26 protein-coding genes are annotated in these 41,629 nt (G+C 41.0%); 14 read left to right on the forward strand and 12 right to left on the reverse strand.

Translation table 11 applies throughout. The features are described from left to right. Positions 1 to 247 precede the first annotated feature (247 nt). Together V7L31_RS11870 and V7L31_RS11875 are read right to left on the reverse strand one after the other, a co-directional pair. A complete protein-coding gene (locus V7L31_RS11870; RefSeq protein ID WP_334696403.1) occupies positions 248 to 1,870 on the reverse strand; it encodes a PRC-barrel domain-containing protein in 1,623 nt (540 codons plus the stop codon). Beyond that, complete coding sequence (locus V7L31_RS11875) at positions 1,871 to 2,083, reverse strand: hypothetical protein (RefSeq protein ID WP_334696404.1); 213 nt, start codon at positions 2,081 to 2,083, stop codon at positions 1,871 to 1,873. It lies immediately after the preceding gene. A gap of 375 nt (positions 2,084 to 2,458) precedes the next feature. On the opposite strand from V7L31_RS11875, the gene V7L31_RS11880 reads away from it, so the two are divergent. The 4 genes from V7L31_RS11880 (at position 2,459) to V7L31_RS11895 (ending at position 6,519) form a co-directional block, all read left to right on the forward strand. Further along, complete coding sequence (locus V7L31_RS11880) at positions 2,459 to 2,920, forward strand: GNAT family N-acetyltransferase (RefSeq protein ID WP_334696405.1); 462 nt, start codon at positions 2,459 to 2,461, stop codon at positions 2,918 to 2,920. Positions 2,921 to 3,178: 258 nt separating this feature from the next. Next, positions 3,179 to 3,778: a cytochrome b/b6 domain-containing protein gene (locus tag V7L31_RS11885; protein WP_334696406.1), complete on the forward strand. Its 600-nt coding sequence runs from the start codon at positions 3,179 to 3,181 to the stop codon at positions 3,776 to 3,778. Between the two features lie 97 nt (positions 3,779 to 3,875). Beyond that, positions 3,876 to 5,309, forward strand: a complete 1,434-nt coding sequence (locus tag V7L31_RS11890; RefSeq protein WP_334696427.1) for a bifunctional orotidine-5'-phosphate decarboxylase/orotate phosphoribosyltransferase — start codon at positions 3,876 to 3,878, stop codon at positions 5,307 to 5,309. Between the two features lie 112 nt (positions 5,310 to 5,421). Next, positions 5,422 to 6,519, forward strand: coding sequence for an AI-2E family transporter (locus V7L31_RS11895; RefSeq protein WP_334696407.1), 1,098 nt, complete (start codon positions 5,422 to 5,424; stop codon positions 6,517 to 6,519). A 216-nt stretch (positions 6,520 to 6,735) separates the two neighbouring features. Here the strand turns inward: V7L31_RS11895 and V7L31_RS11900 are convergent, their stop codons facing one another. Continuing rightward, entirely contained in the window at positions 6,736 to 9,192 is a 2,457-nt protein-coding gene (locus V7L31_RS11900) for an ATP-dependent Clp protease ATP-binding subunit (protein ID WP_334696408.1), read from the reverse strand. A 308-nt stretch (positions 9,193 to 9,500) separates the two neighbouring features. Between V7L31_RS11900 and V7L31_RS11905 the strand changes: the two genes are divergently transcribed. Next, the gene (locus V7L31_RS11905) at positions 9,501 to 9,797 is read left to right on the forward strand and encodes a DUF3288 family protein (protein WP_334696409.1); all 297 of its coding nucleotides are present in this window, start codon (positions 9,501 to 9,503) and stop codon (positions 9,795 to 9,797) included. 216 nt (positions 9,798 to 10,013) lie between these two features. Here the strand turns inward: V7L31_RS11905 and V7L31_RS11910 are convergent, their stop codons facing one another. The 5 genes from V7L31_RS11910 to V7L31_RS11930 all read right to left on the reverse strand — a co-directional run bounded on the left by V7L31_RS11910 (position 10,014) and on the right by V7L31_RS11930 (position 23,609). Continuing rightward, on the reverse strand, positions 10,014 to 11,456 hold the full coding sequence (locus V7L31_RS11910; protein ID WP_334696410.1) for an ATP-binding protein: 1,443 nt from the start codon (positions 11,454 to 11,456) through the stop codon (positions 10,014 to 10,016). A 34-nt stretch (positions 11,457 to 11,490) separates the two neighbouring features. Further along, a complete protein-coding gene (locus tag V7L31_RS11915) occupies positions 11,491 to 16,806 on the reverse strand; it encodes a trifunctional serine/threonine-protein kinase/ATP-binding protein/sensor histidine kinase (RefSeq protein ID WP_334696411.1) in 5,316 nt (1,771 codons plus the stop codon). Positions 16,807 to 17,134: 328 nt separating this feature from the next. Further along, entirely contained in the window at positions 17,135 to 18,430 is a 1,296-nt protein-coding gene (locus V7L31_RS11920; protein ID WP_334696412.1) for a hybrid sensor histidine kinase/response regulator, read from the reverse strand. Beyond that, the gene (locus tag V7L31_RS11925) at positions 18,427 to 20,865 is read right to left on the reverse strand and encodes a hybrid sensor histidine kinase/response regulator (RefSeq protein ID WP_334696413.1); all 2,439 of its coding nucleotides are present in this window, start codon (positions 20,863 to 20,865) and stop codon (positions 18,427 to 18,429) included. Before V7L31_RS11925 ends, V7L31_RS11920 begins: the two co-directional genes overlap by 4 nt. 611 nt (positions 20,866 to 21,476) lie before the next feature. Then, on the reverse strand, positions 21,477 to 23,609 hold the full coding sequence (locus V7L31_RS11930; RefSeq protein WP_334696414.1) for a tetratricopeptide repeat protein: 2,133 nt from the start codon (positions 23,607 to 23,609) through the stop codon (positions 21,477 to 21,479). Positions 23,610 to 23,803: 194 nt separating this feature from the next. Between V7L31_RS11930 and V7L31_RS11935 the strand changes: the two genes are divergently transcribed. The 6 genes from V7L31_RS11935 to V7L31_RS11960 all read left to right on the forward strand — a co-directional run bounded on the left by V7L31_RS11935 (position 23,804) and on the right by V7L31_RS11960 (position 29,931). Continuing rightward, positions 23,804 to 24,502, forward strand: a complete 699-nt coding sequence (locus V7L31_RS11935; RefSeq protein ID WP_334696415.1) for a rhomboid family intramembrane serine protease — start codon at positions 23,804 to 23,806, stop codon at positions 24,500 to 24,502. Between the two features lie 435 nt (positions 24,503 to 24,937). After that, positions 24,938 to 27,577: a PAS domain-containing hybrid sensor histidine kinase/response regulator gene (locus V7L31_RS11940; protein WP_334696416.1), complete on the forward strand. Its 2,640-nt coding sequence runs from the start codon at positions 24,938 to 24,940 to the stop codon at positions 27,575 to 27,577. 84 nt (positions 27,578 to 27,661) lie between these two features. Beyond that, positions 27,662 to 27,799, forward strand: coding sequence for a hypothetical protein (locus tag V7L31_RS11945; protein WP_334696417.1), 138 nt, complete (start codon positions 27,662 to 27,664; stop codon positions 27,797 to 27,799). Between the two features lie 100 nt (positions 27,800 to 27,899). Beyond that, the gene (locus tag V7L31_RS11950) at positions 27,900 to 28,028 is read left to right on the forward strand and encodes a hypothetical protein (RefSeq protein ID WP_334696418.1); all 129 of its coding nucleotides are present in this window, start codon (positions 27,900 to 27,902) and stop codon (positions 28,026 to 28,028) included. 101 nt (positions 28,029 to 28,129) lie between these two features. After that, positions 28,130 to 28,288, forward strand: coding sequence for a hypothetical protein (locus V7L31_RS11955; protein ID WP_334696419.1), 159 nt, complete (start codon positions 28,130 to 28,132; stop codon positions 28,286 to 28,288). Positions 28,289 to 28,617: 329 nt separating this feature from the next. Continuing rightward, positions 28,618 to 29,931, forward strand: a complete 1,314-nt coding sequence (locus V7L31_RS11960) for a GTPase family protein (protein ID WP_334696420.1) — start codon at positions 28,618 to 28,620, stop codon at positions 29,929 to 29,931. Between the two features lie 133 nt (positions 29,932 to 30,064). Here the strand turns inward: V7L31_RS11960 and V7L31_RS11965 are convergent, their stop codons facing one another. The 3 genes from V7L31_RS11965 to V7L31_RS11975 form a co-directional block, all read right to left on the reverse strand. Then, complete coding sequence (locus tag V7L31_RS11965; RefSeq protein ID WP_334696421.1) at positions 30,065 to 31,297, reverse strand: DUF4336 domain-containing protein; 1,233 nt, start codon at positions 31,295 to 31,297, stop codon at positions 30,065 to 30,067. 394 nt (positions 31,298 to 31,691) lie between these two features. Continuing rightward, on the reverse strand, positions 31,692 to 32,096 hold the full coding sequence (locus V7L31_RS11970; RefSeq protein ID WP_334696422.1) for an ExbD/TolR family protein: 405 nt from the start codon (positions 32,094 to 32,096) through the stop codon (positions 31,692 to 31,694). After that, entirely contained in the window at positions 32,083 to 32,751 is a 669-nt protein-coding gene (locus tag V7L31_RS11975; protein WP_292844881.1) for a MotA/TolQ/ExbB proton channel family protein, read from the reverse strand. Before V7L31_RS11975 ends, V7L31_RS11970 begins: the two co-directional genes overlap by 14 nt. A 342-nt stretch (positions 32,752 to 33,093) precedes the next feature. On the opposite strand from V7L31_RS11975, the gene V7L31_RS11980 reads away from it, so the two are divergent. Beyond that, entirely contained in the window at positions 33,094 to 34,569 is a 1,476-nt protein-coding gene (locus V7L31_RS11980) for an energy transducer TonB (RefSeq protein WP_334696423.1), read from the forward strand. On the opposite strand, the gene V7L31_RS11985 is transcribed toward V7L31_RS11980, so the two are convergent. Continuing rightward, positions 34,560 to 34,946 carry a hypothetical protein gene (locus V7L31_RS11985; RefSeq protein ID WP_334696424.1) on the reverse strand — a complete coding sequence of 129 codons (387 nt, stop codon included), beginning with the start codon at positions 34,944 to 34,946 and terminating at the stop codon, positions 34,560 to 34,562. The two genes, V7L31_RS11980 and V7L31_RS11985, sit on opposite strands and share 10 nt — an antisense overlap. A gap of 91 nt (positions 34,947 to 35,037) precedes the next feature. Between V7L31_RS11985 and V7L31_RS11990 the strand changes: the two genes are divergently transcribed. Together V7L31_RS11990 and V7L31_RS11995 are read left to right on the forward strand one after the other, a co-directional pair. Then, on the forward strand, positions 35,038 to 40,893 hold the full coding sequence (locus V7L31_RS11990) for a trifunctional serine/threonine-protein kinase/ATP-binding protein/sensor histidine kinase (RefSeq protein ID WP_334696425.1): 5,856 nt from the start codon (positions 35,038 to 35,040) through the stop codon (positions 40,891 to 40,893). A gap of 163 nt (positions 40,894 to 41,056) precedes the next feature. Next, complete coding sequence (locus V7L31_RS11995; protein ID WP_334696426.1) at positions 41,057 to 41,227, forward strand: hypothetical protein; 171 nt, start codon at positions 41,057 to 41,059, stop codon at positions 41,225 to 41,227. The last annotated feature ends 402 nt before the right edge of the window (positions 41,228 to 41,629 follow it).

The following is a 41,629-nucleotide window of genomic DNA, read 5'->3' on the forward strand; positions in this document are numbered from 1 at the left end:
TTGGCTTTCTCTATTTTCACTGCTCCTCAAATTCCTGATCGAAAATTGCCAAACCTTTTATCATACCATAGAAAACTTTTGCAAGAGTTCTTTTGACTTTGCCAACAGCATCGCTTGCTTAAGTAAGTCGGCACAATAAAACTAAACTGTGTAAAGAGAAGTAAACAAGGCTCAAACTCTCTTTCCCCCTGCTCCCTGCCCCCTGCCCCCTGCCTTACCCCAACGATAATTATTTACGCCGACCTACTTATTTCAACCCACTACCATGATGCGCCAAGGCTGCCGTTCCATATTCTGAAGCACGTAACTCTTTGTCAGAGATTTCTGGCTCCTTAGTATAAACCGAACTCAGTAAAATATTCAGAACTCCACTTTCTTCAGCTTGACTGACAGCGCGATGTGTAATCAATTCACCTACATTTAGAATCACGTTATCTTCTGGGTCAAGAATAACACGGGTAACTGGACGACCTAGTGCTTGTTCAATCCGTTGCTTCTTAATTACCCGTGCGCTGCGTCCTTGCAACTTTTCTGCATTCGCTTTCAAGGCTTGCCAGAAAGTGTTGAGATTCTCTTGAGCGATGCTGGCCCCGTCGCGCAGTTGAACTTTGTTTTCTAACCATGTGTCTCTTGCACTAGAACGGACTGCCGTTGCCAGAGTTAGACCAACAGCATTCAGCAATTCTGCTTTTTTACCGTAAACCTGGGCGCGATCAAGAAGGGATTCTGTCACAATCTGCCCAGATGCCGCAATAATTAAGCCATCGTCAGCACGCACTGTTTGCCCAACTCTCCGCCCTTTTGCCTGCTCGATCGCCATATCTGCCAGTGAATCAATCGAACGACGCAGATGAGTGGTGCTGCGGTGAGTTACGCTGCCAATTCCATTGCTAAAAGATGTTGTTGCTGCTTGCAAATTGCGGCTGATGTTGGCAGTTAGGCTGCCACCTGTGGCTCGATAGAGTTCATCGAGGATACCCATGCGATCGGCTGCTTCGGCATCAACTAGCGTCACTTCCTGCCCCTGTAATAGCAGTACATTCCCGTCTGGAGTCAGCACATCACGCTCAACATGCTTGCCAATCACATATACCTTTTGCTCGGCAGGATCAACCAAATTGTTTGTCAGGGAGGCAGTTGCATCTCGATTGAGGTCTTGTAGTTTGCTGCTAGTAGCATCAGTTGCCGCTTGCAATTGCTCACCTGCATTTTGGCCTGCTTCCTGTAGTCCGCGGTTCACGCTCTCTACCGAGCTTTGCAGCTGCTCATTCACAGTTTGCACTGCTGTTTGCAGTCTGCGGTTAGTAGTATCAGCTGAGTCCTGCAATTTATCTCCAGTTGCCTGAACTGCTCCTCGGATACCACCGACCTGTTCTTCCATCATTTGAGCAGTTTGTGGAGGTACAAAGGCAACATCATCACCAATTTTCAGGGTTTCGGCAGCAGGAACAAACGATCGCCCTGAGTAAGCATCGGCAAATACACCGCCAGAAACTTCGTATCCTTCCACCAATCCACTATGCTCATCAAAGAACAAATCGACTAATATACCAAGGTCGAGTCCTTCGGTAGTCAGAATTCTCTTTTTTCTCAGCACAATAGCCTGGTGCAGAATCTCTTTAATTACAGGGATGCGATGTGCCTTAACAATAGATGCTTTAGAGTTAACTACGATCGCATCTAACCCAATCGCTTGCACCTCTTCCAGAGGAATCACTTTCGCATCTCGAAACATACCTTTTTCTGCAACGAGAAAACCCAAAAGTTGATTGCGTTTCTGATCAAAAATTAAATCTATAATTCGGACAACTTTCTCGCCTGTGTCGTAGGTGACGACAACTTTATCGATAACATCACTACCTTTACGCATTTATCTATCCCTCCTATATTGATTTTCTTGTTCAATCACTTGTTCGTTAGTTGCCTGACCTTTAAGTTGAAAATATCGTCCCTCTTTACCAAAACCGGGAACGATATCAATCATGCCAAAGTATTCGAGTAATACCCCAAATATGGCAACAAGAATGATTAAAACAGTTATATTTGCTCCAGTATTAGAGCGCTTTCCTATGAGTCTAGGCATTGTATTTAATTATTTATTGTTGTTTTCTCTTATTGTAAACATTGCTAGAAATGTTGTACAAGAAATTTATATCATTAAATTTAGTTAATATGTTTATTTATTGTTATATACCTTACTTTAGATACTCTTGTGGAATCAAAAGAACCAAAGGGGATCTTTCCAAAGATAGATTTTTTAGTTAGTTATTATCAGTCTCTTATATCTATTCTTGGAAATAAATATTATTTTTAGCCTCAATATCATTGAATAACTTAAAAGATAATTTTCGCTCATTCTTCCGTTCGGGATTCGTCTCGCCGAGTTGTACTAAGCGCATCTCAAAGTTAGGGTTAGGGTAGTACAAACATCATAGTAAGCATGTTCACGTTTAACCTCATGAATGAGAGTAATGCACACGCTATCCTAAGTTGGCGATACGAGCCACTGTATGATTTATATAACTACTCAGAGCCAGAAGCTAATCTACTACAACATATTCTGCACCCCCAGAACACCTTCTACAGTGTTGTGGATGAGAATGGCGAGTTGGTAGCTTACTGTTCTTTTGGACAAGATGGACAGGTCGCTGGTGGTGATTACCACGAGCAGGCGTTGGATATTGGTATGGGAATTCGCCCTGACTTGACCGGACGAGGAAAGGGCGCTGAGTATGCCAATGCCGTGTTGGAATTTGCAGATAGTTTATTTCAGCCAAAAGCTTTTCGGGTGACGATCGCAGCATTCAACAAGCGTGCGATACGGGTATGGCAAAAATTGGGATTCAAGCATCAGCGATCGTTTGAGCGAGGAAGTGATGGAATGCAATTTATCGTGTTGTTACGAGCAGACAATCGGTAAACGACGTTAGCCACGCTTAAATTGAGAGTTCAATATAAACAGCAGTGAATATCTTTACCAGAATACTGAATCATAAAATGGGAAAATAAGGGTGAGCAATACCACCCTCGAATTTATAGAGCTATTTACCCAAGACAGATACTTGTGTCCAGTTAGACACAACAAATAATTAAAGTCTCTATTAGCTATGCCCAATTCCCATTGCCCCATACCAAATTTTTAGGACAGATAAGCAGCGAATTTTATCAGTCAAAATTTATGAGTTCCACCGTTCCCTCTCAAACTCGAAAGCCACCCACTCAAGCAATAGGAGCCAAAATTTTCCACTGGTGTAACATCATTAGTCTGTTTATCATGCTCACCAGTGGACTACAAATTTACAACGCCAACCCTGTTTTTGGTGGACGTGCAGGTTTGCATATTCCTCCGATATTTACATTAGGAGGTTGGCTGGCAGGAGGTAGACACTGGCATTTTGCCGCAATGTGGCTATTCTCGTTAAATCTGTTGTGGTATGGAATTTACGTTTTAATTACCCGACGCTGGCGACATCGGTTTGTAGGTGCTAATGACTTCAAAGCATTACAAAAAACTCAAAATTCCCAGCGTCTAATTTATGCTTGGCATCGTATTACTTATACAGCAATTATTCCTATCTTGCTGCTGGCATTATTTACAGGAATAGGAATGTATAAACCTGCTCAATTTCCCTGGATTGTGGATTTGTTTGGTAGTTGGCAAGCATTGCGAATCGTTCACTTTGCCTCAGTGCCAATGGTTATCTTATTTGTAGTGATTCACTATCAATTAGGGCAGAAAGCTGGAGGAACTCAACTAACAGAATCAATGTTTGAGTAAACCAACTATGGTAATGGAAATAGAGAGATACAGAAAGCGAAGACGAATGACCAATGACAAATGACCAATGACCAATGACTCTTTTTTAAAGAAAAATATGAACTTTTTTGATAAATTGAATCGTAATATCTTACAAAATCAAAGCTTACTGTTTGTCGGACTCGATCCAAATCCAGAGATGATGCCTACGCGTTATGAATCTGAAGAACTCATTGCTGGTTTGGAAAAGTGGTTACAATTCATTATTGCTGAAACTGCTGATTTTGTTTGTGCCTATAAACCAACACTTGGCTTTTATGAAGCGTTAGGTATTCCTGGTTTAGAACTGCTCTACAAAACTTTAGCAGCTATTCCAGCCCACATCCCTGTTATTTTAGATGCAAAACACAGTGACTTAAATACTAGTACAATTTTTGCCCGGACTGTATTTACAGAATGGCAAGTGGATGCAATCACTCTCAGTCCCTATACAGGACAAGATCATGTCGCACCTTTTTTGGTCTATCAGGGTAAAGCGGTGTTTATTTTATGCTGTACTTCAAATCCAGGTGCAGAAGCTTTACAGCAATATCCTACAAACGAATCACCCCTTTATTTACAGGTGGTAAAAGAATCAAGAACTTGGGGGACTCCAGAACAATTAGGTTTGGAAGTGGGGACTATAAATCCTGAAGTTTTAGCACTTATTCGAGCAGTTGCACCAGAACGAATTATTCTGGCGCGTAGCATCTGGGCGGAGGGTCAAAACCTGAAGCAAATTTTAGAAGCTGGCTTGAATAGTAATGGTGATGGTTTGCTGATTCCTGTTCCTCAAGATATGTTGGGGAATACACAATTATCTGAAGAAGTACAATCTTTACGCGCAGAAATTAATCAAATCAAAGCTGAAATTATTTATGACAATTCCACTTGTTCGGTGTGGTTTCCTGATGTTTGTTTGCTAAATCAGCATCCCCAACAAGATTTAATTTTACAACTTTATGATATTGACTGTATTATGTTTGGCAGCTTTGTCCAAGCCTCAGGAGCGATATTTCCTTATTACATCGACTTACGCAAAATTATTTCCAATCCCCAAGTTTTTAATCAAGTTCTCACAGCTTATGAGGATATTTTGAAAAATCTTAGTTTTGATAGGTTAGCAGGTATTCCTTACGGTTCTTTACCGACTGCGACTGGTTTAGCTTTGCGTCTTCATTGTCCAATGATTTTCCCGCGTAAAGAGGTGAAGGCACACGGAACTCGGAGAGTAATTGAGGGTAACTTTCATCCTGGTGAAACGGTTGTAGTGGTTGATGATATTCTCATCAGCGGCAAAAGCGTCATGGAAGGGGCAGGAAAGTTAGAATCAGCAGGATTAAAGGTTGATGATATTGTAGTATTTATCGACCATGAACAGGGGGTGAAAGATAGATTACAGCAGAATGGTTATCGCAGTCATGCGGTTTTAACTATTTCAGAAATTACTAATACTTTGTATCAAGCAGGGCGAATAAATGAGGAGCAATTTTTAGCTTTTGCTGAAAGTTAGTAATTGGGGGAATGGGGAATGGGGGAAGATTTTCTTGTCTACTTTCTGTTGAGCATATTTAATTACTCGATTCAATCTGGTAACTAGAATAATTTTGATTTTTAAATTAATTATGAACATTTCACTGAATCAATTACTGAGATGGTTAATTTTTATGCTGCTATTTCCTCTAGTGTTTCTCAATGGTTGGTTAGCATTTTTGCTGGTTAAAAATCTTCAACCTGTTGTCACAATTCTTGTCTTGGCTACTTTGCTTGCATTCATTTTAAACTATCCTGTTTCAATTCTCCAACGGGGTGGAGTTAAACGCGGCTATGCAGTAGCGTTAGTTTTTATATTAGCATTAGTAATTGTTGTTGCTTTGGGTATAATTTTAGGGCCCATTGTTTTAGAGCAATTTAATGAAATGGTTAAAGTTTTTCCCCAATGGATTGATTCCAGCGAAGAAAAACTTCAGATTGTAAATGATTGGTTTTTGAGACACAAAATAAATGTAAATTTCAGTCAGTTATTAACACAGATAACTAACAAATTGCCCAATGAATTAGAGTTTGTTTCAGATAAACTTTTAAGCATTATTATAGATACGATTGATAGTGTTTCTGAGTCATTAATCACAGTAGTGCTGACTTTTTACCTGTTGTTAGATGGGCCAAGAATTTGGCAGGGAATATTTAAGAAGTTGCCGGGAAATTTTGCCCAGAAGGTAAGCCAATCTATTCAGCAAAACTTTCAAAATTACTTGATTGGTCAGGTAAGTTTGGCTTTGCTGATGGGTGTTTCAGTAACATTATTATTTTTAAGTTTTCAAGTCCAGTTTGGTTTACTCTTTGGTTTGGCGGTTGGGGTTTTGAGCTTAATTCCCTTTGGTGATGTTGTTAGTTTGATTGTAATTACTTTCATAATAGCTACACACGACTTTTGGCTAGCAGCAAAAGTTTTTGCGGTAGCTGTTGTCATTGACCAGTTAATCGATCAGGCGATCGCACCACGTTTATTAGGTAAATTTACTGGACTTAGACCGATATGGGTATTAATTGCCTTGCTTGTCGGCACTAATATCGGCGGAGTCTTAGGTTTGCTAGTCGCCGTACCTGTATCTGGTTTTATCAAAGATGTCGCAGATGGTTTTTCTACATCTGGTAATTCTGGTAAGGTGGGTGAGGGTGAAGCAGCATCAGAATTGTTGCCAGAGGAATCAATATTGTAATGAGTTAAAATCCATTCTGTTAGCGATAGCGGGGCGTTTAGCCCATTCTGACTCCTGAATTCTGTTCGATAAAAAAACCCCCAGCATTCCTACTAGGGGTGAGAAATAATACCATTTCACTTAATGTTTGTCTGAGATGCCCCTGTTAGTGCCTCTACTTAGGTCAGAGGCTAGGTGTTTCTCAAATATTACAGCAAAAAGCGATCGGGTATAAAATTAGCCAGCACTTGCTAACAGTAACTCTCGTTTTTCTGATTTTTTAACTCTCACCTGAGAGTCATCATCAACATCGATAAGGGCTGTGTCTCCATCTGTAATTTCACCAGACAGCATTGCTTCAGCCAGAGAATCTTCTAGGAGGCGCATAATTGCCCGGCGTAATGGTCTAGCGCCATAGCTGGGGTTATAGCCTTCTTGTACCACAAGCTCTTTGAAGCGATCGCTAACTTCTAGGATAATTCCCTTTTCTGTCAAGCGACTAGCAACATCGCGAAGCATAATTTCGGCGATTTGCTTAACTTCATTCTTGGAAAGCTGGGTGAAGACGATAATCTCATCAAGACGGTTGAGGAACTCTGGACGGAAATAAGCTTTCAATTCCTCATTTACCAAGGTGCGGATGCGGTTATAACTAGCGTCGGCTTGAGTGTCAAAGTCAAAGCCTAAGCCGCTACCACCTTTTTCAATCACTTTGGAACCGATGTTAGAAGTCAAAATGATCAGCGTGTTCTTGAAGTCCACTTTCCGACCTTTGGCATCGGTAAGATGACCGTCATCCAAGAGTTGCAGCAGCATATTGAATACATCGGGGTGCGCTTTTTCGATTTCGTCGAATAGCAGCACTGAGTAGGGTTTGCGCCGCACGGCTTCTGTAAGTTGTCCGCCTTCGTCGTATCCGACATAACCAGGAGGCGAACCGATGAGCTTGGCGACGGTGTGGCTTTCCATGTATTCGGACATATCTAGCCGAATCATCGAATCTTCTGCACCGAAGAAGTAGGCAGCTAATGCCTTCGCCAATTCTGTTTTACCAACTCCAGTGGGCCCAGAGAAGATAAAGCTGGCAATGGGACGATTGGGATTTTTTAAACCAACGCGGGCGCGACGGATACCGCGAGATACAGCCGTGACTGCTTGCTCTTGGCCGATGAGTCGCTGATGCAGAGTGTCTTCTAGGTGTAGAAGCAACTCTGACTCAGATTCAGTCAGTTTGTTAACTGGTACGCCAGTCCAAGAGGCAACGATTTGGGCGATATCTTCTTCGTCAACTACAGTCGAGTTGACGGGTTGATCGTTTTGTGTAAAGGTTGCTTGCACTTGTTCTGCAAGTTTCAACTCTTGGTCGCGCAGTTGTGTTGCTTTGTCAAAATCTTGGACTCTGACTGCTGCTTCTTTTTCTTTGGTAACGCCAGCGAGTTCACGCTTGAGTTCTTTATTGGGAGAACTTTGGGAGTTCCGCAGACGAACGCGAGAACCAGCTTCATCAATCAAGTCTATTGCCTTGTCGGGCAAGAAGCGATCGCTAATATAGCGGTCTGATAATTCTGCTGCTGCAACCAGTGCTGCATCCAAAATTGTGACTTTGTGGTGTTGTTCATAAGCACCGCGCAAGCCGTAGAGAATTTGTACGGTTTCCTCTACCGATGGTTCCCCAACCTTAATCGGTTGGAAACGACGTTCTAGGGCGGCATCGCGCTCGATATGCTTGCGATACTCATCCAAGGTAGTTGCGCCGATGCACTGGAGTTCACCCCGTGCTAAGGCAGGTTTGAGGATGTTGGCTGCATCCAAGCCGCCTTCTGTACCACCAGCACCAACCAAGGTGTGAATTTCGTCAATCACCAGGATGATATTGCCCACAGTGCGAACTTCTTCTACGACTTTTTTGATGCGTTCTTCAAAATCGCCACGGAAGCGAGTTCCAGCTACCAATGACCCCATATCGAGGCTGATAACTTGCTTGCCTTGTAAGGTTTCGGGAACATCCTGATTGATAATACGTTGAGCTAGACCTTCTGCGATCGCAGTTTTACCAACTCCTGGTTCTCCAATCAACACCGGGTTATTCTTAGTGCGGCGACCGAGAATTTGAATCGCCCGCTCAATTTCCTTTTGGCGACCAACTACGGGGTCGAGTCTACCTTCTTGGGCTAATTTCGTCAAATTTCTGCCGTATTCTTCCATCGTTAACGGTTGGGTGCGCTTTTGACTACCACTACTACCAGCGAAAGCTGGTGAATTTTCACCTAAACGGCGAACGATGGCACTGCGGACACTCTTGAAGTCAACTCCTAGATTTTGCAGTACTTTGGCGGCGACACCTTCACCAGCCTCAGTTAATCCTAAGAGTAAGTGTTCAGTGTTAATGTAATTCTGTCCTAAACTATGAGCTTCTTTAAACGATTGCTCGAAGAGGCTTTTTACCTTAGGAGTAAAAGGAATTTCTGGTGGTACAAAGCCAGAACCCCTACCAATAATTTTTTCTACCTCGCGACGTGCATCTTTGAGGGTAACGCCTAATTCGGCCAGCACTTTAGCAGCAACCCCAGTTCCTTCTCCCATTAAACCCAGGAGAATTTGCTCAGTTCCTACGAAGTTATGTCCCAGGCGACGTGCTTCCTCCTGAGCTAACATAATTACTCTAATGGCTTCGGAAGTGAAGTGTTCAAACATAATGGGTTATTGCTCCCTCGCTGCTTGGACTTTGGGTGAGATAAAATTCACCCTCATCTAAAGTTTTTTGTATTTTCTTAAGGACTAATGTAACTTTATTTAAAGTTAAGTGGCAGTGGTGAGAGCCGTAAGACATCAGGTGTACTTGCCGTCTAATAGGAATGCTCAGTGGAGTACGGAGGAAGTAATGAGTTACAAAGTTGACAATTAAGTTTTCGGTATTTGACAATTTTCGTTTGCCTGCCCTGTTTTCTACTGTCAGCTAAACTTAAAACTCAGAACTTAACATTAGACACTCAGGACTGACAATGACTGAAGCAACGACTGGTAAAGATCAACAACATCCACTTTATAACCGCGATCGCCCCCTTATTGATATATTACTCGCTCAAGAGGCAACAGACTATAACTTAGCAGAATTGGCTAGACTGCGAATGCGTTATCAAGGGTTTCCAGGGGCGAGAGACATCCAAAAAGATTTAGATAAAGTCTTGCAGCAGTGGGGTTTGAGCGAAGCCGAGCTTTTTGAGAAAACTCGTCAAATCCACGATTTGGGAGGAATTTACAAAAGTCGCGGTAAGAAAGATGAGCAGGATTGGAATTAGGGCATTGGCGACTGAGGACTGGGGATTGGGGATTAGGGACTAGTACAACACAGCGCAAATAAACCACCCATTCCAAATCAATGAAATGCTTACACTGTATCTCTTTTTGCTGTATTCCTTTTTATTTAATTTTGAATTCTGCCTTGCAGGTATTAGGGACTAGGGATTTGAAAAGAGTTTTCCAATCCTCAATCCCCAGTCCCCAGTCCCCAATCCCTAATCCCCAGCCGCCACTGGAATGACGATCGCTAATTCTGTGCCTTTGCCTAACTCAGATGTCACTGTGAGTTGTCCACCGTGTTTTTCTTCTATAATTTGCCGGGAAATTGTTAATCCTAAACCAGTGCCTTTACCTACTGGTTTGGTGGTAAATAAATAACCAAACAGTTTTTGCTTGACATTTTCGGACATTCCCTCGCCATTGTCTTGCATTCGGATCGAGACGTGATGCCGATCTTCAGACAAAGCGGTGGTAATTGTGAGACGATTGGGATTGTCTTTAATTTGTTGGAAACTACGCCCTTTGTTAGATTCTTCTAAAGCATCAATGGCGTTGGCGATCAGATTCATAAAAACTTGGTTGAGTTGCCCCGGAAAGCATTCTATTTGAGGTATTTGCCCGTAATTTTTGATTACTTCAATAGCAGGGCGATGCTCATTGGCTTTGATTCGGTGCTTGAGGATAAGTAATGTACTTTCAATACCTTCATGAATATTAAAATGAACCTTGCGATCGCTATCTCCTCTAGAAAAGGTGCGGAGACTGGCGCTAATTCCCCGGATGCGATCGCTACCTTCTTTCATGGACGAGATAAGTTTGGGTAAATCTTCTTGGAGATAGTCTAAATCAATTGTGGCGATCGCTTCTTCAATTTCTGCTCCCGGTTCGGGAAACCTTTGCCGATAAAGGTCAATTAGTGCTAATAAATCGTGAACGTATTCCTGTGCAGGTTTTAAGTTGCCTGCAATAAAATTAATTGGGTTATTAATTTCGTGGGCAATGGCTGTAACGAGGTTGCCCAGTGCCGACATTTTTTCATTTTGGATGAGAGTGTATTGTGTCTCTTGCAGATCGTGTAATACTTGAGTTAATTGTGCTGTTTGTTTTTCTATGGTAATTAAATCGCGATATGACCTTAAAGCCGCGATCGCAGTTGTAATTAACTTTTGGCGAGTTAATTCTACCTTCAACTTATAATCATTGATATCATAATTCAAAATCACTGATTCTTCAGGCGCATCTCCCGGCTGTCCTGTGCGTAAAATCACCCGCACAATCTGGTTTTTCAACTCCTCTCGAATATACTTAACCACCCTTAACCCAGCATCATTAGTTTCCATTACCACATCTAATAAAATAAACGCGGTATCGGGGTGAACTGCAATCAGCTTTTTGGCTTCTATTCCCGAAAAAGCCGAGAGGAAAGTTAAAGGTTTGCCTTCAAAGGTAAAACTTCTCAAAGCTAGCTTGGTTGCTTGGTGGACTTCAACATCATCATCCACAATCATCATTTTCCAAGCTTCAGAAGCCTCTTGTCCCTGACTTTCTACATCCAATGGAGTTAATTGAGTTGTATCACTTATCTGCTCTAGATCGTCTTCAAACACCAAGACTTCATCATCTGTTTGTAAGAGAGATATACGGGTAGAATTAAGCATTGTCAACCAACTTTGTGAAAAAGAACAAGAAAACTTAATAGTTTGTGGACAGAGGTAATGTCACTGTAAATATGGTTCCCTTTTCTACTTGACTGTAAACATCAATTGTTCCTTGTAGCTTTTGAGTAACTAAGTTATAGACTATATGCAGACCTAAACCACTGCCTCCTTTTTGCCTAGCAGTGGTAAAAAAAGGTTCAAAAATTTTGTTTAAGTTTTCTTGCGGAATGCCGCAACCATCATCGCTATATTGAATCACAACGCGTTGGCGTAGCCCGTCGTAGACATCGCTTTCTTGCTTCACCTCAATTCGCAACTGTCCTGATTCGTGAAGTTGATAGCCATGATTCAGGGAGTTCATCACTAAGTTGGTGATAATTTGCGCCAAAGCCCCAGGATAGCTTTCAATTCTAACAGTTTCATCTCCTGTCACAGTCAGGGTATGGGAAGCTTGTTTGAGTTTGGGAGTTAGGCTGGTGACAATTTCTTCCAAATACTGCTTGACTAAAAATGTCCGTTGTTCCAAACTAGTCTGATCGACAGCTACTTGCTTGAAGCTTTGTACTAGTTCTCCGGCACGATTGAGGTTGCTTAAAAGCAGGTCAGTACTTTCTTTGGCAATTTCCAAATAGTTATTTAAAACTGAGCGTTTTAATTTACCTTGTTCGACAGCCGTAATTAGCGATCGCGTTTCATCAGCTAATGTAGAAGCAACGGTGATACTAGTACCCACAGGTGTATTGATTTCATGAGCAACTCCAGCCACAAGACCACCCAAAGCCGCCATTTTCTCCGATTCTACCAGTTGCTTTTGAGTAGCTTTGAGGTCTTCTACAACTTGAGACAATTCTTGAGTTCGTTCGGCTACCTTTTCTTCTAGAGTGTTGTAGAGAGTAGCATTTTCGATGGAGATGGCAGCTTGGGAAGAAAGCAAATTTAGAACTTCCATCCGTTCTGGTGTAAAGGCTCCAGTTGTTAGATTGTTTTCTAAATAAACAATCCCAATTAAATTGCCTTGATTTAGGAGAGGAAAACACAGAATAGATTTAGGTTGCTGTTGATGAATGTAAGCATCACGAGTGAAGTTGCCTTCATTTACCGCATCATTTAAAACCACACTATCTTTAGTCCGGGCAACGTAATCGATAATCGCATTAGATAATATTGGTTTATTGAAGGTTTTGATAGAGATAGTTTCAGTAACTTTAACTGGATCGGAATTAATTCTTCCTGATGTTCTAATTTGCCATTCTGTATCTTGGTTGAGTAATAAATAACCCTTTTCTGCTCCAGCATTTTCAATGACGATTGTCATCAGTTTAGTTAATAAAGTATCAAGCTTAATTTCTCGTCCCAGAACGTGGGAAGCTTTGAGAACACTATTGAAATCTAAGGAAGTTGATAGGGTGGTACTAGTAGAGGTAATTTTAGAGGTTGGACATTGAGAGTTTATTTGAGCTTGGGTGAAAAATTGGGGATAGCGTTTTTCTAAATCTTCTACTTTAGCTTTCGCACCCCAACGAGTGTAGGCATAGTGGGCATTAAATAGATAATTTTGAGCAATTTTTTCTTTACCCCATTGCAGATAAAATCTAGCAGCGAGTTCATAGCTAAGGGCTTGTTCGTTGAGATATTCATGTTCTGTTGCTTGGGCGATCGCGCGATCGTACATCTCTATGGCTTCAGCTTTTTCTCCTAAAACGCGATACCGTTCCGCTTCCACTAAATAAAATTTGTGTAAGAAATTTGTCGGCGCATAGTTCGCCCAATTCTGCATTTGGGCTTGATTGGTTGTGACTTTTTCTAATAAGCTTGCTTGTGGGGCATCAGTATATAAAGCTAAGGCTGTCAGAGAATCATAAAAATTGAAAAGTGCTACGATTATGGTTCCCATTACTGCATTGAGATACTTTTCCAACTTGTGAGCATTGGCTGCGGCTTGCGGGAAATCTTGGAAAAGATAGCAGAGAATAAGCTTAGAGCAATATATGTGCGCCAAACCAGTGCGATCGTTAACTTGCTCATGCCAGGGTAGCATTTGCTCCTCCTGATAAGCTGCTCCACTTAAAAGACAAGTGTTTTCAGCTGCCTCTAGCAGATTTAAGGTCAACTGCCAATAAATAGCTAGATACTCCAGAGCCATTTTGTTTTTAACTTGACGGAGAGCATGATCGTAGCTAGCTATTTGCCGTTCAACTTCCACCAAGTTTTTTTGTCCACAGATCCAAGAATGTACGCTGTCATAAGCTGCACACATACCGGAAAATTGAATATCTCCTCGGTCTCTACCAATTTGATAGGCTTCTTTTAAGGACTTGATGGTTTTCTGGACTGGTTGTTGCCAATGGCAGATAGTAACATTAAAGACGAAGTTGATGTGACATTCGAGATATCGAGCATCGTAAAGTTCTAACACCTTCAAAGCAAGTTGACCAAATTGATAGCCCGATATAATTTCTCCCAAGGCTCCGCAGAGAATTAAACCATACATCACATAGCCAACTGTTGATAGTGCCGTATTGCCATGTTCCAGAGATAAATTCACCATCTCTAAGACAAGGAATGGGAGTATTTCATTTCCTCCCCGAAAGGCAGGTGACATGATACTGGAAAGAATTTGCATTCCTGCTAGGTGCTGGGCTTCTTGCATTTGGGGCAAGTTGATTAGGTCTTTGACTTCCCTTTGTGCTAAACGATCTCTTGTTTGCTGTAGCACTTTGCTTAGTTCTAAGGGACTCAGAACAGAGGGAAATTGAATTCCCAAAGCTTGTAACACTTCTAGACCAGTTGCGATCGCACCTTGCAATTGATTCTGGATTGAAAATGCTTGGATTGCGATCTCATAAACTTTTATCTTGTCCAACAAAGTTTGAGCATTTTGTAGTACCTCTTTTATCCATCTATTCATCTGGGCGAAGTCACCGCACACAAATGCTGCTTCTGTTGCTGACTCAAATAATAGCAAGGTAAGGTCATAGTTTGTTTGCCAACAGTTAGTTGCTAGTAATTTAATTCCGGCTGAAAAATATCCCATAGCCGCCTCGTAAGCGGCTGCTGCCTTAGCTTTATGTCCCGCCAATAAATTCAACTTGGCTAATTCATCTTGTTCGCTTTGAGCGTTAATCAACTCTGCACCAATATTTAATTGATTAACAATTTCAAAAATTTTATCTTCTCGATCTACTGCTGAGGCGTTGCTCAACATCAGTCGCCCAATTGTTAAGTGAGTTGCTTTTTTTTCTCCTTCAGAAATCAGAAAATAAGCTGCTTGCTGCACGCGATCGTGCTGGAATTTACAATGAATATCAGCAGTTTTTTTCTCGTTTCTCAATAGTCTCAGATAATATTGATTATTTGAGACAACAATTAAGCCTTCTTTGAGTGCTGGGAATAAATCATCTAAAACTTGCTTGGCTGATTGTTGAGAAATCACAACCAATGTAGATAAATCAAAGTTATTGCCAATACAAGCAGCCAACTGTAAGATTTTTTGGGTGTTTGCTGCTAAGTTGACAATTTTACTCGTCATTAATTCCACAACATTATCAGTAATGTCTTTGGTTTCAATTTGGTCTAAATTCCAATGCCATTTTTTTTCTGTATAGTCAAAGCTGAGTAATTTTTCTGTATAGAGTGATTTCAAAAATTCAGCAGTAAAGAAAGCATTACCTTGAGTTTTTTCACAAACCAAATTAGTTAATGCTTGAGTTAGGATAGTTGAAACTGATAGTGTTTCGGCAATGAAAGCATTCACATCTTTGGGAGTGAGGTTTTTGAGATTAATCTCAGATACAATTCCTCCGTCATTTTTAATTTCGTCTAAACTCATCGCCAAAGGGTGAGTTACATCGACTTCATTATCTCGATAAGCTCCAATAATGAGTAGATTTTGAATGTTGCGATCGCTTAAAATAATCTTCAGCAGTTTTAGCGAAGCACTATCAGCCCATTGCAAGTCATCAACGAACAAAACGAGGGGATGTTCAGCCTGACAAATCGCCTTGATAAAGCTTTGAAAGACCAGATTGAAACGGTTTTGGGCTTCTTGTCCGCCTACTTGAGCTACAGGAGGTTGTTCGCCAATCACCAATTTTAAATTGGGAATGACATCAATTAAAACCTGTCCGTTATTGCCAACAGCAGCTAATATTTTTTCTTGCCATCGCTTCAAAACGGATTCACTTTCAGTCAATAATTGATTACACAAGTCATTGAATGCTTGAGAAATGACGTAGTAAGGAATATTACGTTGATACTGGTCATATTTACCAGTGATAAAATTGCCACGTTTGGCTGTAATGGGTTTATGAACCTCATTTACTAAAGCTGATTTGCCGACTCCAGAATAGCCTGCGACTAACATCAGTTCATTTGTACCACTGGCGATGCGATCGAAAGCCGCCAATAGCGTTTCTAATTCTGGCTCTCGTCCATAGAGCTTTTGGGGAATTATAAAGCGATCGGAGACATCCTGACTAGCCAACGCGAAGACATCAATTTTGCCATTACTATGCAGTTGATGCAAACATTGTTCTAAATCTGCCTGAATCCCAGAAGCAGACTGATAGCGGTCTTCGGCATTCTTCGCCATCAGTTTCATTACAATCTCACATAGCACTTTGACAATGGGTTGTCCATTTTTGAATTTTGAATTTTGAATTTTGAATTGATCTGGTTGTTTCGCAATATGGCAATGAATCAACGCTAGAGGATCATCCTCTAAAAATGGCACTTCTCCTGTTAGTAATTTATAGAAAGTTACTCCTAAAGAATAGAAATCGCTGCGATAGTCAATGGCTCGATTCATTCGCCCCGTTTGCTCAGGAGAAATGTAGGTAATAGTGCCTTCTAGAATATTAGGACTTTTGAATGATTGGGTTTCTCGTGACAAAACTGTGGAAATACCAAAATCGATAATTTTTATCTGTCTAGTATTGGAATTAAAAACAATATTTGAGGGGTTAATATCTTTATGAATAATGTTAGCACTGTGGATTTGTCTGAGGCTTTTGACAATAGAAATACCCAACAAAAGAAACTGTTCTAACTCAATTTTTCCAGCTAACTGCAATTGAGCTAAAGAACTACCGCCGAAGTCTTCTAATACTAAAACTGGTCGTTGTTGATGAATTTCCAAAGCGTAAACTTGAACAACTCCTGTGAGATGGAGATTGTGGATAATGTCATATTCACGCTGGTAACAAGCAATGCGTTCTGGCGAGGGATAAACATCTCGCAGGGTTTTGAGAATTACAGGTTGATTATCGGCTTCCCGGTAGCCTCGATATATCAGAGAATTGCTGCTTTCGTAGATTTGTTCAATAATTTGATAGCCGGAAAGCGTGAGCATAATTTGGGTACTCCTCAAAAGTGGGTTAATGCTGTCCCAGTTACTTTGTTAGAGTTAGTGTACCCATCAGCTTGCTGGATTCTTATGCAAGTGCGCCGCTGATTCTGGAGATTTTGTTACAAAGTTAATAGAAAAACCCACGTATTTTCATCCCCGTGAGGGGTAAAGGAATTAAAACCCTACCCTTCCAGAAGTCCTATCTAGAGTGGGTTAGAGATACTTATTTTAGCGGAGGGTCGAATTTAACTATCAACTTAAAGTTTTGAAAGTTGGAAGTATTAACTTTTCTATAGTGATGTTTTCTTTTATTGGGTTTGCAAATTCTAATTTATCGAATTGGTAACTCAATGATAAACTCTATGCCTTCACCTGGTTTAGAATCGTATGTGAGCTTGCCATGATGATTATTAACCACAATTTGGTAAGCAATAGATAGACCAAGCCCGGTTCCTTTGCCGATAGGTTTAGTTGTATAAAAAGCATCAAATATTTTTGTGCGATCTGCGTTGTTTATACCTGAACCATTGTCAGCAACTCTTAAAATAACTTGCTCTCCAATTGCCTCAGTTTTAATTTTAATTACCCCAGGATTTTGATAAATTGTATCAATGTCTTTATGTTGATTTTTTTCTTCAATGGCATCGATTGCATTGCAAATTAAATTCATAAAAACCTGATTTATTTCACCAGGAAAACACTCAATAAGTGGCAAATTTCCATATTCTTTAAATAATTGGATGGCTGGGTGATGAGCATTGCGTTTAAAGCGGTGTCCGAGAATCAGTAATGTACTTTCTAACCCTTCATGCAAATTAGCTAGTTTCTTACCAGCTTCTCTGTGGCGCGAGAAGTTGTTCAAATATGACACAATTTCTGTAACGCGATTTGTACCAACCTGCATGGATTGAATAATTTTAGATAAATCATCTAACAAAAAGGTGAGATCGCTGTTTTGAATTGCGGTTTCAATTTCCTTTGGTGGATCGGGCAGATATTTTTGATAGAGATGTAGTAAATTAACTACCTCTTGTACATACTGTTCCACAAACTTTAAGTTGCCAGCTATAAAATTGATTGGATTATTCACTTCATGGGCAATTCCTGCTGTCAGTTGTCCTAAAGCGGCTACCTTTTCTGCTTGAATCAGTTGAGTTTGAGTTTGTTGCAATTCGGCATTTTTAGCAATTAAAGTTTTCGTCAAATTTCTCAGCTTCAGGTGATTTTCGATCCGTACTAAGACTTCTTCATACTGAAAAGGTTTGGTAATGTAGTCTACGGCTCCCAATTGCAAACCTTTAACTTTATCAGCGGTTTCTGATAATGCTGTCATAAAAATGACCGGAATATCTTGAACACGAGGATTGTCTTTTAGCTGTTTACAGGTTTCAAAACCATCTATACCGGGCATCATCACATCTAACAAGATTAAATCAGGTAAATCATCATTTTTTAATCGCTGAAGGGCTTTCTCCCCGCTGCGTGCTGCCCAAACTTCAAAGCTAGATTGATCCAGAAAGCTGGATAAAACTTGTAAATTGGCAGGGTTATCGTCAACGACTAAAACAATTCCTCTGGAAGGAGAATAATTGATAGAATTATTTTGATTTTCAATAATCGTTTTCATACTGCTTGCACCGCATATTTAGTCAAAAAATCTATGATTAAATCTTCATCAAATTGTCTTGCTAGTTGCCGTAGTTCATTAGCAAATGGAGCAAAGGTTGTGTCTGTTTCCTCCAGCTGATCGGCCCACTTGAGAATGGCATTAAAGTTACCTTTACTGGCTAAGGTGACTAGTTCCTGCAAGATTTGGGGGGAAGGAGGGGTTAATTGAGCAGATTCGCTATTTGCTGTTATTGCTTCTTTAGCTTTTTCTTCATCAGGCTGAGATTGCTTGTAAATCCATACCAAATTTAAGTATTGTTCTAGTTGATGTAATAATTCATCTACCTGTATAGGTTTAGTTAAGAAGGCGTTACCTCCGGCTTCTAGACTGCGATGTTTGTCTGATTCAAAGACACTGGCAGAAGAGACGATAATCTTAACATTTTGAATTTCTGGAGTGTGACGCAGGTGTTTAATTAATTCAAACCCATCCATTTCTGGCATCAGTAAATCTGTGATGATTAAGTCCGGTTTGAGAGCGATCGCTATTTCTAAACCTTCTTTACCGTTGCTGGCTTCAACTACATTAAAACCCAGTGGTTGTAGTAAGTTTGTAATCACTGTGCGATTCTCCCAGCGATCGTCAACCATCAGGATGGTGTAGGGGCTACCCTCAAAGCCAATGATTTGTTTTTCTGAAGCAGTCATCGCAGATTGTACCCAGTCAATCGCTTCGGGAATCTCTAACTCAAACCAGAAGCTACTACCCTGCCCGATCTGACTCTGAACATGGATATCGCTACCCATCATCTGTATTAACTGCCGAGTAATAGCTAAACCCAGCCCAGTGCCTTCAGCTTGGCGCTTTTTCTCTCCTACTTGTTCAAAGGGCAAGAAAATTTTGCTCAATTCTGCGGGAGTTATGCCAATTCCCGTATCTTCTACGTTACAGCGAAGGCGATGTTTCACTGTCTGGTCATCACTGGGAGATTGATCGATAACTTCAATACTAAAAGTAACCTGACCTTGATCGGTAAATTTGATGGCATTTCCCAACAGATTCAATAGTATCTGACGTAATCTTTTGACATCGACATGAATTCCTGTAGGTAAGTTGATTGCAGGTTTATAGACAAAGGAAATGCCCTTTTGTTTGGCGCGAATGTGACATATTTCGACAATTCCTTGAAGAAAGGAAGGGAAATGCACATCATCAGGATGCAATTCTAGCTTTTTTGCTTCAATTTTGGAGAGATCCAAAATGTCATTAATTAAAGTCAGCAAATGAGAGCCGCATTGTTCAATAATATTGACGTGATATTGCTCTTGCTTAGGTAAAGCTGAAGAACGCAGTAAAATTTGGGCACAACCGAGAATGCCATTTAAGGGCGTTCGCAGTTCATGACTCATGTTAGCCAAAAATTCGCTTTTAGCATGGTTGGCTGTATCAGCCGCAGCTTTAGACTTTTTCAGTTCACTTTGTTCAAATGCTTGCACCTGCCACAAGACAGTAATCATAGTAACAGTCAGTCCACCGACAATTAAGGCGATTAAATCAAGGAATTGCAATCGAGATTCGATATTTTGGCGGGGAATCACCAAAGCCACAGACCAATTAGCTTGTGTCAACGGCAGATAAGCTACATACTTTTGAGTGCCGTCAATTTCCATCAACTCAATTCCCTGTTTTTTGTTTACCATCTGCTGGGCGATCGCATTTAAATTGCGATCGCTTATTTTCAGTAGGCTGGGTGCAGGTTTTTCTAAGGTTGACATTAATGTGGAATTAGGGTGGACGATCGCCTGTCCCTGGGAATTGAGAGCAAAAGCATAGCTGTTCGTGCCATATTGCAGCGAGTTGACAACCTCTGCAATGTGATCGACTTTCACATTGCCTTGAAAGACCCCGATTGGTGAATTACTACTAGCAGAATTTGACGAGATCGGGGTGGCGATCGCTATTAAAGGAATTCCTGTAGAACGGCTAATGAAGGGATCGGAAATGTTGCTCTTTCCCGCAATTGCTTTTTGAAAGTAATCTCGATCCTGAATATTTTTATTTGTTCGACCAACTTTTGTATTGGAAAATGAACCATCTGGCATAGCTATTTGGAAAAAGAAAAATTCATCATTGATCCGCTTTACTTCTGCCTTTAAATAGGGTTCTGCTACAGACCAGTTTAAGGAACGTACAGTTGAAGTATTCGCCAGGGTTTGTACCTCCACTTGGCGGACATGTAACCATTCCTCAATTTCTGCAACTCCTCTCTGTACCTCTAAAAAAGCGCTCTGTCTCAAATCTTTGAGTGTCAGATTTCTAGCAGCTTGATAGCTGAAATAGGCAGAAATACTGACTATCAGGGTAGTGCCACCAAGAATAAATCGAATCAGTAAATTTCGCGATGGATGATTTTTTTCATTAGATGTCGATAGACTGGAGTTTTGTTGTATCAAGGGTTAGCTCCTTAATCACATATTTCGGGAAAAAATTCTGGGTTATCTTTAGATTTCCCCAGAAATTACCGATGCTCACAGCTTTTGGTAAAATAAACCAGAAATTTATAGTAATGCCACGAATTATAAGTTTTTATAAGAAGAATTCAGAACTCAGGAGTCATAATTCAGCATGAATTCTGTACGAGTAGGTGATAGCGCAGCGTTAGCGAGTCCACGATAGCGGAGCGGTAGCGAGTATTTTCGAGTCGCGTCTGAATATTGATTAAAACTTCGCCCCTGATGGGCGAAAAAAATTAAAATATTCTCGCCTTAAAACTCTATCTCTTTATGGGTAGAGGATTCTGAATTCTGAATTATGACTCCTGTTTTATATCAAAATATGCTTTCAAATAAATTAAAATTCCAATTATTGCTTCTAATTACGAATTGTTAACTTACTATAGGACTCCTATTTGATTATTGAAATACACGTAGGGTATGAAAGCTTAAAACAGTGCATTAGACGTAGGTTGGGTGGAGCGGAGCGCAACCCAACATATATCAGGATGTTGGCTTTGGCAAAGCCTCCACCCAACCTACAATTTTTTTACTGTATTCATTTTTAATTTTTAATTCCCTTGTGGTGGATTGGTGGAATTAGGAAATGGCAGAACTGGAACAATTACAGGCTTAGGCTTTGAGATTTCGCCTTGTAGTTGAATTTGGGCTTGATTGCGGCCGTCTATTGCTTGTTGGTAATTAGATTTGTATTTTATTGCTTGATCGTAAGACGCGATCGCATCTTTAAATCGTTTCAAATTTAATAGTGCATTGCCTCTGCTATACCAGCTTTCAGAATGGTCTGGTTTATAACGAACTGCCTTATTATAAGATGCGATCGCATCTTCGTATTTCTGCAATATGTATTGGGAATTCCCTAGATTATACCAGAGTTGATAGTCATTTTGCTTAATTGTTGCCGCTTTGTTGTAAGATTTTATTGCTTCTTCATAACGTTGGCTTTTATGTAGCGACCAGCCCAAGTTATACCATGCTTGATAGTTTCTGGGATTGGATTTAATTACTTGATTAAAAGATTCAATCGCTTCTGGATAGCGTTGTAAATTTATCAGGATATTACCTCTTGAAAGCCAAGCTTGATAATAACTTGGCTGGTATTTTACAGCTTTATCATAAGCGGTGAATGCATCTTGATAGCGTTGCATTCTAACTCGATTATTTCCCAAATTGTACCAAGCTTGCTCGTAGTCTGGTTTGAGTTCAACGACTTTTTCCAAGGCTGCGATCGCTTCTTCATATCGTTTAGAATTCTGCAACGCTAATCCTTTTTTGTACCAAGCTTCATAATTATCTGGCTTGAGTTCGATCGCCTTCTCATAAGACTTAATCGCTTGGTCATATTGGTTTAAATTACTGAAAGCGTCACCTTTAGCATTCCAGACTTCTGAGTTGTTGTTATTTAATTCTAAGGCTTTGTCAAAAGAAGCGATCGCTTCTTGATATCGTTGTAAATTTCCCAATACAAAACCCCGTCCAACCCAAGCATCTAAATAATCTGGTTTAAGTTGAATTGCTTTGTCATAAGCCACTAATGCTTCTTTGTATTTTTTTAATTTATCTAGCGTTTTGCCTTGACCATTCCAGCCTTGAGGATAATCTGGTCGAATATTAACGGCTTTTTCATATACTTCTAGCGCGTCTTGATAACGTTGCAAATCAAAAAGCGTATTTCCTTGCTTAGATAATTCTATGGCATTATTTGAATTAATATTATTCCAAATAAATATTGATGCTACTCCACCAACCCCAAGCAAAAATATTGATAGTAAAATCTTACCCAATGTACCTTTTTTTGGTTGCGGTTTATTAATATTTTTGGGGGGCAAAACGGGAGTTAAAGCTATTGTTTGGGCAGGTGGTTTTGTTAACTCTTTCAGCGCTTGTAATGCCACCGTTGCTGAAGGATAGCGTTGCCGAAAGTCATAGCACACCATTTTATCTAAAAATTGAGCGAATTCTGGCGTCACCGTCGCTTGATTATGCCAGATAATTTCATTAGTATCAGCATCTTTGACTATTTCTTCTGGTGATAATCCCGTGAGAGCTTGAATAGCAATTATTCCCGCAGCATAGATATCACTGCTTAATTTTGGCGTACCATGAGCTTGTTCACCAGGAATATAACCAGGTGTACCAATAGCTACTGTTGCGATAGTTTGACCTTGGGGAGTAATAACTTGAGTAGCAATTTGTTTAACTGCACCAAAATCAATTAAAATTAATTTGCCATCTGGTTGGCGTCTGAGAATATTTCGCGGATTGACATCACGGTGAATTACATTCTGTTGATGGACAAATTCTAAGATTGTCAAAAGTTCTTGTAAAAGTAAAGTTACTTGCTCTTGACTTAGGGTTTTACCTGGTGTTAATTCTTGACTCAGGTCGTGACCTTCGATCAATTCTTGTACGAGATAAAATTCGGCATCCTCCTCAAAATAAGCTAAAAGTTGGGGAATGCGATCGTGAGTTCCTAATTTATAAAGAACTTGTGCTTCCGTATCAAATAAACGCCTAGCTGTCTCCAAAGTTACTGGATCGCTTGCCTGGAGTTTGAGTTTTTTAACAACACATAGAGGTGAACCGGGTAATTGAGTATCAGAAGCCACAAAAGTTTCACCAAAACCCCCACCTCCCAAGTGACTAATAATTTGGTATCTTCCTACAAGTGTGTTTCCTAGCATCTCGTTTGCCTAGTTAAGTGCGATGCGATCTGATTTCAATCTTGCCACACGTTAAGGAATAGGGAGATGAGGGGGATGAGGGAGCCAGGAAAAAGCAAGCGAGCAGGGAGTAAGAAAGAAGAGTTTTCCCCTCCGCCCCCTACACCCCGCCCCTCTGTCTCTTCTCCATGCCCAATGACTAATGACTAATCTATATGATTCCTATTAGTGATAATATTCGTTGTCGAAGTAAGCCGATTATTAATTATTGGTTGATTGGCATTAATCTGGCTGTGTTTTTATGGGAACTTAAACTAGAGTTTAATGATGAATTGGGCTATTTTATCAATAGTTGGGGTGTAATTCCAGCGCAGATTAGTGGGGCAATTACAAATGTACTATTCTTCAACAATGCTGCTTGGATAATTGTAATTTGGCGAGCATTTTCGCTACTTTTGGGAATATTTTTGCACGGCAGTTTTAGTCAAATATTAGGAAATCTACTATTTTTATGGGTTTTTGGGAAAACTGTAGAAAATATTCTGGGACACAAACGCTATCTCGGATTTTATCTAGCTGCTGGCGTGATTACAGAGGTAGTTCAAATTCTGACTGAACCGAGTTTGACAGTACCATTGATTGGGGGCAATGGTGCGATCGCAGCTATTTTAGGAGCATACATTATGAAGTTTCCTAAAGCTAAAATTGACACCATTTTGCCGTTAATAATCTTGTATATTCCTATCCAAGTACCGGCCTTTTTCTATATATTTTGGTGGTTTGGACAACAATTATTTTATGGTATCGGCAGCTTAAATATTCCTCCTGTGGGCGTAAATCAATCGGGTGTTGTTTTCTGGGGGCAAGTAGTGGCATTATTAATAGGTGGAGCTTTCATGCGATTCAAGAAATAAACTTTCTTTCGCTACTTTTGTAGGGTGGTCATTATTGACTAATGTTGAAAACCTCTATTTTTATATTTGTGGCAGTGCTTAACCTACAATTATTGGAAATCACATATATCTTTTGGCGGAAATATCTAAACTGGTTTTGCTTAAAAAATATATCGTTAATAGACAAAATGATTACTGTAATAATATTTTAAATTTTCAAATTTTGACTTTTGAAGTGTTTATATACCTTTTGATGGATTGAATTTTTAGCTATAAAATTTATAGATCAAACTAGGGCATACCTCAATACAGTTTAGATTGAGCGATAAAACACTTGTAGAGACGGCGATTTATCGCGTCTCGAACCCCAAAATTGTTGCCAGTAGCCCTTAAAGCAAGCCTATTAGGACATACATCTCTTCAAGTCGGTGTTATTAAGTATTAATGGTGTACAAGATGCCAAATGTTGATAAAATTAACTTTCAACTCACTGATCAATTAGCACTTTTGCGGCAGCGTGTAGCTGAGTTAGAGCAATCAGAGATATCTTCTCAGCAAAGGCAAGCAGTGCTTGAGGAAGAATTAATAGAACTAAAAAGAAAGCTGTCGGGAGAGGTAGAAAATCCTCATATTCCAGTTGTCGATCTACATATTCATAAGGACACATCAACTATCAATCTATTAACAAGTGTGGAAGTACTTCTACAGCAACTTCAACAAGAAATTGCCAAACGAGAGCAATTAGAACTAGTCCTAAGAGATAGTGAGGAACGGCTGAGGCTAGTTCTAGATGTTTCTGACATGGGATTGTGGGATTGGAATGTTGTTACCAATCAAGTAATCTGGTCTGAAAATTATGAAATGCTTTTTGGTTTAATTCCAAGTAGTTTTGATGGGCCTTATGAGACGTTTCAAAAGTGTGTTTATTCTGAAGATAAGCAATCTGTTATGGAGGCGATCGCTTACGCGTTGGCGCACAAAATAGACTACAACGATGAATTTCGCATAGTTAGGTCAGACCAAAGCGTGCATTGGATTTCTGCTAAGGGAAAATTTATCTATGACGATCAGGGTCAAGCAGTAAGAATGATCGGCGTTTGCATGGAAACTACTGTGTGCAAGCAGGCAGAAGAAAGCACTCGCGAACTAACAACCCAAGTCCAAGAACAGGCAAATATCTTAAATGCTATCCTGACTGCCTCAGTCGATCATATTTACATCTTTAATCGCCAAGGTTACTATCAGTATGTTAGCCGTGACGGAGCAACAATACTAGGCTTAAAACCCCAAGATATTATCGGCAAAACTTTGCCAGAACTGGATCTACCCCCAGACCTAATAATGCAGGTAGAGAACCAACGACAAGCTGTAATGGAAACTGGGCAGCCGCTCAAAGATGAGTGTAAATATATTACTGCTGATGGCGTACATTATTATGAATATATCCTCACAGCATTACGCAATGTTGACCAAAGTATTGAAGGTGTAATTGCTGTTTCTCGCGATATTACTGAACACAAACGGGCAGAAAAATCATTACGTGAAAGTGAAGCACGATTTCGGCGTTTGTTTGAATCTAACCTCATCGGGGTCGCCTTTTGGACTGTAGATGGATTAGTGATTGATGCTAATGATGCTTTTCTTCAACTAGCTGGCTACACTCGTGATGAGTTTGGCACTTTAGGTAAAATTAATTGGAAAGAAATTACTCCTGTTGAGTATAAAGATTTAGACGATCGCGCCATTTTAGAGGTGCAAGCCAAAGGAATTTCCAAAATTTACGAAAAAGAGTACATCCACCGCAACGGCAAGCGAGTACCCATTGTCTTGGGGGTGGCCCTGCTGAATGACTCTCAAGAACATGGTGTTGCTTTTGTACTCGATATTACCGATCGCAAACTAGCAGAAAATGAATGCGATCGCCTCCTCGAACGCGAAAGGACAGCACGCCAACAAGCAGAAATCGCCAACAAAATTAAAGATGAATTTTTAGCAGTTCTCTCCCATGAACTGCGAACCCCACTCAACCCCATCCTGGGATGGTCGAAAATGCTGCGGACTCGCAAATTTGACGACAAAACTACTAACCACGCCTTAGAAACCATTGAACGCAACGCCAAGTTACAAACCCAGCTAATTGAAGATTTATTAGATGTGTCTCGCATCCTCCAAGGAAAATTAAACTTGAATGTCTGTCCAGTAAACTTGGTAATGGTAGTTGAAGCAGCGCTAGAAACGGTACGACTAGCAGCAGCAGCCAAGTCAATTCAAATTCAGACCATATTTGATCCCAGTTTAGGACAAGTGATGGGCGACCCAAATCGGCTGCAACAAGTTGTGTGGAACCTGCTTTCTAATGCGGTAAAATTTACACCAACAAGCGGACGCGTAGAAATTCGACTCATGGAAGCTGATAATCAGATTCAAATTCAAGTCAGCGATACAGGTAAGGGAATTATCCCAGACTTTATACCTTATGTGTTTGATTATTTTCGCCAAGCTGATGGCACAACTACGCGGACATTTGGCGGACTAGGTTTAGGATTAGCGATCGTGCGTAAGGTTGTAGAAATGCATGGGGGAAAAGTTAAAGCCGAAAGTGCTGGAGAAGAAGCAGGTGCAACCTTTACTGTTGAATTACCGCTTTTAATCAGAAGCGAACAGGTTTGGGGTGAAGAGAATCAGTCTTTATCTTTTGAGTCTGAATCCTCCCTCCTTGCGGACACTCAAGTTTTAGTGGTAGACGATGAACCAGATATCCGCGACTTAATTACCTTCATTTTACAAGACTACGGTGTAGAAGTAACCGCCGTAGCATCAGCCCAAGAAGCGCTACAAGCACTATCTGAGTCGATACCAGATGTTTTAATTAGTGACATTGGAATGCCAAAGACAGACGGTTATATGCTGATGCGGGAAGTGCGATCGCGATCGCCCCAACAAGGAGGAAGTGTACCAGCGATCGCGCTGACAGCTTATGCAGGGGAAATGAATCAACAGCAAGCGCTAGCAGCAGGATTTCAAATGCATATCTCCAAACCAGTAGATCCAGATGTATTGTTGAAAGCGATCGCTGATTTGATTAAGCAAAGTTGATACTAGATAAGCGTCTGTCGGCTGTCCATCACTTTAGTGTTGTGCGATCTCTACTGCTTTACTGCTAGACTCTGAATAGTCCTTATGCTTTCAGAAATTATGGCATCTGTTGAGCAGATCATGAAAGAAGCCTTAACTTTGTCTAGTGCAGCGAGAGCATTGTTGGCAGAGCTGGTTGAAAGTCTTGAATTTGATGTAGACGAAACACTCCAAACCCTGTGAACAGATGAAGCCAAGAAGCGTAGAGATGAAATTCGCAGCGATGCAGTTTCACCCATTTCTGGAGAGGAAGCGTTAGCTAGGTAAGACAACTTTTGGAGTAATGAAATACGTCTTTCATCCAGCAGCATTGAGTGAGTACGGTGAAGCAGTCAGGTTTTACGCAGAGCGCAAGTTTGAATTAGCACAAGCATTTATTAAGGGACTTCCGAATAAAAAAATATTCAATTAACTCTTGTGGGGTGGGCAACATGAGCGCCCAGTCTATAGGGCTCTCGTGTCGCCCACCCCACAATATTGGATAATTGTCGGGAAACGCTATAAGCCGACACAATGGCATTGTTAATCGACACAATGGCATTGTTAGTCGATGCAATGGCATTGTTAGTCGATGCAATAATTTACCTTGTTACGTTTTTCGACAGCTACGGTTTGTTTTGGAGTGTAAGCCACCACTACCTCCAAAACGCGATCGCCCACGAACACTACTAAAGGTACTAGTACAACACGGCGTAAATAAACCACCCCTGACGCTCGTTCGCCCTTGGCGTCTCCCCTTGGGAGAAGACTCGCTAACGCTGCGCTAACGGGTTCAGCAGTTCCTCATGGGAGGAACCCTCAGACGCTCGCGGACTCGCTAACGCTGCGCTATCGCCTTTAGCGTCTCCCCTTGGGAGAAGACTGGACTGCCTCACCATTTCAAATTAATGAAACGCTTACGCTGTATTCATTTTTAATTTTTAATTCCGCCTTGCGGTACTAGTTATCCCTTTGAGAATCGCTATAAGATTAGTGAAAGCGTCTTCTACGTTTGGATGGGAATGACTGAGCAAGATGATTCTCAGCAATTGAGTGAACCGACCGATGGAGCAACTACCAAATCGGTCGATAATTCCTGGACAAACCGCCTTGGTGGTGTCTGGAACAAAGCAACAACACGTCTAACGCAACTTCTACCTGTAGAACAAGTAGCACAGACGGTTGTGGAATGGTTTAGTGTGAGTGAAACTCAGGTTACAGAGATTTTAGAGAAAATCCGAGCCGAACTCCCAACTACAGAAGCCCTCCTAATTGGTAAACCCCAAGCCGGAAAAAGTTCAATCGTCCGGGGGTTGACGGGAGTTTCTGCCGAAATTATCGGTCAGGGATTTCGTCCTCATACGCAACACACCCAGCGCTATGCTTATCCTTCCAATGACCTGCCGTTACTGATTTTTACTGATACGGTGGGATTGGGCGATGTTAAACAAGATACTCAAACAATCATTCAGGAGTTAATTGGCGATTTACAACAGCAAACGCGTTCCGCCAGAATCCTCCTTTTGACCGTTAAAATCAATGATTTTGCAACTGAAACTCTACGACAAATTGCTCAACAGCTACGCCAGAAGTATCCAGACATCCCCTGTCTACTGGTAGTTACTTCCTTACATGAGGTTTATCCTGCCGATATCGCAGATCATCCCGCCTATCCGCCAGATTATGAGGAAGTCAATCGCCCATTTACCGCAATCCAACAAGCCTTCGCAGGAATAACAGATCGCTCTGTACTCATTGACTTTACCTTAGAAGAAGATGGCTATACTCCGGTATTTTACGGCTTAGAAGCACTGCGAGATTCCTTAGCAGAACTCCTCCCACAAGCAGAAGCCCAAGCGATTTATCAGCTATTAGATCGAGAAGAAGTAGGCCAGCAAATTAGTAACCTCTACCGAGATGCTGCACGCCGTTATATTTTGCCATTTGCAATTATGTCTGCCACCCTCGCCGCTGTGCCTCTGCCATTTGCCACAATGCCCGTACTCACTGCTTTGCAAGTTTCAATGGTGGGACTATTGGGTAAATTATATGGGCAGACAATTACGCCATCTCAGGCGGGAGGTGTTGTAAGTGCGATCGCAGGTGGTTTTTTAGCACAGGCCATTGCACGGGAGTTAATTAAATTTATACCAGGTTTTGGGAGTGCGATCGCCGCCTCTTGGGCAGCCGCTTATACTTGGGCATTAGGGGAAGCAGCTTGCGTTTACTTTGGTGATTTAATGGGAGGTAAAAAACCCGATCCCCAGAAAATTCAGTTGGTGATGCAAGAAGCATTTCAAGCCGCGCAAGAACGGTTTAAAGGAATCAAACGTTAAGAAAATATCCGATGTTGAGTTGGCTGCTTCAACTTATGTAATTAACTGAAGGGGTAATAAAATCTAATTAGCCAAAACACTTGTAGAGACGGCGATTTATCGCGTCTTGTAACCCAAGCGTATCGCTCTATGCCTACACCTTCTCCTTTGCTGCTGGCACAATGCCAAATTTATTTAAACCTGCATCGATTTCCCTCAGTGTTTTAAAATCCTCCTCTGGTAAAAGATAGTTACTACTACTCAACAAACCCTTACTAACAGCAGGCTGCTTTTCCAAAAAAGAGAAAGCTTGGCGAAATTGCTGCGGTTCGGCTTTAATCGGTGAATCAAAATGGCAGGGAATAATCCACTCAAAGTCCCAACTTGCAACTTTATCAGCCCACTCAATGGTTTCTTTGGGTGCGCGGTTCAGAATCAATGTCTGTAAAATTGGGGCAACAAATAAACGCCCATTTCCTCGCAAAGCATCAAACGATCGCTGCCAATCTGGATGCCATTTAAAGGGATACAATCCAAAATAGGCTTTTCTTGAGCGTTCTGGTGCTTTCAGGGCATCTTGCAACACCTGACTCCATTGAGGTATATCTAGTGCCTTTGGTTGAAAGTACAAAGCAAACAACGAGATGCGCTGCCAACCCTTACGGCGATTTTCTTGAATGTCTGCAACAATATCAGAAGCACGATCCTTGGCATGAAATAGCAAAGGATATGGATCTAATAGAACGATCGCAGGTGGATCTTCTGAGATCGAAAGTACGGAATCTGTTACTAAAAGAGTATGCGATCGCTTGTGAAAAAAAGCAACTTCCGCAAATCGACCAGTCCCAAGAGCGATGGGGCCAAGCATTGCATAATCAAACTCATCAGCAAAGGGTGTTTTGCGACTATCTTCTGGGAGTAATTGAGTTCGTTTTGGGGGTAAGCCAAGCCAGCTAAGGGGTAGATTTAGCGGAAAACTCCACTGATGGGGAGCCACAAACACCTGTGCAGTCGGAAAGTATCTGGCGAAGGGGCCGACGAAAACCTTGTGTTCTATACCAGAGATAGTTGGCAAAATAATGTACTTAACATTACCGTGTTTTGCCACTAACTCATTCACAAGTCTGATGCACTCTGGAGTTGGCGCAACAGGCGCGTAAACGAGAAGACCTCCAGCTTCGAGCTTAACAACAGTCATGCGAATCGGTACAACAACGTAGAAAATGCCCTGAATTTGGTCAAAATTCCAGATTGTGTCCTTAAGGACTTCTTTACGGATTGTCTGCCGCCTGCCATAAGGGTAGAGTGGCAAAACAGGCCATAATCCCCAGGAAAAATCCTTTGGGTAAATCTGTTGTGTATTGACTATGCGTTCATCATCAGCCACTCTGGAACCCCCTCCAAATTCCCTAATCAAATACTAGTCCTATCGCTGAGTTTGAGTGCGGCTATGATCGCACAGAGCTATAATTACCAATATACTTTGCTGATATTACCTATTTAGAATTTTTACAAAATTACTTATAGCGGAATATAAAGCTTTTTAACTTAACAGATGAGACATCAATCAGAGAATTTATGATTGCTCCTATCCTTGCTAAAATCTGCGATCAGACAATAGTTAAGCCTCTGCTTTCTGCCTTATCCAAACGATATAGCATTTCCCATTCAGATGGGGTACAACGTTATATTGCAAGCTGTAGGGAACATACCGTGCCCCTACAGGTGTACCTCACGTAAACGAGAAACGCTATAATTATTTACGCCGATCTACTTAGTTTTTATCTTTGGGTAGCGATCGCTAACCTTGTTCCTTTCACCTGACGTACTTGATCCATTATCCCCACTATCTCACCGTGCAAGACCTTTTGATCGGCATTAATAATCACCAATGTATCTGGGTTAGAACCAACTAAAGTCCGCACTTGTGCTGCTAGATCATTAACTGCTACTGGATTGCGGTTTAGGCTAACCTGACCTTTTTCATCCACCGTGATGGTAATTTTATTGGGAATTTGCTGTTCTTTGGCCGTGGCTGCCTTCGGTAGATTTACTGGTAGCCCTTCCGATCGTGTTAAAAACAGCGTTGACATAATAAAAAATGTCAAAAGGGCAAACATCACATCAATCAGAGGTACTACATTTATAAACGGTGGTAAATCTGGTTCATTATCATCTAGATCCATAGGACTTCTCCTGTTGTTCGTGGCGATCGAGTTGGTCATAGCGATCGAGGAACAGTATTTCTAACTGTCCGCCGTACTCTTGAATCATTGCTATCTGTTTCTGGTATAGTCCCCGGAAAATACTGGCTCCTAAAAGCACAAAGATAGCCACAATCAATCCTGAGGCGGTAGCAACTAAAGCTTCACTAATACCAGCAGTGACTACACCAGTTTTAGTACCTCCGACATCACCAATATTCAGCCCCGCAAATGAGCGAATTAATCCTAAAATTGTGCCGAGAAGTCCCAACAAAGGCGCTAAACCGATAATGGTGTCAAATACAGCTTGAAACCGCTTGAGCGTAGGAATTTCTGCTTGCGCTTCGCTTTTCAAAGCCAAACGAAATTTCTCTGGAGTCGGTCTTTCTAGCTGTAGTCCAGCCAGAAAAATACGTGCTATGGGTAAATCTACATTTTTTTGCAGCTTATCCACAGCACTCACGACATTATCAAGTCGATAAAGATTTAAAACCTCTCGCACTACCCGGTTTTGACGCTTACCAATCTGTATCCAAAACTTTGCCCGCTCAATCATTAGTGCCCCTGCCAAGACCGAAAAGGCCAACAGGGGTAACATGACCACACCGCCTGCTTCAAACAAATTCTGAATTCCCATGTAGTGCCTCTAAACGTCATCAATAATACAAAATCAGACTACCAGAATCAAGCTAAAAAATGAAACTTTTTCTCAATAGAGTCTAAGATATAATCATAATTTTTTCAAATCTAGCACTCATTAGTTTTATTAAATATTTTTCTATTTTACATAAATTAATTTAATTAATACATAACACAAAAATTAACTGTATCTAGAAATCCTCATAATCAACAGTAAAGATATTTTTACTATTAAGTATGTTGTTCGCAACAGTGCCCGAAATGATTTTAATTTTTTACTTGATATTTGCAATCATGCATTCTAAGATAGCTAGATTAGTGAGAATAGGTAGCAATAGCTATGAGTTTTTCCGGCACTACTGTCGAGCAACGTTCCAAAGAAGTTGAGGCTCTCAAGTCTTTTCTGACTTACAGTCTGATAGGTTCACTGGCGCTGCATATCGGCGTACTGTCATCAGGCATAGGTAATTATTTAACGAGAGTGCCCACAGGTGAAGAAGAACCAATAGAGTTTGCGATCGTGGATTCTCCGACTGCGGAACCAGAAAAACCAATTGCAGAGATTCCAGAAGAAATCAAAAAAGAACCAGAGTTTGTCCAAAAACCAGTAGAAAAAGTTCAGCAGCAATTTGAACAGATTACAGCAGTCCCTCAGAAGCTACAGCCGACAAATACACCGCCAAAAGCAATTGTTAGCAAGCCAGAAGTTCCTGTGAAATCTGCACCTGTTCCCCAATCAGCGCGAGAAGTTCCTATCAAATCTGCACCTGTTCCCCAATCAGCGCCATCTGAAGCAAGTTCGGCGGGTGGCGGTGGCGGCGGTGGTGGCTCTGGTGTTGGTTTAGGCTCAGGTAGTGGTATTGCTGTAGGTACAAGCACCGGAACTGGCACTGGTGGAGGAACTGGTACTGGCACTGGTGGTGGCATCGGTAGCGGCACTGGTAGTGGTATTGGTAGTGGAATTGGTAGCGGTACTGGCAGTGGAATTGGTAGCGGTACTGGCAGTGGTATTGGTAGCGGTACTGGCAGTGGTATTGGTAGTGGCACTGGTAGCGGTATTGGCAATGAAACAGGAAACCGTCCCACAGTAGCAACAAGGCCAATAGCACCAACACCTCCAAAAATTAACAGTTCAGGTAATGGTAATGGTCGTGCAGCCTGCCGTGAATGTAATGCTAAATATCCAGAAGCAGCAAGACGGCGAGGAGTTGAAGGCAGAGTAGAAGTAGCTGTAGATACTGATGCACAAGGTAATGTGACAAATGTGCGGATTGCTCGCTCCAGTGGAAACCGCGATTTGGATGAAGAAACAGCCAGACAAGCGCGTGAGTGGAAATTAAAACCCGCAGAAGGCGGTAGACAAGGAGTGTCCATCGCCACTGAATTTGCCATACAAGGTTCACGACGATATCGCCAAGTTCAAGAACGGAAAACACAAAGACAAGCCGAAGAGAGAACCCAGCAGACAACGGCTGCCAATTCTACTGAAGAATCCCCAAGACGTAGGCGCAGAGAGTTGGCCCCCTCATCAAGACCAGCAATATCTGGATTTAGTAGACGGTTGGAATCTCAAAGAGTTGAAAATACTTCTACAAACTCATCATCTGAAACTAGGACAACTCGCACTCAAGAAACTGCAAGAGAGTCCTTACGCCGCATCCAACGTGAACGAGCGACTACCAATTCATCACAAAAGCCACAAGCACCCATAAATCGGCGGCGAAGAGATAATGCTAGCCAAAACAAGTTGCGGGAATCTTTGCGCGGTTTACGCCAACAACCTCAGTCACAACCTGCTGCTCCCAGTCAGCAGTAGTCTTTTAAGTCGAACCTGACTACAAAGTTATTGCAATCATACTTGAAAGACTCTTTGTGGTATCGAGCATAGCCGTGGGTCATTTTCACCCACATAATATTATAACTGTCGATCCAGATAGTCACTACATCTTCGGGCTGGCAGTTTTTGAAGTAGTCCGACTGATTGACGATGGTTGCATTCATTTGGCGATCCTGTGTGGTTAGCGGAGCTTTTGTTGGCGTAGGGGCTGAAAGTTGTGTAATCACTAGATAAATACCTCTTAAATAGGTAAAAGGGCGATCGCAAGTTTTCCAGGCCAGCGATCGCCTTTTGTTTTGCGTGAACAACGTTTTTGCTTTTGACCAAAAAGCATTGGTTTTCCCTAAAACAACCATCAATTCCTCTCGATAGCGTTATACAACATCAAGTTGATGGGAATACTAATGTCAGCAGGGAAAACAAAATTCTGTCATAAGGTATGTATAGATGGCGACTATGAACTCTATCCCCATCATTCCAGGATATCAAATTGACTCTCAACTGTATGCTGGCTCTAGAACCAACGTGTATCGAGCTATTCGCCAATCAGACCAACTTCCAGTCGTTATTAAACTTCTGACCTTAGAGTATCCCAGTTTTAACGAATTACTACAATTTCGCCATCAGTATACAATCAGTAAAAATCTCAATATTGCTGGAATTATTCATCCCTTATCGCTAGAAACCTATGGCAATAGCTATATTTTGGTGATGGCAGATATTGGAGAAATTTCTTTAAGAGAATACATTAAAAACTCAAGTTTATCCTTAATAGAAAATTTAAATATTGCTATTCAACTAGTCCGCATTATCCACAAATTACACGAAAGTCGCATTATTCATAAAGATATTAAACCAGCAAATATTCTGATTCATCCCCAAACAAAACAAATTCAACTCATTGACTTTAGTATTGCTTCATTACTACCTAAAGAAACCCAAGAAATTAAAAGTCCAAATGTTTTAGAAGGAACTCTCACCTATATCTCTCCAGAACAAACAGGCAGAATGAACCGTGGCATCGACTACCGCAGCGATTATTATTCTTTGGGTGTAACATTCTATGAAATATTCACAGGAAAGTTACCATTTAATTGTGACGACCCGATGGAATTGGTGCATTGTCATCTGGCAAAAATGCCATCCCAGCTAGAAGGTAGAAGTAAAGAAATACCAAAGGTCTTATGGAATATTGTCATGAAGTTAATGGCGAAAAACGCCGAAGATAGATATCAAAGTGCTTTGGGATTAAAGCATGATTTAGAACTTTGTTTAGCTCAAATCCAAGATACAGGAGAAATTAGAGATTTTGAAATCGGTCAGTGGGATGTCTGCGCTCACTTCCTCATCCCAGAAAAGTTATATGGCAGAGAAGCAGAAGTAGCTAGCTTATTACAAGCATTTGAGCGTGTGATTCACGGCACATCAGAAATCATGCTAGTAGCAGGATTTTCGGGGATTGGGAAAACTGCTGTCGTGAATGAAGTCCACAAACCAATTACCCGTCAGCAGGGTTATTTCATCAAAGGTAAGTTTGACCAATTCAATCGTAATATTCCCTTATCCGCCTTTGTGCAAGCTTTACGCGACTTAATGGCGCAATTGTTGTCAGAATCAGACGCACAATTGGTACAGTGGCGTAATCAAATTCTTCAAGTTCTTGGAGACAATGGGCAGGTTTTGATTGAAGTAATTCCAGAATTAGAACAGGTAATTGGTAAACAACCGCCTGCACCAGAACTATCGGGAACGGCGGTACAAAATCGGTTTAATTTACTGTTTCAAAAGTTTATTGCTGTCTTCACCGCAAGGGAATATCCACTGGTGATGTTTTTGGATGATTTGCAGTGGGCAGATTTGGCATCTCTACAGTTAATTAAGCTGCTGACGGAAAATCAAAAATATCTGCTTTTGTTAGGTGCTTATCGAGATAATGAAGTATCAGTCATACATCCATTTATGTTGAAGGTGGAGGAACTCAAGAAAACTGGTAAGACTGTTAATACTATTACTCTTACTCCGCTTTCCTTGAGTGATACCAATCAGCTAGTGGCTGATACTTTACATTGTACGACACAGATATCACGTCCCCTAACAGAATTAATCAATCGTAAAACTAAAGGCAATCCCTTTTTTATTACGCAGTTTCTCAAAGCTTTATACGAAAATAAACAAATTAAATTTAATCACGAGCAAGGTTACTGGGAATGTGATTTTGCTCAAGTCAATACGCTGTCTGTGACTGATGATGTGGTGGAATTTATGGCTACTCAGTTACAGAAATTGCCCCAGCAAACGCAAAATATCCTGAAGTTAGCTGCTTGTATTGGTAATTCTTTTGATTTAACTACTTTGGCAATTGTTTCACAACAGTCGTCGCAGAAAGTGGCAGATGCTTTGTGGAAGGCTTTACAGGAAGGATTGATTTTACCGCAAAGTCAAGTTTATAAGTTTTATCTCAGCCATGAGCAAGAAGTTAATACTAATAATATCGAAAATCTTGCTTATCGCTTTCTGCACGATCGCGTCCAACAAGCTGCTTATTATTTAATTCCCGAAGACCAAAAACAAGCTACTCATTTGGCGATCGGTCAATTATTGCACGCTAAAACGCCTGTAACTCAACTAGACAATATCTTTGAAATTGTCAATCACTTGAATATAGGCATTGATTTGATAACTCAGCTTGACAAAAAACTGGAATTAGCACAACTGAATTTGCTAGCGGGGCGCAAAGCCAAAGCAGCGATCGCCTATAATGCTGCTGTCAAATATTGTACCCAAGGTATTGACTTACTGCCCTTTGATGCCTGGACAAAACATTACACATTAACCCTGAATCTGCATAATGAGCGTTTAGAAGCTGCCTGCCTTAATACAGACTTTGACAAGCTGGCAGGATGGGGTGACGTTGTGTTGCACTCTGCTACTTCTTTGCTTGATACGATTAAGGTCTATGAAACTCGAATGACGGCATTTCGGTCTCAAGGTCAATTTGCCAAAGTAATTGAGACTGGGTTGCAAGTGTTGAAATTACTCGGTGTGGAATTTCCCGAACAGCCAATGATGGCAGATATTAGCACAGCAGCCCAACAGACAAGGCAACTATGGATGGGGCGCGCACCCCTAAGTTTGCTGGATTTGCCGGCGATGAGCGATCCGCATCAACTTGCAGCCATGCAAATAATGACTACACTGGTTTCCTCTGCATACATTGCTAAACCGACACTGTTACCACTACTCACATCCAAGCAAGTGGAGATGGCTATCCAGTTTGGCAATTCATCTATTGCCATTTTTTCCTATGCAGACTATGGAGTGACTCTTTGTGGTTTTATCGGAGACATTGATGCTGGGTATGAGTTTGGACAACTTTCGTTAAAGTTACTAGAACAACAGCAGATTAACGCTTTTAAAAGCAGAGCTTACTTTATTGTCAACAGCTTTATTCGGCACTGGAAGGAACCTTTACATCATAGTATCCCATCTTTACTAGAAGCTTATCAAAGCGGCTTAGAAACGGGAGATTGGGTATGCGTCGCGTTGAACTTAGTGTCATATAGTCAGTGTAGCTATTGGAGTGGTCGAGAATTAAATGATTTGGCAGAGGAAATGGAGACTCATTGGCAAGTCATCAGCCAGGTCAAACAAGAAGCAACGATAAAATATTATGAATGCTACCAGCAAGCGATTCTCAATTTATTAGGACAAGCGGAAGTTCCCTATTGTTTACAGGGCAAAGTCTTCAATGCCGCCCAAATCTTACCCACCTTCCAAGCTGCCAGTAATCGCACGGGGTTATTCTATCTTCATCTCAATCAAGCTGTTCTCTGTTATTTGTTCGGAGAATACGAAGCAGCTTCACAACAAGTAGCCTTAGCAGAACAGTATAGTAATGCTGTAACTGGCTATTTCGTCGCAGTTGTCCGAGTTTTTTATGATGCTTTAATTCATCTAGCACGTTACACCGATGTTAATGCCCAAGAACAATCAGCCATTTTAGAGCGAATCAATGCCCATCAAGAAAAACTACAAATTTGGGCTATTCATGCCCCATTCAATCATCAACATCGTTGGCAACTTGTAGCAGCAGAACACTATCGAGTGCTTGGTCAATTTACTGAGGCGATGGAACATTACGATTTAGCTATTGCCCAAGCCAAAACACATGGTTATGTGCAAGATGAAGCACTCAGCAATGAACTGGCTGCTAAATTTTATCTAAGTTGGGGCAAACAGAAGGTGGCAGCAGGCTATATGCAGGAGGCATACTACTGTTACGCTCGTTGGGGTGCAAAAGCCAAAACCGAGGATTTGGAAAATCGCTATCCCGATTTACTACGCGTTATTCTCCAGCAGAGAGTACAATCACTGCATGTGCTGGAAACAATATCGAGCAGCGTTAGTCGCCCACTCTCGGTTCATAATTCCACTCATTTGGGTCGTTCTTCTAACACTGACATTAGTAGCTTTGATTTTGCTGCTATCCTCAAAGCCTCCCAAGCCATTTCCGGTACGATTCAACTGGACGAACTACTGCACAGATTAACACAGATTATTCTGCAACATTCTGGGGGCGAGCGTTGTGCCTTAATCCTACCTAATACTCAAGGAAAATGGTTGGTAAGAGCCATTGCTACACCCGAAACCACAGAACTTTGTGCCGAACCTTTAGAGGATAACCCCAACTTACCAATTAAGTTGATACAGTACGTCAAAAACACCGAAGAAATTGTGATGATTGACGACCTCAAAACCAATTTACCTGTAATTGATGAGTATTTAAGTCAACGACAACCAAAAAGTTTGTTGTGCTTGCCAATTCTCAATCAAGGACGCTCAATTGGAATTTTGTATTTAAAGAATCGTTCTACTAGTAGTGTGTTTACAAGCGATCGCATCCTTATTCTCAACTTTCTTTGTACCCAAGCGGCTATTTCTCTAGAAAATGCCCGTCTTTATGAAGATGCACAAATTTATACTCAACAGTTAGAACAATCTCTAGAAAAATTACGGCTCAGTGAAGCCCGCTTTCAGAAACTAGCAGATAATGTTCCTGGTATGATTTATCAGATCCGAATTAAAGCCGATGGTTCAGCTTCAGTACCCTACGTCAGTTCTGGGTGTCAAACTCTTTACGAAGTCCCAGCAGAAGATTTCCTGTCAGGGAAATGTAGCCTGCGTGATTTTGAACATCCCGACGATGGCGCAGAGGCCTTTCGAGCAGTTGTTGAGTCAGCACAAAATCTTACCACATTTCAGCATGAGTGGCGCATTATTACACCCAATGGGAATGTCAAGTGGGTAAAAGCTGCTTCTCAGCCAGAACGCGGCGAGGATGGTGAAATGGTATGGGATGGAATTCTAATTGATATTAGCGATCGCAAACTTGGTGAAGCTGCTATTAAGCAAAAATCTCAAGAACTGGAAAATGCTTTGCAAAAACTGCAACAAGCCCAACTGCAAATGATACAACATGAAAAAATGTCTGCACTAGGTAACTTAGTTGCTGGAGTAGCTCACGAAATGAACAATCCCCTCGGCTTTATTTCGACTAGCCTCCAACAAGCTAAACCTATCTTGGCTGATATCACTGAACACCTAAAATTATATCAAAAAGCTCTACCGAATCCGGAAGTAGAAATTCTCGACCATGCTGAAGAAATTGACTTAGACTATAGCTTAGAAGATATGCCAAAGATGGTTGACGCAATGGTTATCGCTTCTGAGCGATTAAAAAATATCAGCACCAGCTTAAGAACTTTCTCCCGGGGCGATAAAGATTATAAAGTGCCATTTAACATCAATGAAGGTATTGATAGTACAATTTTAATTCTCAAACATCGCCTCAAAGCGAATGAGCAACGTCCAGAAATTATAGTTGTAACGGAATACGATAATTTACAGCCAATCGACTGTTTTCCTGGACAACTAAATCAGGTATTTATGAATATTCTAGCTAATGCTATTGATGCTTTAGATGAGTCAAGTATAGGTCGGAACTTTGAATACTTTAAGCTAAATCCACATAAAATTATAGTGAGAGCTATCATTGAAAATGATACCTTAAAAATATCAATTGCTGATAATGGTATAGGAATCAACGAAGATGTAAAAGCACACATATTTGACCATTTATTTACTACCAAAGGAGTAGGAAAAGGCACAGGACTAGGACTAGCAATCGCACAACAGATTGTGGAGGAAATACATGGGGGTAGAATTGAAGTTAATTCTGTTTTAGGAAAAGGAACAGAATTTCTAATTTATATCCCCATTATTGAGAGGATATTTATAAAGTAAATCTAAAGGATATCCCTCAGATAAAAAGGCTGCGATTACCAGCTAACTGGGCGATGGTCGCAAGCGTTATTCTTGAGAGAATTTAATTGTTCCTAGCTTTTCTGATTTAGCCATTTCCGGCAATTGGATCAAGTTTTGAATCAGTTTGTTGTCAAAGTGGGATATGATTTCGGTGTTTGATGCTGTGCGATCGCTGTCAATAGTGGAAGAGTTAACCAATGCAGAAGTAGACGACTGCGAACAATTATTAGATATTTCCTTTAAACAGTTAACTGCCCAAGAACTGGCAGCAATGACGGGAGTATTAGCTAGTCCAGAATTAGTAGCGGCGTAGGGATTTTTATTTTTAAGAGTAGCTGTAAGCTTGATTACCACAAGTCTCGTTTTTCTCTCTTTTTGTGCCCATATAGTCAAGTCAATTTTAATTTGTTCAGATATTTCACTCCCTAGCTAAAATTTTATTTTATTTACCCTCACAGAGGTCTAGAAAATTAAATTATCTTTCTTGAAAAATAAGTTTAACATTTTGTGCATCTGCATAAAATTATTCTGTTTTCTTGAGTTGAGCTATTTCAAATAGTGTCGCAGCCATGACCACAGTTGATTTTTGAACTGAACGGGCTCTGGTGATGGTGAATAAATTGATGGTTTTGTTTGAGCAATATTATTCATTGAAAGTACACAAATAGTTAGTTCGCCATCTGTATAATATCTGTCACCTCCTCCGTTACGACCA

This window comes from Nostoc sp., from assembly GCF_036916655.1.
In the GTDB taxonomy this organism is placed as follows: Bacteria; Cyanobacteriota; Cyanobacteriia; order Cyanobacteriales; family Nostocaceae; genus Nostoc.

What these genes read in the sequence shown, in the direction of transcription:
- V7L31_RS11870 (WP_334696403.1), bottom strand. Translation starts at nt 1,870, where the DNA reads ATGCGTAAAGGTAGTGATGTTATCGATAAAGTTGTCGTCACCTACGAC.
- V7L31_RS11875 (WP_334696404.1), bottom strand. Translation starts at nt 2,083, where the DNA reads ATGCCTAGACTCATAGGAAAGCGCTCTAATACTGGAGCAAATATAACT.
- V7L31_RS11880 (WP_334696405.1), top strand. Translation starts at nt 2,459, where the DNA reads ATGAATGAGAGTAATGCACACGCTATCCTAAGTTGGCGATACGAGCCA.
- V7L31_RS11885 (WP_334696406.1), top strand. Translation starts at nt 3,179, where the DNA reads ATGAGTTCCACCGTTCCCTCTCAAACTCGAAAGCCACCCACTCAAGCA.
- V7L31_RS11890 (WP_334696427.1), top strand. Translation starts at nt 3,876, where the DNA reads ATGAACTTTTTTGATAAATTGAATCGTAATATCTTACAAAATCAAAGC.
- V7L31_RS11895 (WP_334696407.1), top strand. Translation starts at nt 5,422, where the DNA reads ATGAACATTTCACTGAATCAATTACTGAGATGGTTAATTTTTATGCTG.
- V7L31_RS11900 (WP_334696408.1), bottom strand. Translation starts at nt 9,192, where the DNA reads ATGTTTGAACACTTCACTTCCGAAGCCATTAGAGTAATTATGTTAGCT.
- V7L31_RS11905 (WP_334696409.1), top strand. Translation starts at nt 9,501, where the DNA reads ATGACTGAAGCAACGACTGGTAAAGATCAACAACATCCACTTTATAAC.
- V7L31_RS11910 (WP_334696410.1), bottom strand. Translation starts at nt 11,456, where the DNA reads ATGCTTAATTCTACCCGTATATCTCTCTTACAAACAGATGATGAAGTC.
- V7L31_RS11915 (WP_334696411.1), bottom strand. Translation starts at nt 16,806, where the DNA reads ATGCTCACGCTTTCCGGCTATCAAATTATTGAACAAATCTACGAAAGC.
- V7L31_RS11920 (WP_334696412.1), bottom strand. Translation starts at nt 18,430, where the DNA reads ATGAAAACGATTATTGAAAATCAAAATAATTCTATCAATTATTCTCCT.
- V7L31_RS11930 (WP_334696414.1), bottom strand. Translation starts at nt 23,609, where the DNA reads ATGCTAGGAAACACACTTGTAGGAAGATACCAAATTATTAGTCACTTG.
- V7L31_RS11935 (WP_334696415.1), top strand. Translation starts at nt 23,804, where the DNA reads ATGATTCCTATTAGTGATAATATTCGTTGTCGAAGTAAGCCGATTATT.
- V7L31_RS11940 (WP_334696416.1), top strand. Translation starts at nt 24,938, where the DNA reads ATGCCAAATGTTGATAAAATTAACTTTCAACTCACTGATCAATTAGCA.
- V7L31_RS11945 (WP_334696417.1), top strand. Translation starts at nt 27,662, where the DNA reads ATGCTTTCAGAAATTATGGCATCTGTTGAGCAGATCATGAAAGAAGCC.
- V7L31_RS11950 (WP_334696418.1), top strand. Translation starts at nt 27,900, where the DNA reads ATGAAATACGTCTTTCATCCAGCAGCATTGAGTGAGTACGGTGAAGCA.
- V7L31_RS11955 (WP_334696419.1), top strand. Translation starts at nt 28,130, where the DNA reads ATGGCATTGTTAATCGACACAATGGCATTGTTAGTCGATGCAATGGCA.
- V7L31_RS11960 (WP_334696420.1), top strand. Translation starts at nt 28,618, where the DNA reads ATGACTGAGCAAGATGATTCTCAGCAATTGAGTGAACCGACCGATGGA.
- V7L31_RS11970 (WP_334696422.1), bottom strand. Translation starts at nt 32,096, where the DNA reads ATGGATCTAGATGATAATGAACCAGATTTACCACCGTTTATAAATGTA.
- V7L31_RS11975 (WP_292844881.1), bottom strand. Translation starts at nt 32,751, where the DNA reads ATGGGAATTCAGAATTTGTTTGAAGCAGGCGGTGTGGTCATGTTACCC.
- V7L31_RS11980 (WP_334696423.1), top strand. Translation starts at nt 33,094, where the DNA reads ATGAGTTTTTCCGGCACTACTGTCGAGCAACGTTCCAAAGAAGTTGAG.
- V7L31_RS11985 (WP_334696424.1), bottom strand. Translation starts at nt 34,946, where the DNA reads ATGGTTGTTTTAGGGAAAACCAATGCTTTTTGGTCAAAAGCAAAAACG.
- V7L31_RS11990 (WP_334696425.1), top strand. Translation starts at nt 35,038, where the DNA reads ATGGCGACTATGAACTCTATCCCCATCATTCCAGGATATCAAATTGAC.
- V7L31_RS11995 (WP_334696426.1), top strand. Translation starts at nt 41,057, where the DNA reads ATGATTTCGGTGTTTGATGCTGTGCGATCGCTGTCAATAGTGGAAGAG.